This is a genomic window from Pseudomonas sp. F220, assembly GCF_057813935.1.
The window spans coordinates 1-57,671 of the sequence record NZ_JBVASJ010000028.1; the positions used below are offsets into that span (position 1 = coordinate 1).

At 57.0% G+C, this 57,671-nt stretch carries 50 protein-coding genes, 1 tRNA gene and 4 pseudogenes (1 of these 55 running past the window's edge); 37 read left to right on the forward strand and 18 right to left on the reverse strand.

From position 1 onward, the window contains the following. Window positions 1–126: pseudogene (locus tag ACZYSM_RS20855) on the forward strand (IS630 family transposase); the annotation flags it as partial. A 136-nt stretch (window positions 127–262) separates the two neighbouring features. On the opposite strand, the gene ACZYSM_RS20860 reads toward ACZYSM_RS20855, so the two are convergent. After that, entirely contained in the window at window positions 263–748 is a 486-nt protein-coding gene (locus tag ACZYSM_RS20860; RefSeq protein WP_489074250.1) for a MaoC family dehydratase, read from the reverse strand. 247 nt (window positions 749–995) lie between these two features. Here ACZYSM_RS20860 and ACZYSM_RS20865 point away from each other — a divergent pair, with 247 nt between their 5' ends. The 14 genes and pseudogenes from ACZYSM_RS20865 (at window position 996) to ACZYSM_RS20930 (ending at window position 15,029) form a co-directional block, all read left to right on the forward strand. Further along, window positions 996–1,613: a LysE family translocator gene (locus ACZYSM_RS20865; protein ID WP_489074113.1), complete on the forward strand. Its 618-nt coding sequence runs from the start codon at window positions 996–998 to the stop codon at window positions 1,611–1,613. 114 nt (window positions 1,614–1,727) lie between these two features. Continuing rightward, window positions 1,728–2,534: an AraC family transcriptional regulator gene (locus tag ACZYSM_RS20870; RefSeq protein ID WP_489074115.1), complete on the forward strand. Its 807-nt coding sequence runs from the start codon at window positions 1,728–1,730 to the stop codon at window positions 2,532–2,534. Window positions 2,535–2,580: 46 nt separating this feature from the next. Next, window positions 2,581–2,964 (forward strand): annotated as a pseudogene (locus tag ACZYSM_RS20875) (3-methyl-2-oxobutanoate hydroxymethyltransferase); the annotation flags it as partial. Window positions 2,965–3,149: 185 nt separating this feature from the next. After that, window positions 3,150–4,025 (forward strand): annotated as a pseudogene (locus tag ACZYSM_RS20880) (extracellular solute-binding protein); the annotation flags it as partial. 347 nt (window positions 4,026–4,372) lie between these two features. Next, window positions 4,373–6,088: an amidase gene (locus tag ACZYSM_RS20885; protein WP_489074117.1), complete on the forward strand. Its 1,716-nt coding sequence runs from the start codon at window positions 4,373–4,375 to the stop codon at window positions 6,086–6,088. Window positions 6,089–6,119: 31 nt separating this feature from the next. Beyond that, window positions 6,120–7,646, forward strand: coding sequence for an amidohydrolase (locus tag ACZYSM_RS20890; protein WP_489074252.1), 1,527 nt, complete (start codon window positions 6,120–6,122; stop codon window positions 7,644–7,646). Between the two features lie 203 nt (window positions 7,647–7,849). Further along, the gene (locus tag ACZYSM_RS20895; protein ID WP_489074119.1) at window positions 7,850–8,431 is read left to right on the forward strand and encodes a TetR/AcrR family transcriptional regulator; all 582 of its coding nucleotides are present in this window, start codon (window positions 7,850–7,852) and stop codon (window positions 8,429–8,431) included. A 220-nt stretch (window positions 8,432–8,651) separates the two neighbouring features. After that, on the forward strand, window positions 8,652–9,875 hold the full coding sequence (locus ACZYSM_RS20900; protein ID WP_489074121.1) for an MFS transporter: 1,224 nt from the start codon (window positions 8,652–8,654) through the stop codon (window positions 9,873–9,875). A 406-nt stretch (window positions 9,876–10,281) separates the two neighbouring features. Next, window positions 10,282–10,842, forward strand: a complete 561-nt coding sequence (locus ACZYSM_RS20905) for a lipid-binding SYLF domain-containing protein (protein WP_489074123.1) — start codon at window positions 10,282–10,284, stop codon at window positions 10,840–10,842. A 315-nt stretch (window positions 10,843–11,157) separates the two neighbouring features. After that, on the forward strand, window positions 11,158–11,925 hold the full coding sequence (locus tag ACZYSM_RS20910) for a COG4705 family protein (protein WP_489074125.1): 768 nt from the start codon (window positions 11,158–11,160) through the stop codon (window positions 11,923–11,925). Window positions 11,926–11,954: 29 nt separating this feature from the next. Continuing rightward, entirely contained in the window at window positions 11,955–12,404 is a 450-nt protein-coding gene (locus ACZYSM_RS20915; RefSeq protein ID WP_489074127.1) for a hypothetical protein, read from the forward strand. 144 nt (window positions 12,405–12,548) lie between these two features. After that, the gene (locus ACZYSM_RS20920) at window positions 12,549–13,214 is read left to right on the forward strand and encodes a response regulator transcription factor (RefSeq protein WP_489074129.1); all 666 of its coding nucleotides are present in this window, start codon (window positions 12,549–12,551) and stop codon (window positions 13,212–13,214) included. Continuing rightward, window positions 13,190–14,575 carry an ATP-binding protein gene (locus ACZYSM_RS20925; protein WP_489074131.1) on the forward strand — a complete coding sequence of 462 codons (1,386 nt, stop codon included), beginning with the start codon at window positions 13,190–13,192 and terminating at the stop codon, window positions 14,573–14,575. Before ACZYSM_RS20920 ends, ACZYSM_RS20925 begins: the two co-directional genes overlap by 25 nt. 82 nt (window positions 14,576–14,657) lie before the next feature. After that, complete coding sequence (locus tag ACZYSM_RS20930) at window positions 14,658–15,029, forward strand: hypothetical protein (RefSeq protein ID WP_489074133.1); 372 nt, start codon at window positions 14,658–14,660, stop codon at window positions 15,027–15,029. A 663-nt stretch (window positions 15,030–15,692) separates the two neighbouring features. Here the strand turns inward: ACZYSM_RS20930 and ACZYSM_RS20935 are convergent. Next, window positions 15,693–15,767: transfer RNA gene (locus tag ACZYSM_RS20935), tRNA-Gln, on the reverse strand. Further along, window positions 15,747–15,929: pseudogene (locus tag ACZYSM_RS20940) on the reverse strand (hypothetical protein); the annotation flags it as partial. The gene ACZYSM_RS20935 and the pseudogene ACZYSM_RS20940, both read right to left, overlap by 21 nt. Window positions 15,930–16,515: 586 nt before the next feature. On the opposite strand from ACZYSM_RS20940, the gene ACZYSM_RS20945 reads away from it, so the two are divergent. Together ACZYSM_RS20945 and ACZYSM_RS20950 are read left to right on the forward strand one after the other, a co-directional pair. Next, complete coding sequence (locus ACZYSM_RS20945; protein ID WP_489074135.1) at window positions 16,516–17,592, forward strand: P-loop NTPase family protein; 1,077 nt, start codon at window positions 16,516–16,518, stop codon at window positions 17,590–17,592. Window positions 17,593–17,843: 251 nt separating this feature from the next. Next, entirely contained in the window at window positions 17,844–18,161 is a 318-nt protein-coding gene (locus ACZYSM_RS20950; protein WP_489074137.1) for a panthothenate synthetase, read from the forward strand. A 135-nt stretch (window positions 18,162–18,296) separates the two neighbouring features. Here the strand turns inward: ACZYSM_RS20950 and ACZYSM_RS20955 are convergent, their stop codons facing one another. Then, on the reverse strand, window positions 18,297–19,064 hold the full coding sequence (locus tag ACZYSM_RS20955; RefSeq protein ID WP_489074139.1) for an anti-sigma factor family protein: 768 nt from the start codon (window positions 19,062–19,064) through the stop codon (window positions 18,297–18,299). Further along, window positions 19,057–19,569, reverse strand: a complete 513-nt coding sequence (locus ACZYSM_RS20960; protein WP_489074141.1) for a sigma-70 family RNA polymerase sigma factor — start codon at window positions 19,567–19,569, stop codon at window positions 19,057–19,059. Before ACZYSM_RS20960 ends, ACZYSM_RS20955 begins: the two co-directional genes overlap by 8 nt. Before the next feature lie 153 nt (window positions 19,570–19,722). Here ACZYSM_RS20960 and ACZYSM_RS20965 point away from each other — a divergent pair, with 153 nt between their 5' ends. After that, a complete protein-coding gene (locus tag ACZYSM_RS20965; protein WP_489074143.1) occupies window positions 19,723–20,694 on the forward strand; it encodes a metallophosphoesterase family protein in 972 nt (323 codons plus the stop codon). 13 nt (window positions 20,695–20,707) lie between these two features. Next, window positions 20,708–21,028 (forward strand): cupredoxin domain-containing protein, encoded by a 321-nt coding sequence (locus ACZYSM_RS20970; RefSeq protein WP_489074145.1) that lies wholly within the window; start codon window positions 20,708–20,710, stop codon window positions 21,026–21,028. Window positions 21,029–21,179: 151 nt separating this feature from the next. Here ACZYSM_RS20970 and ACZYSM_RS20975 read toward each other — a convergent pair whose 3' ends face one another. Further along, the gene (locus tag ACZYSM_RS20975; RefSeq protein ID WP_489074147.1) at window positions 21,180–21,497 is read right to left on the reverse strand and encodes a DUF2388 domain-containing protein; all 318 of its coding nucleotides are present in this window, start codon (window positions 21,495–21,497) and stop codon (window positions 21,180–21,182) included. 280 nt (window positions 21,498–21,777) lie between these two features. Here ACZYSM_RS20975 and ACZYSM_RS20980 point away from each other — a divergent pair, with 280 nt between their 5' ends. Both ACZYSM_RS20980 and ggt read left to right on the forward strand, forming a co-directional pair. After that, window positions 21,778–22,323 carry a DUF3087 domain-containing protein gene (locus ACZYSM_RS20980; protein WP_489074149.1) on the forward strand — a complete coding sequence of 182 codons (546 nt, stop codon included), beginning with the start codon at window positions 21,778–21,780 and terminating at the stop codon, window positions 22,321–22,323. A 226-nt stretch (window positions 22,324–22,549) separates the two neighbouring features. Continuing rightward, window positions 22,550–24,277, forward strand: a complete 1,728-nt coding sequence (gene ggt / locus ACZYSM_RS20985) for a gamma-glutamyltransferase (RefSeq protein ID WP_489074151.1) — start codon at window positions 22,550–22,552, stop codon at window positions 24,275–24,277. A gap of 93 nt (window positions 24,278–24,370) precedes the next feature. Here ggt and ACZYSM_RS20990 read toward each other — a convergent pair whose 3' ends face one another. The 5 genes from ACZYSM_RS20990 to ACZYSM_RS21010 form a co-directional block, all read right to left on the reverse strand. Continuing rightward, window positions 24,371–25,150, reverse strand: a complete 780-nt coding sequence (locus ACZYSM_RS20990; protein ID WP_489074153.1) for a hypothetical protein — start codon at window positions 25,148–25,150, stop codon at window positions 24,371–24,373. Window positions 25,151–25,257: 107 nt separating this feature from the next. Beyond that, window positions 25,258–25,611, reverse strand: coding sequence for a DUF2493 domain-containing protein (locus ACZYSM_RS20995; RefSeq protein ID WP_489074155.1), 354 nt, complete (start codon window positions 25,609–25,611; stop codon window positions 25,258–25,260). Further along, window positions 25,599–27,293 (reverse strand): Na/Pi cotransporter family protein, encoded by a 1,695-nt coding sequence (locus tag ACZYSM_RS21000; protein WP_489074157.1) that lies wholly within the window; start codon window positions 27,291–27,293, stop codon window positions 25,599–25,601. Before ACZYSM_RS21000 ends, ACZYSM_RS20995 begins: the two co-directional genes overlap by 13 nt. 208 nt (window positions 27,294–27,501) lie before the next feature. After that, window positions 27,502–30,216: a magnesium-translocating P-type ATPase gene (mgtA, locus tag ACZYSM_RS21005; RefSeq protein WP_489074159.1), complete on the reverse strand. Its 2,715-nt coding sequence runs from the start codon at window positions 30,214–30,216 to the stop codon at window positions 27,502–27,504. A 284-nt stretch (window positions 30,217–30,500) separates the two neighbouring features. Further along, window positions 30,501–30,791 carry a hypothetical protein gene (locus ACZYSM_RS21010; protein ID WP_489074162.1) on the reverse strand — a complete coding sequence of 97 codons (291 nt, stop codon included), beginning with the start codon at window positions 30,789–30,791 and terminating at the stop codon, window positions 30,501–30,503. A gap of 473 nt (window positions 30,792–31,264) precedes the next feature. Between ACZYSM_RS21010 and nudK the strand changes: the two genes are divergently transcribed. Beyond that, window positions 31,265–32,224 (forward strand): GDP-mannose pyrophosphatase NudK, encoded by a 960-nt coding sequence (nudK, locus tag ACZYSM_RS21015; RefSeq protein ID WP_489074164.1) that lies wholly within the window; start codon window positions 31,265–31,267, stop codon window positions 32,222–32,224. 24 nt (window positions 32,225–32,248) lie between these two features. Here nudK and ACZYSM_RS21020 read toward each other — a convergent pair whose 3' ends face one another. The 6 genes from ACZYSM_RS21020 to ACZYSM_RS21045 all read right to left on the reverse strand — a co-directional run bounded on the left by ACZYSM_RS21020 (window position 32,249) and on the right by ACZYSM_RS21045 (window position 37,821). Next, window positions 32,249–33,157 carry a MurR/RpiR family transcriptional regulator gene (locus ACZYSM_RS21020; RefSeq protein ID WP_489074166.1) on the reverse strand — a complete coding sequence of 303 codons (909 nt, stop codon included), beginning with the start codon at window positions 33,155–33,157 and terminating at the stop codon, window positions 32,249–32,251. A gap of 490 nt (window positions 33,158–33,647) precedes the next feature. Continuing rightward, entirely contained in the window at window positions 33,648–34,412 is a 765-nt protein-coding gene (locus ACZYSM_RS21025; RefSeq protein ID WP_489074168.1) for an ABC transporter ATP-binding protein, read from the reverse strand. A gap of 18 nt (window positions 34,413–34,430) precedes the next feature. Continuing rightward, window positions 34,431–35,543, reverse strand: coding sequence for a succinylglutamate desuccinylase/aspartoacylase family protein (locus tag ACZYSM_RS21030; RefSeq protein WP_489074171.1), 1,113 nt, complete (start codon window positions 35,541–35,543; stop codon window positions 34,431–34,433). 9 nt (window positions 35,544–35,552) lie between these two features. Beyond that, a complete protein-coding gene (locus tag ACZYSM_RS21035) occupies window positions 35,553–36,251 on the reverse strand; it encodes an ABC transporter permease (RefSeq protein ID WP_489074173.1) in 699 nt (232 codons plus the stop codon). Window positions 36,252–36,263: 12 nt separating this feature from the next. Beyond that, complete coding sequence (locus tag ACZYSM_RS21040) at window positions 36,264–36,953, reverse strand: ABC transporter permease (protein ID WP_489074176.1); 690 nt, start codon at window positions 36,951–36,953, stop codon at window positions 36,264–36,266. A gap of 91 nt (window positions 36,954–37,044) precedes the next feature. After that, window positions 37,045–37,821, reverse strand: coding sequence for an ABC transporter substrate-binding protein (locus ACZYSM_RS21045; protein WP_489074178.1), 777 nt, complete (start codon window positions 37,819–37,821; stop codon window positions 37,045–37,047). 466 nt (window positions 37,822–38,287) lie between these two features. On the opposite strand from ACZYSM_RS21045, the gene ACZYSM_RS21050 reads away from it, so the two are divergent. The 4 genes from ACZYSM_RS21050 to ACZYSM_RS21065 all read left to right on the forward strand — a co-directional run bounded on the left by ACZYSM_RS21050 (window position 38,288) and on the right by ACZYSM_RS21065 (window position 43,735). Beyond that, window positions 38,288–39,664 carry an L-serine ammonia-lyase gene (locus ACZYSM_RS21050; protein ID WP_489074180.1) on the forward strand — a complete coding sequence of 459 codons (1,377 nt, stop codon included), beginning with the start codon at window positions 38,288–38,290 and terminating at the stop codon, window positions 39,662–39,664. Window positions 39,665–39,691: 27 nt separating this feature from the next. Beyond that, window positions 39,692–40,639, forward strand: a complete 948-nt coding sequence (locus tag ACZYSM_RS21055) for a GlxA family transcriptional regulator (protein WP_489074182.1) — start codon at window positions 39,692–39,694, stop codon at window positions 40,637–40,639. A gap of 244 nt (window positions 40,640–40,883) precedes the next feature. Continuing rightward, window positions 40,884–42,095, forward strand: coding sequence for a M24 family metallopeptidase (locus tag ACZYSM_RS21060; RefSeq protein ID WP_489074183.1), 1,212 nt, complete (start codon window positions 40,884–40,886; stop codon window positions 42,093–42,095). A gap of 299 nt (window positions 42,096–42,394) precedes the next feature. Beyond that, a complete protein-coding gene (locus ACZYSM_RS21065) occupies window positions 42,395–43,735 on the forward strand; it encodes an MFS transporter (RefSeq protein WP_489074184.1) in 1,341 nt (446 codons plus the stop codon). Window positions 43,736–43,852: 117 nt separating this feature from the next. Here ACZYSM_RS21065 and ACZYSM_RS21070 read toward each other — a convergent pair whose 3' ends face one another. Beyond that, window positions 43,853–44,866, reverse strand: a complete 1,014-nt coding sequence (locus ACZYSM_RS21070; RefSeq protein ID WP_489074254.1) for a GlxA family transcriptional regulator — start codon at window positions 44,864–44,866, stop codon at window positions 43,853–43,855. A 476-nt stretch (window positions 44,867–45,342) separates the two neighbouring features. On the opposite strand from ACZYSM_RS21070, the gene ACZYSM_RS21075 reads away from it, so the two are divergent. The 11 genes from ACZYSM_RS21075 to ACZYSM_RS21125 form a co-directional block, all read left to right on the forward strand. Beyond that, window positions 45,343–46,197 carry a MurR/RpiR family transcriptional regulator gene (locus ACZYSM_RS21075; protein ID WP_489074185.1) on the forward strand — a complete coding sequence of 285 codons (855 nt, stop codon included), beginning with the start codon at window positions 45,343–45,345 and terminating at the stop codon, window positions 46,195–46,197. A gap of 2 nt (window positions 46,198–46,199) precedes the next feature. Continuing rightward, window positions 46,200–46,844: a cysteine hydrolase family protein gene (locus tag ACZYSM_RS21080; RefSeq protein WP_489074186.1), complete on the forward strand. Its 645-nt coding sequence runs from the start codon at window positions 46,200–46,202 to the stop codon at window positions 46,842–46,844. Next, window positions 46,841–48,196 (forward strand): type I glutamate--ammonia ligase, encoded by a 1,356-nt coding sequence (locus ACZYSM_RS21085; protein ID WP_489074188.1) that lies wholly within the window; start codon window positions 46,841–46,843, stop codon window positions 48,194–48,196. Before ACZYSM_RS21080 ends, ACZYSM_RS21085 begins: the two co-directional genes overlap by 4 nt. After that, window positions 48,180–48,932, forward strand: coding sequence for an N-formylglutamate amidohydrolase (locus ACZYSM_RS21090; protein WP_489074190.1), 753 nt, complete (start codon window positions 48,180–48,182; stop codon window positions 48,930–48,932). The genes ACZYSM_RS21085 and ACZYSM_RS21090 overlap by 17 nt, the downstream gene beginning before the upstream one ends. A gap of 152 nt (window positions 48,933–49,084) precedes the next feature. Continuing rightward, window positions 49,085–50,428, forward strand: coding sequence for an APC family permease (locus ACZYSM_RS21095; RefSeq protein ID WP_489074192.1), 1,344 nt, complete (start codon window positions 49,085–49,087; stop codon window positions 50,426–50,428). Between the two features lie 145 nt (window positions 50,429–50,573). Continuing rightward, entirely contained in the window at window positions 50,574–51,620 is a 1,047-nt protein-coding gene (gene ocd, locus ACZYSM_RS21100) for an ornithine cyclodeaminase (protein ID WP_489074194.1), read from the forward strand. Window positions 51,621–51,784: 164 nt separating this feature from the next. Then, a complete protein-coding gene (locus tag ACZYSM_RS21105) occupies window positions 51,785–52,348 on the forward strand; it encodes a hypothetical protein (protein ID WP_489074196.1) in 564 nt (187 codons plus the stop codon). 516 nt (window positions 52,349–52,864) lie between these two features. Beyond that, on the forward strand, window positions 52,865–54,103 hold the full coding sequence (locus ACZYSM_RS21110) for a TackOD1 domain-containing metal-binding protein (protein ID WP_489074256.1): 1,239 nt from the start codon (window positions 52,865–52,867) through the stop codon (window positions 54,101–54,103). Window positions 54,104–54,110: 7 nt separating this feature from the next. Beyond that, on the forward strand, window positions 54,111–55,439 hold the full coding sequence (locus ACZYSM_RS21115; RefSeq protein WP_489074198.1) for a glycosyltransferase family 2 protein: 1,329 nt from the start codon (window positions 54,111–54,113) through the stop codon (window positions 55,437–55,439). Between the two features lies 1 nt (window position 55,440). After that, a complete protein-coding gene (locus ACZYSM_RS21120; RefSeq protein WP_489074200.1) occupies window positions 55,441–57,567 on the forward strand; it encodes a TolC family protein in 2,127 nt (708 codons plus the stop codon). Between the two features lie 7 nt (window positions 57,568–57,574). Next, on the forward strand, window positions 57,575–57,671 hold the 5' portion of the coding sequence (locus tag ACZYSM_RS21125; RefSeq protein ID WP_489074202.1) for an HlyD family secretion protein. Its footprint extends 950 nt past the window's final position; only the first 97 of its 1,047 coding nucleotides appear in the window; the start codon lies at window positions 57,575–57,577; its stop codon lies off the right edge, out of view.

Sequence of the window (57,671 nt, forward strand, 5' to 3'; positions counted from 1 at the left end):
AATGCTCAGCCAAGCCTATACGTCTGGAATGCAAAAGGTGAAGACATCTTGCGCAAGATCCAGCGTGCGCGAGAGGCGATGGCATCACAGTCCAAAGAGAACGTTTTTTCTGAGACAGCACACTAGCGGGGTGGATGATGGCAAGGCGTCAAGGCGCGAGAGCGAACTGGCCTGGGTGGCGAGGAGGGCGGCATGGAGGTGCCTGGAGCCGCTGTGTGGAATGTCTGCTATCGAACCCATACAGGTAGTCCGTTCCGTGTGTTTATCGCACAGAGCCAGCCGCACCATTGGTGGGATCACCTTCCTCAAGCATCTGCGTCAGGATTTCTCGCTCTATCACGCCAGGCACGACGCCGCTGGTTTCTGCTTCCAGCACGATGATGTCGTCTTCGTTGGTCATCGTGATAGCCGCTGTGGCTCGGCCCTTTTCATTCATATCTTTGATCACCCAGTGGCAGGTGATGGTGTCGCCGGCATAGACAGGCTTTTTGAAATGGAACGTCATGCTGGCGGCCAGCCAGCCAATCTGCCCGCCGATCTCGGTGACCAGACTGGCCGTCAGCAGACCATGGGAAATGGGCGCCCTGAAGTGACGGGCCTCAGCGTAGCGCGCATCGAAATGCACCGGGTTGTAGTCTCGGGAAATCCTGGCGAAGAGCTGAACGTCCTCCTCGGAAAAGCGGCGGGAAACCGTGAAGCTATCGCCCACTTGCAGTCCTGTTGCCGCGCGCTGTCTGAAGCTGATCACTGAATATTCCTTCATCGTTGTGTGGATGGATTGGCCACTCATCAAACGGGCACCCGCATGAGCGTGTTCAATAAATAAGTGCGTTGTTGCCAAGAGTCAATCCGCTCATCGATCACCCACAAACGTACAAGCCAGGCGATGAGTTGCCTGCGTAGACTCCGACGACTCGTTCACTGGGTAGAGGTCGCGAGAACCAGGCGACCCTTCCAGGCAATACCGTTATTCCTTGGGTCTCTAAAGGCAAGTCATGGAAATTTTTCTCTACGCCTTCAGCGTGATGTACAGCCCAGGCCCGGTCAATTTCATGGCGCTGAATGCCGGGCTGACCGGAAGGTTTCGCCGTTCGTTGGGTTTCTTCGTCGGCGTGGGATGCGCGCTGTTGGTTCTGTTTATCCTCTTTGGCTATACCGGCGAGGCAATTATTTCCCAGGCGGCGCTGCCTTATATTTCCCTGGTAGGCGGTATCTATACGCTCTATCTCGCTTACCAGGTCTACACCGCGACGACCGTAGTGCCGGCGCAGGCCAACGATCCATCAGCAGCGCCGCAGAAGACCCTGACCTTCTGGAACGGTTTCCTGATCCAGGTACTCAATCCCAAGGGCATCATGGTGGTGCTACCGATCACCAGCGTCATGCTGCCGGCAGCGCATATCACCGGCGCCTCAATTGCCATGGTCTCCGCGCTGCTGGCGATTGCCGGTGGCGGGGCGCTGGGGGTCTACTCGCTGCTGGGCGCCATCCTCGGTCGACGTATCCCCCGCGAGTCCTGCTTCACGGTGTTCAATCGTCTGATGGGGCTCGCGCTGGTGGTGTGTGCTTACTTCATGTTTCACGAGTTCTACCTGCACGTTAAGGCTTTATAAGTGAGTGCCATGGCGAGAGTTTGCGAAGGCAACTTGAACAGGTTGGAGCCGGTTGCCAATCGACCGTGCTATCGTTCCGAGCGTTCAAATCTGCAATCGCACCGGTGCGCCAACATGCAAGATCGCCATACAGAAAGGGACTGGGTCAAACACGCACCGCTGTCCTCGAAGGTAGAGCGGTTCGAAGCGTTCTTCGGCGCCCATGCCTTCGACCCTCATCGGCATGACACGTACGCCATCGGGCGAACAATCTGCGGCGTGCATCGTTTCCATTACCGGGGCGAAGCGAAACTGTGTTTGCCCGGTGAAACCATGATTGTGCATCCGGACGAACAGCATGACGGTTGCGCCGGTTCCGAGGCGGGTTTCCGTTATCGCGGGGTGTACGTACCCCCGTCTCTTGTTCAGCAGATCATCAAGGGTAAACCGCTGCCGTTTTTCAAGGCGGGCGTTACCGGTGATCCGCGCTTGGCCGCTGCGGCCGATGCGCTACTGAATACGCTGGACGCCGAGCTGGATCCGCTGGCGGAAGATGACGCTCTGTACACGTTCGTCATCACCCTGGCAGAACTCGCGGGCCAGCCTTTAATCAAGACAACCCATCACTTCTGCGCAGCGGTGCGAGCCCGCGAGTACATCGACGACAACATGGACAAGCCGATTACCCTGGACGACCTCGCCGACTGCGCCGAACGGGATCGCTGGAGCCTGTCGAATGACTTCCGCCTGTTCTTCGGCACTAGCCCGCACCGTTATCTCACCCTGCGTCGCCTCGACCGGGTGAAGCAGCTCGCCCAAGCAGGGCAGGCGTTGTCGGATGCCGCGATCGCGGCGGGTTTTTTCGACCAGAGCCACATGTCCAGCCACTTCAAGAAGACCTTCGGCCTTTCGCCTTCACGTTGGTATAACCCCTCGAAATAGTTCGACCACTGACCGACCCGGCCACGCCCCGAAACGCGTATTCGCTACGGTTTCATCAATGAATGTCCTCGGCGGTTTCAAGGTTCAGGGGCGTGACCCGGTTCGTGCGCGTCAGCTGGTCGAGGCCGCCAGAACGTTGGAGGAGGCCGGTGCCGCGATGTTGTTGGTGGAGTGCCTGCCCAGTCCTTTGGCCGAACACATCAGCCAAGCGGTGCGCATCCCGGTCATTGGCATCGGCGCTGGATCGGGGACTGACGGCCAGGTGCTGGTGCTCCATGACATGCTCGGCCTGTCCCTGAGCGGTCGCACACCCAAATTCGTGCGCAATTTTATGGCCGGGCAAGACAGCATCCAGTCCGCGCTGGGGGCTTATATGGCGGCGGTGAAGGGCGGGACGTTCCCGGCTGTGGAACATGGGTATTCGACTTGACGTGAAGTTTCACGAACAAGATTGAAGCCGATCTCACCGTGGCGGTTTAGACAATCGCCAATGTCCGGTTTTGGCCGATTTTTTTAAAAAGTCGGCTTCGGTTTCCACGGCAGCAAGTATTGGGCATCATCCCTGGATTGGTATAAGGAACGTATCCCATGACTGCACCTACGCTGCATCTGATGTGCGGCAAGATCGCGTCAGGTAAATCGACGTTGGCAAAAACGCTTGTCGACGACCACGCTGCGATTCTTCTCAGCGAAGACCAATGGCTTTTGAAGCTCTACCCGGGAGAGATCCATTCGGTGACAGATTACGTGCGGTGCGCGCATCGCATCCGTGGGGTACTGGGGCCGTTGGTTGTCAGCATGCTTGCAGCAGGTATTTGCGTGGTACTGGATTTTCCCGCCAATGCACCGGTGGACAGTTGGGACCTGATCTTCAAGGAAGAGAACATCAGTAAGCTCAAGCAGTGCGGCGTTGCGCTGCTCGACTCGCCGTCGGAGATTCTGCCGCTGGCCCTGCAACACCTGGGGCTGGACCCCAACAGCAAAAAGCCTGCGGACTACGACAAGGCTGAAGCGTTGCTGATGAAGATTCGTCCGTACATCACCTACTTCCACTCGTCCAAGTACATGGCCGACATCGCCAATGGTGACATCTGCGTCGCCGTCGGTTATTCCGGCAGCTTCTCCCAGGCCGCCAACCGCGCCAAGGAAGCCAAGAACGGGGTGATCGTCGACATGCGTCTGCCGAAAGAAGGCGCGCCGATCTGGTTCGACATGCTCGCGATCCCGAAAGGGGCGAAAGACCCGGAAGACGCCTACACCTTCATCAACTACCTGCTGCAACCGAAAGTCATCGCGCCGGTCAGCGATTTTGTCGGCTACCCAAACCCGAACAAGGACGCCACCGAACTGGTCGACCCGGCGATCCGCAACAATCCGAACCTGTACCCGACCGAAGAGATGATGGCCAAGCTCTACACCCTTACACCGCTGCCCCATGAAGCGGAACGGGCACGGCCCCGGGCCTGGACCAAGATCAAGTCAGGGACCTGAGTTAAAAAAAGTGGATGGCTGGCACGGACTCTATCGCGGCTGCCGAAGGCGATGCTTGCTTGCAACGCAGGCGCAAATGAGGTCCGGCGGAACTCCGTGCGGCCTGGTTCAGACCGTCGCTATCCGGCCAGAAACCGACAATGGCGGCCGAACCGTTACACCGATTCCTCCTCCCTGCTGGGTGCCATATAGAACGCTCGGGTTGTAAGTCCAGTACCTGTCGCATAATGCAGAGCAACGAGAACCGCTATGAAAGCCCATTTTGAGTTAAGTGATGACCTTGAGTCCGAGATCCAGCGTGATGGAAACATTCACCGCTTCAACCGTCAGCAGTCGGTGGTAGCAGCATGATCGAGGTCACCGAGGTTTCCATTGCCCAACTGCGTGCTGCGCTCGAATCCGGCGAGACAACGGCAGTTGAACTGGTCCAGGCCTTTCTCGCCAGGATCGACGCCTACGACGGCGCCGACACGCCCACGGCCCTCAACGCGGTGGTGGTCCGCAACCCCGAGGCGCTCAAGGACGCGCAGGCCTCCGATGCCCGTCGGGCCAAGGGCCAGACGCTTGGGCCGCTCGATGGCATCCCTTACACGGCCAAGGACAGTTATCTGGTCAAGGGGCTCACCGCGGCTTCTGGTAGCCCTGCCTTCAAAGACCTGATCGCTTATCGCGACGCGTTCACCATCGAACGCCTGCGCGCCGCGGGGGCGATCTGCCTGGGCAAGACCAATATGCCGCCCATGGCGAACGGCGGCATGCAGCGCGGGGTCTACGGCCGTGCGGAGAGCCCGTACAACGCTGACTATCTCACCGCTCCCTTCGCCTCGGGTTCATCGAACGGCGCAGGGACTGCCACCGCCGCCAGTTTCGCGGCATTCGGCCTGGCGGAAGAAACCTGGTCGAGCGGTCGCGGTCCTGCCTCGAACAATGGTTTGTGCGCCTATACACCGTCGCGTGGGGTGATTTCAGTGCGTGGCAACTGGCCGCTGACGCCGACGATGGACGTTGTCGTGCCGTATGCCAGAACCATGGCAGACCTCCTTGAGGTGCTCGACGTGGTGGTGGCCGAGGATCCCGACACCCGAGGCGATCTGTGGCGGATGCAGCCCTGGGTGCGGATCCCGAGCGTCGCCTCGGTGCGTCCAGCCTCCTATGGGTCGCTGGCGGCGAATAGTGAGGCACTCGTCGCAAAGCGCTTCGGCGTTCCGCGTATGTACATCAACGCCGATCCCGAAGCCGGCACCTCTAAAGCGCCGGGTATTGGTGGGCCAACCGGGCAGCGCATCAACACTCGTCCTTCGGTGATCGGCCTTTGGGAGCAAGCTCGCAAGGCGCTAGAAGCCGCTGGTGCCGAAGTGCTTGAGGTCGACTTTCCGTTGGTCTCCAACTGCGAGGGCGATCGCCCTGGCGCGTCGACGGTGTCCAATCGCGGGCTGGTGTCTAAAGAGTTCCTGCACCATGAATTGTGGGATCTATCGGCTTGGGCATTCGATGACTTTCTGCAGGCCAACGGCGATCCGAAACTGAACCGTCTGGTCGACGTCGACGGACCGCAGATTTTCCCGCACGACCCCGGGACTCTGCCCGGTCAGGAGGGCGACTTTGCCGTTAGCATGGACGAGTACGTGCAGATGGCCGAGCGCGGCATTACGCCCTGGGACCAGATCGCCACTCTTGCTGACGGACTACGGGGACTTGAAGAGACGCGCCGTATCGATCTGGAGGATTGGATGGATCACCTTGGACTCGATGCAGTGATTTTCCCGACGGTCGCTGACGTTGGGCCGGCGAATGCCGATGTCAATCCGGAGTCGGCGAATATCGCGTGGAGTAATGGCATATGGGTCGCCAACGGCAACCTCGCCATCCGCCAACTGGGCGTGCCCACGGTCACCGTGCCGATGGGCGTCATGGCGGACATCGGCATGCCCGTGGGGCTGACATTTGCCGGTCGTGCCTATGACGATTCGACGCTGCTGCGCTTTGCTTCGGCGTTTGAATCGACTGGGACGAAGCGATTGATCCCTCCTCGAACCCCACCATTGCTGGGTGGCAAAAAATAGAAATAGCGGGATTGGGGCAGTACAGGCTCCAATCCCGTCCAATGACGGCAAGCCAGAGCAATCTGGCCGTACTAAAAACATCGCTCATGCGATCTTTGGCGGGGTGAAACTCAAGGCGGCCGACCTTGATGGGCAGATGCTGCCCTTCGACGAACTGGAGCAGCGGTTGCGCGCGTGGCGAGATGACGGCAAGGCGCGACACGGGGACATGCTCAGTGTCGGTGGCTTCCCCTCTACCTACTGGAGTGAAGTGGCCCAACTTGAGAAGCACTTCAATCACGGTGAATGGGCTGATACGCCGATTGCTTTCCTCGGCTGGGACTACCACACCGGCTGGGCCAACAAGGCGATGCTCAAGCGTGCAGGCATTGACGCCGCGCGGGTCAAGTCGCTCAAGGGCGAAGCCGTGGCTACCATCGGTCATCATGAGGACAGCACCCCAAATGGTTTCGTTGCAGATGCCGGTTTGTCCGCGGTGGTGTCTCAGCTTCCCTCTCCAACCTTTGACCAGTTGATGGATGCAGGCCGGGCTGCGCGTGACCTGAATCACAGCCTGGGGATTACCGCGCTGATGGACCCGGCGGCCAACGCCATACCGGGTGATGCGCTATTTGACTTCAAGCCTACAGCGCAGACGTTGGGGGTTTTGCCTGTCTACAAAGCGTTGTCGGAAAAGGGTGAGCTGGAGTTGCGGGTGGCCGCGCTGATGGTTGCCAACCCCAAGAGCAAGCCTGCCGATCTGGAAGTGCTGGATCAGGTCAGAAAGCAGTTTGCTGGCGTCGACAACCTCAGCCTGCCTGGCATCAAGATATTCGCCGATGGCGTCGCCGAGTTCCCAGCGCAAACCGCATCATTGCTGCAACCTTACAAAAACTCGAAGAAAGCCGGCGAGCTGTTGATCGATCCAGCGCATTTCGGTGAGCTGGTCAGCGCCGCCGATGCACGTGGCTGGCTGGTCCATGTGCATGCGATTGGCGACCGTGCGGTACGCGAGTCGCTCAATGGTTTTGAACAGGCTCGCCGCGACAGACAGAGTGGCGTGACCCATTCGATTACCCATCTGCAGATGGTCAATCCCAAGGAGTTCGCCCGTTTCAAACCGCTGAACGTCATTGCCTCCATGCAGCTGTATTGGGCCTCCGCAGACGAGTTGAGCATTGATTTGTTGAAGCCCTACATCAGTGCAATGCAGTTCCAGTACATGTATCCGGCGCGCTCATTGCTGAAAAATGGCGCGACCATTGCGGGTGCCAGCGACTGGCCGGTCAGTACCCCCAACCCCTGGAAAGCCATTGGGCAGGCAATCAGTCGCAAGGGCCCCAAGGGTGTGCTCAACAAAGCTGAGGATATCGATCGGGAAACGATGTTCTATGCCTATACCCGTAACGCCGCCCGGGCCATTGGTCTTGAGAAAGAGATTGGCTCGCTCACCCCTGGTAAACAGGCTGACCTGATCGTCCTTGATCGCGATGTGTTCAACGTGCCTGACGAGCAATTGGCCGACACCCAAGTACTCAAGACTTACTTTGGCGGTCGCGAAGTCTACAGCCTCCCGTAATTTCCCAACATTCGCCTGACCTGTGCCTTTTCGGACATGGGAGGGCGAAGCCTTGTCCGCTAATAATAAAAAGAATCCGAAACATGCATCGTCTGGCCGCTTCCTCCAGTGACGCTGAGCCAGGTGTGAGATCAAGCCATCCTTGACGAGCAAGAAGGAAGTCAGTATTTTTCTGGAATGATCATTCCAGAAAGGGCAGTGCGATGCGTCCAAAAGAATTTGAGCATGACGAGATTGTTGACGCAGCCATGCAGGTTTTTTGGCAACTCGGCTATTGCGCCACCTCGATACAGGATCTGGTTAACGGTACCGGATTGTCTCGAAGCAGCCTGTACAACGCCTTTGAGAACAAGCATGGATTGTACGAGCATGCACTGCGCCGTTATCACGATCTGACTGCCACGAACGTAGCGCTGCTTCAGGAGTCGGGCTCGGTCAAAGGGCTGATCCGGCAACTGCTGATGAGGATCGTGAACGATGAGCTCAGCGATACCGGGCAACGTGGCTGCCTTGCTGCCAATGCCACCCTGGAACTGGCCGGCCAGGACGAATCCATTGCCGAGTTGGTCTCCCGCAACTTCCTGCGTCTGGAAAAAGCTTTGGAGCGTGCGCTCATCCGAGGTCAGGCAGAGGGGGAAATCGCCATGCACAAGAAACCTCGCGCGCTTGCACGCTTTATCGTGAACACGATCCAGGGCCTGCGGGTATTGAGTAAAGGCAGCGCTCACCAGAACCGTCGGCAACGCTTGCTGGATGTGGTCGACGTTGCGATAGACGCGTTGTAACGCGCAAACGATTGTTGCGGCGCTGCAAGTGGATGTCTGGCCGAGGCCAGGATTTCTTTGCTTAGTATTGGAATGATCATTCCAGATAAATTCAAAAGCAGTTTTCTTCATCTTTCAAGAGGCTTTGAATGATCAGCAAAAGCACCCTTGTGGTTGCCCGAACTAACCTCAGGCAGCCAATCAGGAAACAGGAAATTAACTCTTTACCAGGGATGCAGTGATGAGCACGAACGCAGACAACGGATTGATAGCAACGGGCCTGAATGAAGCGCCTGTCACGGCAAGGCTTCCCGTGTGGCAGCTGTTGGCATTTACGATGGCGGGGTTCATCGCCATCATGACGGAAACCATGCCGGCGGGGCTGTTGCCACTGATCGGGCAGGGCCTGGACGTCTCGCAAGCTATGGCGGGACAACTGGTGACGCTCTATGCCCTGGGGTCGGTACTGGCGGCGATTCCGGTCGTTGCCGCCACGCGCAATTGGCGCAGGAGACCGTTGTTCCTGCTGGCGATCGGCGGGTTACTGGTCTTCAACACCGTGACGGCACTGTCCTCCCACTATGCGCTGACCCTGGTGGCGCGGTTCATCGCCGGAATGGCGGCGGGCGTGATATGGGGACTGTTGGCCGGTTATGCACGACGCATGGTGCCTCATTCCATGCAGGGACGCGCACTGGCGATTGTCGGCATTGGGCAGCCTGTCGCCTTGTCTGTCGGCGTGCCGCTGGGCACTTGGTTGGGTACCTTGTTTGATTGGCGTGGCGTGTTCTGGATCATGTCGGCACTCGCGTTGCTGCTGTTGGTGTGGGTGCGGTTTGGCGTGCCTGACTACGCGGGACAAACTGAACGTCAGCGTCAACCGATCCGCAAGATTTTTCTGACCCCCGGTTTGCGCTCGGTTCTGTTTGTGATCTTTGTCTGGATACTTGCGCACAACATCCTTTACACCTACATCGCGCCATTCCTGGTCTGCGTTGGACTTGGCCAGCGTATAGACCTCGTGCTTCTGCTCTTCGGTGTCGCCTCTATTGCAGGCATCGGGATCACGGGGCTGTGGGTGGATCGTGGGTTGCGGGTGCTGACGCTCCTTAGTCTGGCCGTCTTCGCGATGGCAGCGCTGGTGTTGGGAATGGCAAGCGCCTCTCCCAACATCGTGCTCCTCAGCGTTGCGATCTGGGGGCTGACGTTCGGTGGCGCTCCCACGTTGCTGCAGACGGCCATTGCCGATACCGCCGGTGATGGCGCCGATGTCGCACAGTCCATGCTGGTCACCATCTTCAACCTGGCAGTGGCGGGGGGTGGCATTGTGGGTGGCTTATTACTGGAGAGTTCGGGGCCGGGTTCGTTTCCCCCGACACTGCTGGTACTGGCGCTGCTGGGGCTGGCCGTGGTTTGGCTAGCCAGGGCTGACGGCTTCAAGCCTGGCCATCGCGCGGTCAAGTAATAGGCGTGGCCAATGGGCTGCTAGATAGAAGCTGATGCAGGGAGCAGAGCCGGTATTCCTCGAGCCGTTTTCGGCCATGAAGGCCGGCGCGGTATTCATCTCGATTGCTTGTGGCGGTATTCATGTCCTGGGCACGGCGAAAATAAATTCATCCCTTTTTAGACGCTTGCATTGTGTGCTACCGAACAGACATGGGCCGGTAGCTACTCCCAATCTGACGAAAGGTCGACCGCTGCCAAACAATGATCCGATGGTCGCAGATACGGCCGCGAGCAAGGCCATCGCAATGTGCCTGTTCATCTGGGTGGCAAGGCTGGTTCGGGCTTAAACCATGGTTGGGGTCACTCATACCCTACTGGTTATCGGCTCGCGGCATCATTTATAACGCTGGTATTGGAGTACAACCATGACAACCTCATTACGGTCACTTCTCTTTATCGCTCTTGCGACCCTGTCGCTGGCTTCGACAGGCTTGCTCAATAGTGCAAGCGCCGCAACGGCGGCGGACCTGGACCAAGACTCCCGGCATGCCTTGCAAATCCTCTACAAAGCTAATCCGTTGGCCGAGACCATGTCGCGCAGCGCCAAGGCTGTACTCGTATTCCCTAAAGTTATCAAAGCAGGCCTGGTGTTTGGTGGCAGTTATGGTGAGGGGGAATTGCTCAAAGGCTCAAAAGTGGACGGTTATTACAACTCAGTGACCGGTTCATGGGGGCTACAGGCAGGTGCCCAGTCCTATGCTTATGCAGTGTTCTTGATGACTGACAAGGCGGTTAACTATGTCCGTGAAACCAAGGGTTGGGAAGTTGGCGTAGGACCGACCGTTGTCCTGGTTGACCAAGGGCTCGCGAAAAATCTGTCTAGCTCGACATTGAAGGACGATGCTTATGCGTTTGTCTTTGATCAGCAAGGTCTGATGGCGGGGGTCAGCATCGAAGGCACCAAGATTTCGCTCATCAAACGATAAGCCCAACAACGTACCGATTTAGGGGCAGAGTCCGGGCCTACTGCCGCATTCGCGCATACAGTGCTCGTTTCCAGCCTTTACAGCGACTGCTTCACCCACGGTACAGGTAGCTCGGTCTCGCCGTAATGCCGTTCAGTTAAGGCAATGAGGTCTCTATTGTAGGACCACATTCGCTTAACTGAACGGCACTACGGTCTCGCCGGGCGTTTATGTGCGGTTCATGGACGATAGTCGAGGTTCCTCAGTCTCAGCTAAGTTTGCCTGCGTAGTCTCTCCGTTGCGCCAATTGCAGCGCTGTTATGGAGAAGCACCCACATGAAGCCGCTTACAAAAGCTGATTGGCTCAACAAAGTCCCCGAAGTGACGCTGTCATTCTGGGTCATCAAGATTATGTCCACCACCGTGGGTGAAACCGGTGCGGACTTTCTCGCTGTCGATGCCGGTCTAGGGCAGAGTGTGACCAGTATCGGCATGGCCGTACTGCTGGCGATCGCACTGTTCGGCCAACTTCGTACACGTGCCTACACACCCTGGATTTACTGGCTTACGGTGGTGCTGGTGAGCGTTGTCGGGACGCAGATTACCGATGTGCTCACCGACAAGCTGGGCATCAGCCTGTATGCCAGCACGGCAGTGTTTTCCGTACTGCTGGCGATCAATTTCATGATCTGGTTTAAGTTGGAGCGCAGCCTGTCCATCAATGAAATCGTCACGCCGCGCCGGGAGTTGTTCTATTGGACGACCGTGCTCTGCACCTTTGCGCTGGGCACGGCGGCCGGCGATCTGGCCACCGAGGCGCTGGGCCTTGGCTTCACACTGGGCTCTGTGATTTTCGGCGTGCTGATCGCCGTGGCCTTTGCCGCCTGGCGCCTGGGTGGCAATGCGGTCCTGACCTTCTGGATCGCCTACATCCTGACCCGTCCTTTCGGCGCCTCCCTGGGAGACTTGCTGACTCAAGCCAAGACCTATGGCGGCCTCGGCATGGGCGCCATGTGGACCAGCGCCATTTTCCTCAGCGTCATCCTGATGCTGGTGGTCGTCGCGCAGTTCAGCGTCGGCAATCGCAAACTCGTCACTCAATAACACGTTCAAAAGCACATCAAGGAATCATCATGGTCTTCGTTCAAACCGCCGTTCGTAAAGCCGCCATCCTTTCAGCCATCGTCGTATTGGGCTTGGCCGCCGGGTGTTCAAAACCTGCCGACGCCCCTAAAGCGAACACTACTTCGGGCGCGGCCAGCGTTCAGACCGACGCGGTCCAGACCTCGGCCTCGAAATTGGGCGACTTGTCGGCGTTCCAGAACATTGCGGTGAACGTCGCCGGCCTCGTCGACAAGGCCGACTTGCCGGGCGCGAAAATGCGAATCAAGGACCTGGAGTTGTCCTGGGACTCCGCGGAAGCCGGCCTCAAACCTCGTGCTGCCGCCGACTGGCATGTCCTGGACAAGGCCATCGACATTGCACTTGAGGCCTTGCGCGCCAGCAGCCCGAAACAGAGCGACTGCAAGGCGGCAATGGATGATTTGCTGAAAACCTTCAATTCGCTGCAAGGAAAAAAATGACGGCAAGAAGCGAAGTGGGCGACTTTCAATAGAAATAAATCGCTTCGCGCATGCTTGAACAGGTGATTCAATGCAGGCTCGACACTCATTGCGCAGGTGTATGCCCGCGTGAGTGTCGAGCCTCACTTATCACCGGAGAGGGACATGCGGATATTGCTGGTCGAAGACGACCCCATGATCGGGGATGCGATCCAGGGCGCACTGAAGGATGCCAGTTACGCCGCCGACTGGGTCAGAGATGGTCTGACCGCCCTTACTGCGCTGGACACTCAACATTATGACCTGGTACTGCTTGACCTCGGTCTGCCCGGCAAGGACGGACTGGAGGTGTTGAGCAGCATTCGTGCCCGTAATAACAGCGTTCCACTGCTGATCATCACTGCCCGCGACAGCCTCGACGATCGTTTGCGCGGTCTCGATGGCGGCGCTGACGACTACCTGCTCAAACCCTTTGAAATGGCGGAATTGCTGGCCCGCATGCGTGCCGTTCTGCGCCGTAAAGGTGGCAGCGCGCTGCCCGTGTTCAGCAACGGCGTGGTGTCGCTGGACCCAATCTCGAAACAAGCCTGCACCGAAGATAATCCTGGCGTCCAGCTCTCCAGTCGCGAGTTCTCGCTGCTGCAGGCGCTGTTGATCAGGCCGGGCGCGATTCTTTCGCGCAGCGAGCTCGAAGACCGTATCTACGGCTGGGGCAATGAAGTGGAAAGCAATGCGGTGGAGTTCCTGATCCATGCACTGCGTCGCAAACTGGGCAGCCACGTCATCAAAAATGTCAGGGGTATGGGATGGATGGTTTCAAAAGGCGACTGAGCGAGTCGGTCCAACTCAGGCTGTCCGTTTCCTTGTCGCTGGCCATTCTGATCGTCGCTATCGTGGCCGGTATTTTCGCCTTCGTCTCCGCATTCGGTGAAGCCCTTGAAATGCAGGACAATACCTTGCATCAGGTGGCCGTGCTGTTCGAGCGTCAGCAGATGACGCTGACCTATCCGGTGCGCGGCAGGAGGATCGAAGGCGATGATGAAGAATCCAGGGTCATCGTTCAGTACCTGACCGATGGCAACAAGACCACGGGCAACGTTGATGCCGGAGCACCGCTGCCGCTGCCGACCGCGCTGGCCGACGGCCTGTCGACGCTGGACGTCGGTGGCGAACCGTTTCGTGTGCTGGTCAAGACCCTGACAAGTGGCGAACGCATAGCCGTCGCACAGGAAACCGGCGCGCGCGACAAGGACGCCCGCGAGAGCGCCTGGCGCGGCCTGCTGCCGTTTCTCATCCTGTTTCCCGTGCTTTTGCTGGTGGTTGCCGATCTGGTGCGCAAGCTATTTCGACCCATCGCGGTACTGGCTTCTGAAATCGATCAGCGCGGCGAGCAGGAACTGCACCCTATTGACGAAAACCATCTGCCTGCCGAAATCCGTCCTTTCGTGCTGGCCATCAATCGATTACTCAACCGTGTGGCTCAGTCGATGGAAACCCAGCGCCGCTTCGTCGCTGACGCTGCCCACGAACTCCGGTCGCCCCTGACGGCCCTGTCCCTGCAAGCCGAACGCCTGGCCGTCGCAGACATGTCGACGTTGGCCCGTGAGCGTCTGTTTGCGTTGCGGCGGGGGATCGAACGCGGCAAAAATCTGATTGATCAATTGTTGGCGCTGGCCACCGCACAATCGACCTCGACGCTGCCTGCATCGCCGGTTTCGGTGCATGACGTCTATCGTCGCGTGTTGGAGGACCTGCTGCCGCTGGCCGAGATCAAGCAGATCGACATCGGCGTCGAGGATGAACAGGATGTGCACGTGCTGATCAACCAGATCGAACTGCTCGCTGTGGTCAAGAACCTGGTCGATAACGCCATTCGCTATACACCTGCGGGCGGGCGGGTGGATCTTTCGGTGGGCATGGAGGAGGGCGGGGCGTTGTTGCAGATCAAGGACTCCGGTCCCGGGATTGCAGCTGAGGAGCGCGAGCGTGTGTTCGATCCGTTTTATCGCAGCCTGGGGAGCCATGAGGTGGGGTCCGGGCTGGGGTTGTCCATCGTCAAGGCGATAGCGGACCGCAACGGGGCACGGATCCGCCTGGGGTTTTGCGATGAGGTGCAAAGAAGCGGGTTGTGTGTCTCGGTATGGTTGCCGTCATTGATATCCCGCAGCGTTCCCCCTGCCGCCCATCTGTAGGCGCAGATTCATTTGCGAAAAGAACATATCGCCAGCCGTGTATTCCTCGGCTGTCCCTGGATACTCATACAAGGATCAACCCATGCTTTTAAGCAAACGCGATCAGGCGCGAATCGAGCGTCGCCTGGTGGTTACCCTGACCGAGGCATGTGAGACGGCCAAAGCGGAAATTGCAGGGTTCTCCTGGCTGACCCATGAAGTGGATTACACGGCGTTCCCCGCAAGTCTGATGGTGACCTGGGTCTTCGACACGCTGGCCAACAAGAGTCAGGCCCTGGCCAGTGGGCAAGCTGAACGCATGGTCGAACTGACAGCCGTGGCGCTAAGTGAAGCGGATATTCTCGTCAGTCCGGTCTCGACCCATGTGCAATTTGATACTGAAGAGCAATGTCAGCGCGCCAATGCCGGAAACTGGCAGCAACGCTTGGCGCGCACGCGCTCGACTCGGGGTTAGTGTCAGGAACTCCCTTCTTATGGCCCGAGAATTTGTTCAAGTAATATCCTGACAATCGGTTCAAGTCAGTCGATTTGCTTATTGGTAGAGACATGTAGGGCGGGAAAGACTTCCGACGTTCGAAATGCGCTATTGCTGCTCTTTGTGGCAGGCAGCAATCGGCCCAGGCTGTGTAAAAACGCATCCATCATTTTGAGGTCCGCGTTGCTACGTGGAATCTGCCGGAGTTCGCTCAGTCAGCCAGACCTGAACTTTACGTAGGTGCGCGATTTTCGACCCGATTCCGTTCGCTGCTGCTGGTCGAAAACGTTTTTACACAGCCTCGGCCAGAAGCAGCCATACACTTCATAGCAACAACTGGCTGACGCTCCTACAAGGGGTTGACGAAGCCCTTGCGCAAAACAGAGACATAATTATTGGAGCGCTTGATCTGGGCGAAAAAACTGACAGAGGACAATCCCTACTTGAGCATCTGCACAGGACCGAGGCCTCGCCCCGCGGGAGCGCAAGTCGGCTGAATGTTAAAGACGTCACCCTGAGGGATATGCAACTGACACAAGAAACGCCGGGCCGGATCGGAGTTGGCGTTCCCTGTAAAGGCGATCATCCTGGACTCACGCAATACCTGCCGGCTGAGTTATACCTAGATGAGTATAAGGAAAATGGCAGGGGCGGCTGGATTCGAACCAACGCATGGCAGGATCAAAACCTGCTGCCTTACCGCTTGGCGACGCCCCTGTATCTGTTGCTACGAGTGGCCAGCACTCTCTTCCTGATTTTGCAGCTCGCGAGCAACATCGAGATGTTGCTTCCTTTCGCTACAAGCCCTGTAAGGGCCTCTGCAAGAATGCGCGGGAATTTATCAACTTTCGCTTCGCCTGGGAAGACAAAAAACACACAAATTTGTTTTAAAACAGCCAGTTGCTGTTTATCGAGGTTAGACACAATCCTCTAGGGGGCTTTTGAGTTTTCCAGTGGGAGCCGGCAACCGGTGCGCACAGATGCGGCTGCTGTCGGCCGAGGCTGTGTAAAAACGTTTTCGAGCAGTTGCAGCGTTCCAAAATGGAGAAAATATCTCGTTTCTACGTAAATTCCAGGTCTGCTGACTAGTCGAGCGCTGACAGATTTAACTCATAAGCGAGGACTTCAAAATGGTTCGTGCGTTTTTACACAGCCTGGGCCGGTTGCTGCCTGTCACGACCGGTTGAATCCACACCCAAAAACAGACGTTCTTGCCGGATTTTATGGATCCCTTTTTCGCCACCTATACTTAATACAGTGGGGTCGTAAGTGCCGGGCATTCCGTTCGGAAAAGACGCTGGCACATCTGCAAAAGCACCACAAACAGCTTTTCAGGAGCAAGAAAACAGCCCATAGAGGTTTACGGAGCCAGTAAACCCGTATGAGCGGTGTGAAGTATTGGGTTGACGCTCATCTGATGTCGGGTGGGCTATCACGGTCGAATCTATTGTAGGGGACTGCGATCTTGAACCTGCGTTCCCTGATCGTCGCCTTGATGATGGTGGTGTTGGTGGGATGCGCCATTCCCCATCGCGCGCCCGAAGTGACTGCGCCGGTTCTGATCTCGGAGAATACCTGGCAACAGGTCGATCGGGACATAGTCGCCGCATCCCAATCCGCGACAGAACAGGCCAACGTCTATGCGCGCGGCTCCATGGAGCAATGGAGGGTCCTCGTCTATGAACGCACCGATGCAAACTTCATTCCGTGGTTTAGCAGCTACTGGACTCAGGAATGGCTGTCTCTCAAGGTGAGCTGGTACACGGTGACCGCAGGGGGAGAGGCGGATGTGTCCGCAAAACGATTGGCGGCCTATATGCAGGAGCAATACCACGATCGTGTGCTGGACCCCGTCGCCGTTGAGATCGATCCTGACGCGATCATGGGGCAGGCGACAGAATTCTACGTCCGGCTCCTCGACAAACAACTTCAGGCAATTGCGCAGCGCTACCGTGTACCTGCGGATCAACTCGACCGGCGGCTCAAAGACATTCCAGCAATCGCGTTGGCGCCTCCTCCAGCCCACAGTGCTTCGCTCTACCAGATTGTTCACGCTGATCCGATCGCCAAGCTGCCGGCCTATGTGGCCCTGATCGATCGGATCCACGATGCCGCTGGTGGCACGGGAGCCAAGTCATCGGACGCAGCTTTATCGTCGGTGGCGAAACAGACCAGCGATAAACTGGAGGCCCAACTCGCAGGCAGAGGTATCGCAAGCGCTACCGCAGCGGCGGCCGGCCGGGTAGCCGGTGTGATGATTTCCATGGGCGTGGCGGGATTTCGTGCCATCGCGCACGAGAGCGAACGGCCGGACATGGAAGCACAGGTTCGGAAAAACCTGGACGCAGCCTTCGACGAGGCGTGGCTCAAGCTGGTCAAGAGCCCCACTGTCGGGGTGATGGCTGGGGTCTATTACCTGTCCGGGCAAATCGAAGGAAGTCTCACCAAATCCATTGAATTGCCGGTCATACCCGGACCGGTACCGCGAGAAGTTCCCCTGCCAGGCAAGCAACCTCTTCAGGACGGAATAAGTGGCGGCTAAGCCCTTGCCACGATGGGTACGCGGATGAACCTGCGAAAGTACGCCTGTGCGGTGTCTGCTATGGCGAAAAGGTGTCACTGCCCGAAATCGTCATGCGTCATGACCGCTCGTAACCCTGCATAAGCGTTAGCCCACGCTTCGCTATTCTTAATGACACGGACCGCCGGGACTGTTGAATACGTGTCAGGCGGCATGAGAGCCAGAGGTAAATATCTGGCTACAGGGCAGCAAACTGAAAGGAAAATTGAATTATGAAGATGCTACTGACGGTCGAGTTCCCTCATGAGCCCTTCAACTTCCTCGTCAGCGCCGGGAAGGCGGGCGAGGTCATTGGACGTATCCTGGAAAGCATCAATCCAGAGGCGGCGTACTTTACTGAGCAAGACGGAATGCGCTGCGGGATCTTCCTGATCAACGTACAAAATTCATCCGACATTCCCGCGTTTGCGGAACCTTTTTTTCTCAACTTCCAGGCTAACTGTAAGTTCCGCATTGTGATGAGCCCGCAGGATCTGCAAAAGGCCGGTCTGGAGGAGCTCGGGAAGAAGTGGGGGGATAGCGAACTTTGAGAGTTTAGTAAAACCTCAAGCCCCAGTCATTCCAACCCATTGTGGGCACTGGGGCTGACAGGCGCAGAAGCTGTCGCGTCATGTTGGCGTGCGGGGAAATAAATCTGCTCCCTTTTCCCGGATTTTCGTATGTCATCAAGCACCTTTTCCAACCAGCTGGCTAAAGGCTTCGAGCTCACTTTTTTCCAGGTCGGATACCACGATAAAGCGCATGTGATTCTGTTGCCAGGCGACGATGTTATAGCCGCGGATGGACAGATTCTGTCGGGGTTTATCCGTTTCGGTCGTTGGCAGGATGAACACGTTGATGACGTGTTTTGCGTGCCCGTAGGACAACGCGGCTGTCGTTTGGTGTTGCAGGTAGTCCAAACGCCCGCCGAGAAGCGGGTAGCCTTGTGCCGAATAATCAAAAACCGGAGGTGAGAAGTCGAGCTTGCCCGTAAACCATGGCTTTACGGTGTGCCTGTCGGAGGAGACAACATCATTCAAGTGCTCGGCCATCAGCGACCGAACATGGCTGGACACCGCCTCGTCCATCCAGGGTTGCTCGCTTGATGGGGTGGCCACGTAAAGCACCAGTGCCATGGCCAGCGCCATGACTGAAAAAGCAGGGGCGAGCCAGTGTCGCGATGGGTTTTGCAACGCTTCCCAAAAGCGCTTAGCGGAAGGCTTCGGTGATTGAGTCTTGGCAAATACACTGTGAATCAGGGAGTCAGGTGCAGCGTAATACGGCGCATATGCCTTCACGCTGGCGATCAGTAATTTCGCTTCGGCATGCAAGCGCTTGCAGTCGGCGCAACTCGATAGATGTTCGGCAACATTTGTTGCCGTCGCGGTATCCAGCTCATTGTCCAGGTAGCCATGAATAAATTCGTGGCAGACCGTGCAGTTCATGTCATTCATGATTTTGCAACTTCAGTAGTTCCAGCTTGAGCATCGCGCGCGCCCGGGCCAGTCTCGACATGACGGTTCCTAAAGGTATGTCGACCACCTTTGCTATGTCCTTGTAGGGCATGTCTTCCAGCTCCTTCAGGACGATCACCTCACGAAAGGCTGGGGCCAGAGCTCGCAGCGCTTGCTGAACCAGCGCAGCATCCTCCGCATGTATGGCCTGCAGCTCCGGAGTTTGGGAGTGGCCCAACGCGAGATCGTCTTCAGATATCTCATCGCCTATGGCGACCCATCGATTGCCGGCCGATGCCTTGAGCCAGTTATAACTCTCGTTGCGCACGATAGTGAGGAACCAGGCTTTGGCATTTCCGTCGGCGAAGCGGTGCATGAATTTTAATGCCTTGAATGCACTTTCTTGCACGACATCATGCGCGGCGGCCTCATTGCCGGTGAGCCAACGCGCGAGGTTATAAGCTGCATCCATATGCGGCGCAAACAGCTCCTCAAATCGCTTCATAGTGGCTCCAGCCCCTTTCCACCCCTATAACAGTGATGCGTCTTGTTTTATTCCCGGCATAAAATTTATTTTTTTGCCTGGAATAAAACTCCACCCCGTTCGGTTGTACATCGTGTCAGCTCATCAATGTAAACCGCTACCGAGGGAGTTCCCATGGACATTCGCTCAACAAAACACGAAAAGCGTACCGACGGCCCACTCGACCCTGATCGCAGAACGCTACTCTTATGCTCAGCATGGGCCGGAGCTGGCGTCATATGGGCGTTGAGCGGCGGTATTCCACGGGCCTTTGCGCTGGATGACACCGGCAAGTTATCGGACCCGACAGCACTGGCCAGCAATTTCCACTTCGTGCAAATCAGCGACTCGCACATTGGTTTCAACAAGGAGGCCAATCCCGACCCGGTCAAGACATTGCAGGTGGCCATCGATAAGGTCATCGCGCTGCCAAAAAGACCGTCACTCATTCTGCACACGGGTGATATCACCCACCTCTCCAAACCGGAGGAGTTCGATACAGCCGCGCAGCTCCTGAAAGGCCTGCCATCAACCGTGCACTATATTCCGGGCGAGCACGACACCCTCGACGAAGGGGGAGGCAAACTCTATCTCGAGCGTTACGGCAAAGGCACGAAAGGCAATGGCTGGTACAGCTTCGACGATCATGGCGTGCATTTCATCGCACTGGTGAACGTCTTCAACTTCCAGGCAGGCCATGAGGCCACCCTTGGTGCCGACCAACTCACGTGGCTGGCCGATGATTTACGCGCCGTGTCGACGAGTACCCCCGTCGTTGTGTTCACGCATATCCCCTTGTGGACCATCTATCAGCCGTGGGGCTGGGGAACGGAAGATGGCGATCAGGCCATCGCCATGCTTCGCAAATATGGCTCAGTGACGGTCCTGAATGGCCACATCCATCAGGTCATTCAAAAGGTCGAGGGCAATATCACCTTTCACACCGCTCGCGGCACAGCCTATCCGCAACCGGCGCCAGGCACCGCGCCTGCACCGGGCCCGATGACGGTGGCTGCCGATCAACTGCGCAACTATCTGGGGATTACCGACGTCAAGGCGACACAGGGCGATCACCCACTGGCGCTTATCGACTCAACACTCATTTAAGGGAGGCGCGCACATGAAAAAGCTCCTGCAGGTGCTGGCCTTGGGCTGTCTGGTGGTCTCGATACCCGTTTGGGCACAAGACGTGAAAATCGACATCAAAGAGTTCATGTTTGGACCCAAGGATTTGACGATAGCCGCTGGCACAAAAGTGACATGGGTTAATGACGATCAAGTACCGCATACGGTCGTGGAAACCCATAAGGTGTTTCGCTCGGGCGCGCTCGACACCAATGACAGTTTTTCCTATGTCTTCAATACGCCTGGAGCGTATGAATATTTTTGCGCTCTGCACCCGCAAATGACTGGAAAGATAACCGTCAGTGGCGCCCAGTAAAGGTGGGTTTTTAACGCTACGGCATAGGCGGATTGTTTGAGCTGTCACGTCGCTATCCGCCCTGACCTCGGGTGGTACTCCAGCACCTGGTGCTGACTACCACCCGTTTTTTGTGCGGTTCGAACTTGAATGCGGGGGAGGGGGGACAGCTCTAGCGACCAGCAGGGGCCTCATATTGAACGAGGATCGCTTTGGCCAGATCTTCGTCGCTTGCCTGGAGGCCTGGATGTTCGAGTCGAATCTGTTTCAACACGGACTCCAAATAGACGCCGCGAATGGTACCGCCACTCGCAACGAAGCTTGAGGCGTCATCGCGGGCGGGAACCGCAATTTTATGGTCCTTGAACGTAGAGTACAGCGATGCAGAAACCCCTGCCGAGGTAGCAACATCGCCCGCATCCACCTTGGCCATAGCCGAACCAAAGGGCAGACAAAGCATTAACGAAGAGATGAGAAGTATGCGGCGCATGACGGTGTTCTCCGAAAGCGTGAAGCCGGAAGGATGTACCACATATCTTTGGATGCGTGGCGGCCGCCAGGAGTTCCCTGCCGCCAGGCAGGTCCGTATTAGCAGCGCTTTTAGCGCGAGTACCTTTCCATGATTTCGCCGTTGACCGGACGCCTGCTTGCGACCCAACGTAGCGTCTACAAAACCTCGGCCGATTTATTAAGTGTGTCGGTGCCCATCTCTACGGTGATAATACCCCGCAACCGTATTATCAACTCAGCAAAGGAGTCCTGTAGCAGTGATGTTCGAGATCAAGCAGATGAATCCTGACATGTATCGACGGCAAACACGACGCAGCACGTGGATTATCGCCCTGATCTTCGTGCTGCTGGCCATGGCACTGTCTAGCGTTGCAGTGATGCTATTAGGCGAGCCCGGTGGCGATAATTTCCGTTTGAATCTGGGCGGCGTTATTACCGCGCTGGTGCTGAGCGTGGCGCTGGTGAGGTTCAAATTCTGGTCGCAGCCATGGATGGCGCCGGCCGTTTACGGCTGGCAACTCAAGCGTCGGCTGATGAGCATTACCAACGTCATGCATTACCTCACCGATGGCGTGCAGGCCCGTGATCCGTCGGCCATGAAACTGCTGCGCTTTTATCATCTAGGGGTAACGCAGATGCACCAGTTGGATGGCAACTCCAGTGGCCTCAGCCAGATGGTGCGAGAAATCAACCAACACAAGGAGTGCATGGAGGCTCTAGCCATCGATACCGACCAGTATCGATTGAATCCTGCCTGGCTTGAGGCGGTGAAGACGGCCGGTGCGGCGAAGAAAACGCCGCGATAAAGCACCGCCGCCACAGCCTGGTCATGTGCACACTGCTGGCGAGTAAAAGGACAGTGACGCAAAACGTACAGATTGCTGCGCGGGTGTATGTCGTTGAGTGAGAGCGTGGGGCGATAGTTGAAGGTTGCGATTTAGCGGGTCGGGCGAGCGAAAACTGTCCTACAGTCTATTGGCTGTCGGCTACCTGACACGACTCTCCCTGACCTTAAAACAAGAGAATCGACTCATGACATTCGAACCCCTTGCCAAATCGCTTATTGCGACGGCTCTCGCCCTTGGATTCACCTGCGCGCAGGCGGCTTCGCAAGCCCCGGTCGCTGCCGAAAACGGCATGGTGGTCACGGCCCAACATCTGGCCACTCACGTCGGTGTGGATGTGCTGAAGGACGGCGGCAACGCCGTCGATGCTGCGGTGGCGGTCGGCTATGCGCTGGCGGTGGTCTACCCCGCTGCAGGTAACATTGGCGGCGGCGGTTTCATGACTATCCAGTTGGCCGATGGCCGCAAGACCTTCCTCGACTTTCGCGAGAAGGCTCCCTTGGCCGCCACCGCGAACATGTACCTCGATAAGGATGGCAATGTAGTCCCGGACCTGAGCACCAAGGGATACTTGGCAGTCGGCGTCCCAGGGACCGTGTCAGGCATGGAACTGGCGCTGAAGAAGTACGGCACGATGAAGCGTGCCGACGTCATTGCGCCGGCCATCAAGTACGCCGAGGACGGCTTCGTCCTTGAGCAGGGCGACGTTGACCTGCTCGATACCGCAACCGACCAATTCAAGAAAGATATCCACGACTCGGGCTCGATCTTTCTGAGCAACGGCGAGCCGCTCCAGGTCGGCCAGAAGCTGGTGCAAAAGGACCTGGCCAAGACGCTACGGGAAATATCCAGTAAAGGTGCTGACGGCTTCTACAAGGGCTGGGTTGCCCAGGCCATCGTCGACTCAAGCAAGGCCGGCAAGGGCCTCATCACTCAGGCCGACCTTGATAAGTATCAGACCCGCGAACTCGCGCCGATCGAGTGCGACTACCGCGGCTACCACGTCGTCTCTGCACCACCACCGAGCTCGGGTGGGGTCATTATTTGCGAGATCATGAACATCCTCGAAGGCTATCCGATGCCAAGCCTGGGCTTTCACTCGGCTCAGGGGTTGCACTATCAGATTGAGGCCATGCGCCACGCCTATGTCGACCGCAACAGCTATTTAGGTGACCCCGACTTCGTCAAGAACCCGCTGGCGCATCTGCTGGACAAGGGTTATGCGACGAAGCTTCGCGCCGCTATCAATCCGCAAAAAGCCGGTATTTCCCGCGATATCAAACCTGGGGTGGCGCCACACGAGGGCAACAACACCACGCACTACTCGATCGTAGACAAGTGGGGTAACGCGGTCTCGGTGACCTACACGCTCAACGATTGGTTTGGTGCTGGGGTCATGGCCAGCAAGACCGGCATCATGCTCAACGACGAAATGGACGACTTCACCTCCAAGGTGGGCGTGCCCAACATGTACGGCCTTGTGCAAGGGGAAGCGAACGCTATCGCCCCAGGCAAAGCACCGTTGTCCTCAATGAGCCCGACGATCGTCACCAAGGACGGCAAAACCGTGATGGTCGTTGGCACACCAGGCGGTAGCCGGATCATCACTGCGACCTTGCTGACCATTCTCAACGTCATCGACTACAAGATGAACATTCAAGAAGCGGTCGATGCGCCACGGTTCCATCAGCAGTGGTTGCCTGAAGAGACCAATCTCGAAACCTTCGCCGTCAGCCCTGACACCCAGAAAATCCTCGAAAGCTGGGGACAAAAGTTCATCGGCCCGCAGGACGCCAACCATGTCGCGGCGATTTTGGTCGGAGCGCCTTCGCTTGATGGCAAACCGGTCGGCAAAAACCGCTTCTACGGCGCGAATGATCCGCGGCGTAACACGGGCCTGTCACTGGGCTATTAAGTGATGCGAAGCCCTGTTTCAGGGCTTCGCTGAGCAGCGCAGGTTCACCCGATCGCGTTGAACCTGCGCTGCGCAACAGTGAACACCGTGTACTCAGAACCGCAATGTAGCCCCAGTCGTCAGCCACTGATCCCGATCTTCCGTCAGGTTGTGTCCGACCACGATGTCCACGTCGATGCGCTCGCCAATGTGCAGGCGGGGTCCGGCCTGCCATGCCTGTTGACCCCCTTGCTGGCCGAAGCGTTCAGCGATCAGGGTCAGGGAATCGGCCAGGTCGTATTCAAATCCTGTACCCCAGGTCCAGCGGTGGTTCTGCTGGCCGTCGTCATAGGCGTGGGCCCAGCCGGCGTTAAAATTCAGGCGCAAGGTTTGAATGGGCGTGAAGGTCAGGGGCAGGGTGAGGTCGGCACCGTCGAATGAGTGCGCACTATTGAAGGCGAAGTGCGCGGATGCTGCCGCCGCGAGTTGCAGGCCGAGGTCTTCGCGGCTCCAGAGTTGTGCCTTGAGCTGCGGGCTCAGTTGGGTTTCAGACTCCCCGTCGTCGCGGTGGTGCTCCACCGCAGCGCCAAGTTGAATCATCGGCAGGTTTTTGAGGGTACAGGCCTGGGAAAGTACCAAGTCATTGGAGGAGTGGTTGTGCCGGACGCTCTTGTTCCAGAGGTCGACGTTGCATTCGCCGGGGGCATTGATCGCGCCGTCGTCGACCACATAGGAGCCTGCGGCGGCGTTGGCTTTGGAGATCAGACTCAGGCAGGCGATGACGGTCAGCGTGATGCCGACGAACATCAGGTTGCGGCGCAGTATCCGGCTCTTGGAGGGCGGCAGGTTGCGGGTAAATGATGTGAAACGGCGATCAGGAGAGTGCTTTGGCATGGTTGATCTCAGTTTTTCCTTGGCGAAAAGCCCCCTCGCGCAGGCACGAAGAAGTCTTTTCTTATCTCGGTTTTTACGCAGAACAACGGCGTATCAAGTAGGGCAAATTAGCCCCGTTCATTCACCGACAGCGTTTGAATACCGACGGTTTTGGCTCGCGCGACCAGCTCTTCGGTGTCCTCCCCACCGGGCAACGCAATGACGATGTCGGGTCGGCTGTCCTGCAGCATGAAGCGGTTGCGCAAACGCTCCGCCAGCTTGCCGTGCAGTTGCCAGTTGGGTGGGTAGCGCACGATGTCGGCGCCCAGTTCCCGGGCCCAGTCTTCGATTGCACCGCCCAGGAACTGATTGCCACCATGAATCAACACGCGCACTTCATGCAGGCGCTGGAAGGCTTCCAGTACCTGGCGACAGGTTCGGGTATCGGCGTAATGGCGTCCCGCACAGATCAGGACGCGCATCGCACTTGATCCTTTTTGCTGGTAGGTTCCGGGTGAATCTCCGTCAGGTAGCTGCTCTCGATATCACGCTCGCCAGCGCGTTCGAGTGCCGGGTAGGCCAGCGCCGCGATGTGGTGATGCACACGGCGGTAATCGCGCAGCAGCCGTTGAAAAATATCACCGGATTCGGCCCAGGCGCTTTTGTCTTCGCGCAGGGCGCGAAAGTGTGCCCGACTAGCCACCGCTTCCAGGCGTCTGACCGATTCCTTGCGGTTGACCAGATGGTGGGCGGTCGCAAGGTCTTCTCGAAGAAACACGGTAATTGCCAGACTCAGGCTTTCCAGCAACTCGTTGTGCAGCGGATAGATCGTGCCCGTTTCGAAGGCCGAGAAATTTTCGCCGCGCCGCAGTCGCCGCGCCGCCAACTGCGCAAGGCTGGTGGAAAGGATGTCTGCGGCATGCTCCAGGTTGATCACGAACATCAGGATTTCCTGAGAACGATCGGCATCGCTGTCACTGATGCCTTCCTGGCCGATATCCGCCAGATAGGCACGGATCGCCGCGCTCAGCAGGTCCAGGGATTGATCGATTTGCCGCACCTCATCGGCGGCCAGCTGATCCGACGTCTGGAACAACTGCAGCACCCGGCTGAGCATGCCGGAGAACATGTCGGCCATCCGCAGGGCTTCGCGCGCCGCGTTGGACAGTCCGATGTTCGCCACGGCAAGACCGGCCTCATCCAGATAGAGCGGCATGCCGGGGTCGACATCCCGCTCAGGCTGCGGCAGCAGGCGGGTCAGCATTTTTGCCAGAACCTCTGTCAGACCGATGAACACCAGGGCCAGCACCAGGTTGAAACTGGTGTGCAGGTAGACCACCAGCAGCGCGGGTGTCAGGTCTGCAATCTGGCTGGTCTGAGCGAGCATCGGCACGAACGGTAAGAGCGCCAGTGCGCCGACTACCCGCACCAGCAGATTGCCCACTGGCAAGCGTCGGGCAACGCTCGAACTGGCGTTGATCACCGAGGGCAGGGCGCCGCCGATGTTCACGCCCAGCACCAGAGCCATGGTGGTCACTGGCGACAGCAGGCCAGTCCCGGCCAGCGAGGCAGTCAGCAACACCACGGCGACGCTGGAGTGGCAAATCCACGTCAGCAACATGGCCACCAGCAGGGCGATGACGAGGTCGCCGTCCAGGCTTTGCATGATGGCGTGAAAGATCGGTGTGCCTTCCACATCGCCCAGCGTGGTCCCGAGCATGCGCAGCGCCAGCAGCATCAGGTCCAGGCCGATCAGCGCGCAGCCGACGCTTTCGTAGCGCGAATCATCGCGCAGCCTGAAGACAATGAATCCCGCCAGCAGGACCAGGGGCGTGACAATCGAGATGTCGACACTGAGCAGCTGCACCACCAGCGTGGAGCCGACATTGGCCCCGAGCATCACCGCGAGTGCAGGCGCAAGGCTCAGGGTCCCGGCGGCAGTAAAGGAGGTGGCCATCAGGCTGACCGCGGTGCTGCTTTGCAAAATGCCGGTGATGCCGACGCCGGACAACAGGGCCATCCAGCGATTGTTCAGGTTTTGTCCCAGCCAGTGACGCAATTGCGTGCCGAAGCCGCGCAACAGCGCCGAAGAAATCATATGGGTGCCCCACAGCAGTAGCGCGATGGAGCCTGCAAGGTTGATCAATAGAGTAGTTCCCGGCATGAGGACTCTCCTTTTTTCGTGTTGCATTGATTGACGGCCCAAGAGCCAGATCGAGGCGTAAAGATGCGGCGAACACAAAAACCTGTGGGAGCGAGCCTGCTCCGGGCGGCGATCCGACGATGGCGGTTGCACATTCAACACTTGTGTTGCCTGCCAGTCCGCTAGCGCGAGCAGGCTCGCTCCCACATGGATTGCGGTGTTCAGACGATCAGAACCATTGTTTGAAGCGGCGGATGTAGAAGGTTTTCATCAACTGAGCGAAGACGCAGTAGCTGAGCAAGGTGCCCACCAGCCATGGGAAGTACTGCCATGGCAGCGGTTGCAGGCCGACCAGGGTGCCCAGTGGCGAGAACGGGATGTAGATACCCAGGACCATCACCAGCCCGGTCATCAGAATCACCGGTAGCGCCGCGGTGCTCTGGAAGAACGGGATCTTTTGAGTACGTAGCATGTGCACGACCAGCGTCTGCGACAGCAACCCCTCAATGAACCAGCCAGACTGGAACAGGGTCTGCATTTCGACGCTGTTGGCCGAGAACACGTACCACATCAGGGCGAAGGTGGTGATGTCGAAAATCGACGAGGTCGGCCCGATCCACAGCATGAAGCGCCCGATGTTCTTGGCGTCCCACTTGCGAGGCTTGCGCAGGTATTCCTTGTCCATCTTGTCCCACGGCAGCGCCAGCTGAGAGATGTCGTACATCAGGTTTTGCAGCAGCAGGTGAATCGACAGCATCGGCAGGAACGGAATGAAAGCACTGGCCACCAAGACCGAAAAGACGTTGCCGAAGTTCGAGCTGGCGGTCATGTTCAGGTACTTCATGATATTGCCGAAGGTCTCGCGCCCTTTGAGCACGCCTTCTTCGAGCACCATCAGGCTCTTTTCCAGCAGAATGATGTCGGCCGATTCCTTGGCGATATCGGTACCGCTGTCGACTGAAATACCGACATCGGCGTCACGCAGGGCAGGGGCATCGTTGATGCCGTCGCCGAGGAAGCCCACGGTGTGGCCGTTCGACTGCAACGCTTTGAGCACCCGGGATTTTTGCAGCGGGGTGAGCTTGGCAAACACCGTGCGTTCTTCGACCCGCAGCTTGAGGGTCGACTCGTCCATCTTCTCGATGTCTTGCCCGAGCAGTGGCGTGCCGGGTTCCAGCCCGACTTCGCGGCAGATCTTGCAGGTCACTACCGCGTTGTCGCCGGTGAGCACTTTGACGCTCACGCCCATGTCACGCAGTGCAGCAATCGCAGGGCCGGCGGTTTCCTTCGGTGGATCAAGGAAGGTCAGGAAGCCGCGAATCACCAACTCTTTTTCATCGCGGGTGGTGTACTGGTTTTTGCTCTGGGCCTTCGGGATCTCGCGAGTGGCCACCACCAGAACGCGGAAGCCGTCTTCGTTGTACTCGTTGGCCATCGCCAACAGCTCTTTACGACGCTGCTCATCCAGCGCAACGACCACGCCGTTTTCATGGATGTGGCTGGAAATGCTCAGCATTTCCTCGACCGCACCCTTGCAGACCAGCAGATGATCATCGCGGCTGTCCTTGACGATGATCGACAGGCGCCGACGAATGAAGTCGAACGGCAGCTCATCGATTTTGCTGTAGGCAAACGGCACCTTGAACTTCGGATTGCGCTCGGCGAACTGCACCACGGCCTGGTCCATCAGGTTTCTCAGGCCGCTCTGGTGATGACTGTTGAGCCAGGCCAGTTCAAGGATCGAATCGTCGCGCTGGCCGTTGATGTCGACGTGATGCTCCAGGATGATTTTGTCCTGGGTCAGGGTGCCGGTCTTGTCGGTGCACAGCACATCCATCGAGCCGAAGTTCTGAATCGCATTGAGGCGTTTGACCACGACTTTGCGTTTAGCCATCGCCATCGCGCCCTTGGCGAGGTTGGCGCTGACGATCATCGGCAGCATTTCCGGGGTCAGACCGACCGCCACTGCCAAGGCAAACATGAGTGCATCACCCCAATCGCCTTTGGAGAAACCGTTGAGCAGGAAGACGATCGGCACCATGACCAGCATGAAACGGATCAACAACCAGCTGACGCTGTTCACCCCACGGTCGAAGGCGGTTTGCACGCGGGAGCCGACGATGGCTTTGGCCAGCGAGCCGAAGTAGGTGCGCGGGCCAGTAGCGACTACCACCGCTCTGGCGGTGCCGCTGACCACGTTAGTGCCCATGAAGCAGATGTTCGGCAGGTCCAGCAGGTTGGCCTGGTCGGCGGGTGCCGCAGAGGCCGACTTCTGCGCAACGTTGCCCAGGGTGTCGTACTTTTCGACCGGCAAGGCTTCGCCGGTCAACACGGCCTGGCTGATGAACAGGTCACGGGATTCGATCAGGCGGATATCGGCCGGGATCATGTCGCCAGCGGACAGCTGAACGATGTCGCCCGCTACCAGTTCACGCATCGGTACTTCGCGCAGCCGGGGTTTCATGCCCATTTGTTCGCGACGCAGCACGGTGGCGGTGGTGCGCACCATGGCCTTGAGCGCTTCCGCCGATTTGGCCGAGCGGTGTTCCTGCCAGAACCGCAGCAGGCTGCTGAGCGTCACCATGGTCATGATAATGATGACTTTGGTGAGGTCGGCTTCTTCACCTTCCTGGAGCGGGAGCCAGTAATCAGTCACGAAGCTGATGCCGGCCAGTGTCAGCAAGACATAGATGAAGGGATTATTGAGGGCCTGGAGGAACTGGATGATGGCGTGAGGCGGCTTGTCATGGGCCACTTCGTTGAAGCCTTCGCGTTGCAGGCGGCCTTCGGCGTCGAGCTCGGTCAGGCCGTCGGTGGAGGTCTTCACGTTGGCCAGGGTCATCGCCAGGCCATTTTGCGCCTCGCGGGCGGCTCGCATCGACAGCTTGAGGTCGTCGCTCGTGGCGCCTTGGGCGTGTTTTTTCGGGTTTTTTACAGTGGTCATTGCGTGTGCTCCTGCCGCAGTCTTGCGGCACGACACACAGACAACTCAGCTAATTAAAGGCGAGCGAAAGTATGTCGAGCCGCAAGTAAACGATCGATTCAGGTAGTGTCGTTTCTTATGTTTTAACGTTCGCTGCATGCTCAATAACAGACGGCATGCAGCGAACCTACTACTGGCTTCGTCCATAACAGACCCCATAAGTTTGTGTAGTAAGCAGGCAATAGAAAGTTGCCGAATTCCTTATTAAGGAAAACGCTGGTTAAACGCCTGGAAGTACTTTCAGGTCAACTGAAAGTGCGCGCGCCCACGTACAGGCCCAGCATCAGGCTGGCCTGTTGCAAGAGGTGCGCAAAGCACCGACTCTGTGGGTCCTGGCTTTCGTCGAAGCTCCAGCGTTGCTGGAGTTGGCCGGTCGACGGGCAGACGCGCCAATTGGCACGCAGGTGAGCCTGAGTGCGCGAAGAAGAGGAGGAGAACGGAGAGCGAGTCGCCACAGGGCGCTCACGGCACAGTTTTACGCGCATCGTCGAAGCGAAGGCGCGTACACCTGGCATTACAGTAGATTTGAAGTTCATAACATGCCTCGCGACCGGACTGACGCCGGAGAGGCAAGTTACGATGGAGCGTCAAGCCCTAGCGCAGCTTACCCGACCGAGGAGTCGAGTCCCGTCATTTTCTGGGTTAAGTGCCCGACTCTGCACATTCGCATGAGTCAGACAGCGTCTAGATACTGTGTCCATTGGCTTCTTTAGTGAGTTGAAAAAAGGCCTGAGTTACCGGCCCGGGCAATTTACTTACGAGGGGGCGTAAAGTCAACATTAAAACTGCCTTGGAGAGCGTATTAATTAAATGAGGACTGGATCCGGTTATCGGTGAAGAAAATGTGACAGCTATATACTGTCGAGACGCTATTGATATTGAAGAGGGAAGTGCTCATGGTCTGACGAATGAAAGTCATGAGCACAGGAAATTGTAGAGCGAGACGCGCCTTGACTGTGCACAATTTTGCACCAGATGCTAAATGACACAAGCCTGAAAAGGATATGCAATGGAACCCGGTCCCGTGCGCATCACTGCGCAAGAAACCCTGTCTGATAATTGGTATGTGCTAAAGAAATTCAGCTTTGACCTACGACGTCGCGATGGGACGTGGCAGGCGCAGACGCGTGAGGTCTACGACCGCGGCAATGGGGCCACCATCCTTCTTTACAATCGCGCGCGTCGCACAGTGTTGCTCACACGCCAATTTCGCATGCCTGCGTTCGTCAACGGCCATAGCGGTTTTCTCATCGAGTCCGCAGCCGGGCTGCTGGACAATGCCAGCCCGGAGCAACGCATTCGTAAAGAAGCCGAGGAGGAAACCGGCTACCGCGTCGGGTCGGTCGAGAAGATTTATGAGGCGTTCATGAGTCCAGGCTCCGTCACCGAACTCATCCATTTCTTTATCGGAGAGTATGAGCCAAGCGACCGCATGGGTGAGGGCGGTGGCCTGATCGAAGAGGGTGAAGACATCGAAGTGATGGAGCTCGGATTCGAACAGGCCATTGCGATGGTCAGCAGCGGCGAGATTGTCGACGGCAAGACCATTATGCTGTTGCAGTATCTGGAGCTGCGGTTGATGACACCGCGCCGCCTCATGATTTTGGTGGCTGGCCCCTACCGTTCGGGTACCGGCGACGATCCGGCGCTGCTCGCCCAGAACGTGGCCGCCATGGAAAGCTGCGCCTCTGCGTTGCTTGAGGCGGGGCATTTTCCCGTACTCGGTGAATGGTTCGCGCTGCCTATGGTGCGCCTGTCAGGTTCGACAAGCGTCGGTGACGCGGCCTACAACGCGCTGTTTCACGCACACGCGCAACGTCTTCTTGAGCGTTGCGACGCCGTGCTGCGAATCGGCGGTCCATCTGAAGGGGCCGATGCAATGGTCTCCATTGGAGCGCAGCGTGGTCTGCAGATCTACCGTTCGTTAGCTGAGGTTCCGGCTTTCACACCTGACATTCGTCAAGATTGATTTTACGTCGCCTTAAACGCGTTATCACCTTTTTGACGATTTACTGCTGGCGGGTATGTGCAGGTAAGACATCACGCTCTCGGTCAGTTCGGTCGCCAGCTTCACAGCTTCTTTATTACGCGCCATCACTCCCGCCACCAGTCCTTCGATCAACGCGAGTACGGCGATGTTGGAACTGGTCAAAACCGGATGGTCGGCGGGGGCAAATAGCACGTGCTGGGCAATGTTGGTCAATGGCGAGGCGGGTGAATCGGTGATCGCCAGCACCGTAGCGCCACGCTCATGAGCAAAGCGTGAGAGCTGCAGGGTGTCGAGCGAATAGCGCGGCAGCGAGATCGCCAACAGGACGTCCTGATCGGTGATCGCAGCCAGGCGGTAAGCGGCATTTTCGTTGCCTCCCTCCATGCTGATGGCGGTGGCGTCGGCACAGAAGGGCATCAGGGTAGAGGCTGCCAGACCCGCCATGTAGACGCTGTTACCGAAACCCAGGATGTAAATTTTGCGAGCCTTGGTCAGGCCGGTGACGAACGCTTCGAAGGTGTCAGCGTGGTTGTTGGTGCCTGCGGTGCCGAGGTTGCTGGTGGCACTCTGGATTTGCTCATGCAGGCCAAACGCGCCGCCGGTGCGGTGTGCCAGTTCGTTGCGTAGCTTGTCGACCGGGGACACCATTTGCTGCAAGGTCGCCACCAGCTCGGCCTTCATGCCGGTGTAGCCACCCAGATTCAAGGCCTTGGCCAAGCGGTTGACTGCTGCTGGCGAGGTGGACGTTTCGTGCGCCAGCTCCTCGATGGTCAGGGTGGCGGCTTTCAGTGGGTGACGCAGGATAAAGTCCGCCACCTTGCGCAGTGACGGCTGCAAATCGGAAACGATTTCCGCCAGTTTGCGCATCACCGGTGCGGCATAGACAGTCGTGTTTTTCGATGGGGTCGGCATATCCGGCTCAACATTTCCTGAGGGTTGGAGAAGGGGCTGGCCTTAATGCCAGGCAGTTAAGGGAAAGTAAAGTCACAGATCCGGGCGCAGTGTTCTGATCCGAAATCCACCTCTCACCCTAGCCCTCCCGAAACGTCGGACCGCCCCAAAGGGGCGAGGGTACTGGTCTTGAGTATCTACCAAGCTGCTGCGACCTGTGAAACCGAGTCGAGTATGGATTCAACACATTACTTTCAGGTCGCAGCACATTCTCAGAAACCAGCATCCTGCTCCCTCGCCCCTTTGGGGTGGTCCGACGTTTCGGGAGGGCTGGGGAGAGGGGTGGTTTTTGAGGCTGACAAACAATTTGAAGCTTCCTCATACAAATGCCGCTTAACTGACCGGCATTAGGGCTGGCCTGGTGCCCTGGCATAAGGTTGGCTGAAGTGTATCCCAAGCCAACCGTTGGCGTGCAGCGCCGAGCCAACGGTCGGGGAGCGGGCGTGCCGGGTTATTTCAAACTGCCGGCCAGGAACTGCTGGAGGCGCTCGGACTGTGGCTTGACCAGTACTTCGCGCGGGTTGCCGCGTTCTTCGACCAGGCCCTTGTGGAGGAACACCAGTTGGTTCGACACCTCGCGAGCAAAACCCATTTCATGGGTGACTACCACCATGGTGCGACCTTCCAGCGCGAGGTCCTGCATGACTTTAAGCACTTCGCCGACCAGTTCAGGGTCGAGTGCTGAAGTCGGCTCATCGAAGAGCATTACCTCTGGTTCCATGGCCAACGCGCGGGCTATCGCCACGCGCTGCTGCTCGCCACCCGACATGTGCGCCGGGTAGGCATCCATACGGTGCGCCACGCCGACCTTGTTCAGATAGTGCTCGGCCTTTTCCCTGGCGTGTTTCTTGTCCATGCCAAGGACATGCACCGGGGCTTCCATGACGTTTTCCAGGGCGCTCATGTGTGACCAGAGGTTGAAGTGCTGAAACACCATCGACAGCCGCGAACGCATGCGTTGTAACTGCATGGGCTCGGCGGCTTTGAGCCCGCCTGATGCGTTGCTCACCAGTTTCAGTTGTTCGCCGTTCAGCAAAATCTTGCCTGCGTTGGGCTGCTCCAGCAGGTTGATGCAACGCAGGAAAGTGCTTTTGCCAGAGCCGCTGGAGCCGATGATGCTGATCACGTCACCCGCTTTTGCCTCCAGGGACACGCCCTTGAGGACTTCGTGTGTGCCGTAACTTTTGTGTAGATCCTGAATTTCAAGTCTGTACATGGTTTCCACTCTCTTGAATCAGTCGCTGAGCAAGCGACCCTGGCGAATAGGGGTACTGCCGGCGACCTTGGCCAGCCACAATCCGGGCTGGGCAAAGCGCAGACGTTCGCGGGCATAGAGGATGCCGTCGGTGCTGGCGAGTACCACGCTGTGGCGATCGGTCAGTGGATCAATCACTTCGAACAGCGGGTCGCCGACCTTGACCCGGGCGCCCAGCGGTTGCAGAAAACTCACCACGCCGGGGTGAGGTGCATAGGCGTACTGCGCACCGGCGAACGGTGTCGCTTCACAGCAGGTCGGCGGAGCGGCCGGCCAGTCACCGCTGATCAGCCCTTGTTCGGCGAGAAACCCGAGAATGGCGTCCGCGCTATCAACGCATTGCTCGCGCTCGGTATCGGCCATACCGCGTAACTCGATGGTGGTGGCTACACACGCCAGCGGAATATTGGCTTTCGGGAAACGCTCGGCCAGGTGTAGCCACGGGATCGCGCAGGCTTCATCAAAAGCGTTGCCACCCGCGCCTTCGGCCAGCAGGGTGGCGCCAGCGCCCAGGCGTGCGGCCAATGAACGCAAGCGTGGCCAGTTTTGAGGCATGGCGTAAAGCAGCATGATCGACTCGAAGTCGCAGTGCAGGTCCAGCACAACATCGGCGTCGCAAGCATGCTGCAACAGCAGACGGCGCAAACCATCGAGCTCCGATGTGGGGGCAGGCATGTCCGCGAGGGCATCGCCCATGGCGCGGCGGATGAGTGCGATGTTGGTATTGGCATCCTCACCCAGTTGACCTTCAAGCTTTGGCGCAACGGCTTCGGCCAGCTCAGGGAAGTCGCGGTTGAAGTTCTTCCCGCTGGAGAACTCGAAGCGGCCCTGGTGGGTGGCCTGGAACATCTGCGCGATACCGATCGGATTGGCCATCGGCACCAGTTCGATCACTCCGCTCAGGCGGCCTTGCTCTTCCAGCTCGCGCAGACGGCGCTTGAGTTCGGCGGCGACGCGCATGCCTGGCAACTCGTCGGCATGCAACGATGCCTGGATATAAGCCTTGCGCGGCCCGCTGCCAAAACGAAACAGCGACAGGTGTCGTTCAGTGCCCGAGGCACTCCACGGCAACAAGTATTGAATGTGCTCCATAACAGCTCCTTAGTGCTTGCGCGGTGCCAGATACGCCAGCCAGCGGCGCTCGGCCAGCTTGAACAGACGAACCAGGATGAAGGTCAGGACCAGGTAGATGAGCCCCGCGGTGATGAAGGCCTCGAACGGCAGATAGAACCGCGCACTGACCGTACGTGCGGCCCCGGTGATGTCGACCAGAGTGACGATGGACGCCAGGCTGGTGGTTTGCAGCATCATCAGCACTTCGTTGCTGTACTGCGGCAGCGCCCGGCGCAAGGCCGATGGCAGGAGAATGCGGCGATACAGGGTAAAGCGCGACATGCCCATGGCCTTGGCCGCTTCGATTTCGCCGCAGGAAGTGGACTTCAAACTGCCGGCCAGAAGTTCCGCGCTGTAGGCACTGGTATTGATCGCAAAGGCCAGGCAGGCACAAAAGGTCGCGCTGGACAGGTAAGGCCAGAGCACGCTTTGGCGCACCGCTTCAAACTGCGCGAGCCCGTAATAGATCAGGAACAATTGCACCAGCATCGGCGTGCCGCGAATCACATAGGTGTAAAGCCAGGCAGGGAAGTTGATCAGCGGTGATTTGGACACCCGCATCAGGGCCAAGGGAACTGCCAGCGTCAGGCCAAAGGCCAGGGAAATCAGCAGCACTTTCAGGGTCAGCAAGGCGCCATTGAAGTACAGCGGCAGGTTTTCCCAGATCACGTTGTAGTCGAGAATCATGTGTGCTCCCAATTACAGCTCGGCGGCTTTGATGCCGACCGAGTAGTGTTTTTCCAGGTAACGCAGCACCAGCAACGACAGGCTGGTCAGCATCAAATAAAGAGCCGCAACCGCGAGGAAAAACGTAAAAGGCTCATGGGTTGCATCCGCTGCGTTCTTGGCCTTGAACATCATGTCCTGCAAGCCGATAACCGAGATCAGCGCGGTGGACTTGGTCAGCACCAACCAGTTATTGGTGAACCCGGGAATGGCGAAACGAATCATCTGCGGTACCAGAATCCGCCAGAACACCTGCGCGCTACTCATGCCGTAGGCCGCTCCGGCCTCGCCCTGACCTTTAGGGATCGCCATAAAGGCGCCGCGAAAGGTTTCCGAGAGATAGGCGCCGAAAATGAAGCCCATGGTGCAGACGCCGGCGATAAAGGGATTGATGTCGATGTAATGGGTGTAGCCAAACGCAAGGGCAATGCGGTTCACCAGATCCTGGCCACCGTAGAAGATCAGCAGAATCAACACCAGGTCAGGGATGCCGCGAATAACGGTTGTGTAACCTTCGCCCAGCGCCGCCAGCCATTTGAGCGGTGACAAACGAAATGCTGCACCGATCAGACCCAGGGCGATGGCCAGGGCCATGGAAGTCAGGGCCAGATTAATAGTCAGCCAGGCGCCATCGAGAATGCTCGATCCGTAGCCGTGAAGCATGATGAAGTTCCTCAAGCGAGCGCCGGGAGGCGCGCGGGACAAGCCAAAGGCGGCGCCTGCATGGGCCGGCGCCGGGGTTGCTGGTAGACGTTTATTCGCCGTAGATATCGAACGCGAAGTACTTGGCCATCACTTGCTGGTACTTGCCGTTGGCGCGGATGGCGTCAATCGCGGCACTCAGACGTGCAGCGTTCGCACTGTCGCCTTTGCGCACGGCGATCCCGGCGCCTCTGCCGAAGTATTTCGGGTCGTTGATGTCCGGCCCTACCAGGGCGAAACCTTTCCCTGCAGGCGTTTTGATAAAGCTTTCATCGGTGTTGATGATGTCGGCGAGCGTGGCGTCCAGACGACCCGAAACCAGATCAAGGAATGCTTCATTTTGTGCGGAGTAGCGCACGACCTCGACCCCGGCTTTCTCAAGTTGCTCGGTGGCGAAGCGGTCGTAAGTCGAGGAGCGTTGCACACCGACTTTCTTGCCTTTGAGATCAACCAAAGGGTCGTTGATCACGCTGCCGGCCTTCATCGCGAACTTGCCTGGGGTGTGGTAGTACTTTTTGCTGAAGTCGACTGACTTCAGGCGGTCGTCGGTGATCGACATCGACGACAGCACCGCATCGATCTTGCGTACTTTCAGCGAGGGGATCATGCCGTCGAATTCCTGGATGACCCATTGGCATTTGACCTTCATCTCATCACACAGGGCGTTGCCGATGTCGTAGTCGAAACCGCTGACGTTGCCTTCCGGGGTCTTGAAGGAGAAGGGTGGATAGGCGGCTTCGATACCGATACGCAGACTGTCTTCGTCGGCGTGGGCCAGGATGCTAAAGGCGCAAAGTGCCAGAGCACCTAGAAGTCCTGTCTTGTTCATATTGTTGACTCCTTTTGTAGGGTGTTTGGGTGGTCGATACCCGGAAGTACCCGGAATGGGCGCCTCTCGGGGGAACTGCTGTGGCTGAGGTACTGCCTCAGTCGGGGGCGCGATCTGCCCTGAAAGGTAAAGCTGCTTGCCGTCCGATCTGGCGCGCTGGGTTCGTCTTTACGATCTTGCTGAGCCTATAAATGACACGTTTTATTTCATAAATCAATTTTATGAAAATAATAATATCATTGCTGGCAAATTCCCAGTGGGGTAATCATTCCTGGGCGTGGGTGCAAACGTGGGGGCGTGAGCGTACCGAGTCAGTCGCAATACCGAGTTGACGGTGGAGCGGGACATTCCGCTCGCAATTGGTAATGGCGAACACTTTGGGGTCGATATCTGACACGTCTGGATGATCCCTGACGCCGACAATCCGGTTCCTAACTACCTTGAAAGCGGCGCTCGGAGATCAACGATGGCTATCAGTGTTTTTGACCTGTTCAAGATTGGAGTCGGCCCTTCCAGTTCCCATACCGTCGGCCCGATGCGTGCAGGGGCTCTGTTTGTCGGAGCCTTGCGGGAACGGGAAATGCTGGCGAAGGTGCAGCGCATCGAGGTGCGACTGTATGGTTCGCTGTCGGCCACGGGTATCGGCCATGGCACTGATAAAGCGACGATTATGGGTTTGATGGGGGAGTGGCCAGATAAGGTCGACCCGTTGCGGATCGAGCCGCGCTTGCTGGATCTGCGCGAGACGCAATGCCTGCTATTGGCCGGTGAATACCGCGTGCCGTTTGTCTGGCAGCGAGACATGCGCTTGCTGAATGAAAACCTGCCCTACCATCCCAACGCCATGACCTTGAGCGCGTTTGCCGAGGATCAACTGCTGCTGTGCGAAACCTACTATTCCGTTGGCGGTGGTTTCGTCATTGATCAGCAGCAGGTGGCTCGCGGCCAGCTCGATCAGGATCAGACCGAACTGCCCTACGACTTCAGCACTGCCGCACAGTTGCTGAGCCAGTGCAACGCACATGGGTTGCGCATTTCCCAGCTGATGCTGGCGAACGAGCGGGCATGGCGCAGCGAAGAGGAGATCCGTCAGGGGCTGGCGCATATCTGGCAAACGATGCGTACCTGCATGGACAGCGGGCTTCAGCATGAAGGTGTATTACCCGGCGGGTTGAATGTGCAGCGCCGCGCAGCGCGTCTGCATCGCAGCCTGCTGGAAATCGGCAAGCCCAATGTGATCGGCTCGACCTTGAGCGCCATGGAATGGGTGAACCTGTTCGCCTTGGCGGTCAATGAAGAAAACGCCGCCGGCGGGCGCATGGTCACCGCGCCCACCAACGGCGCGGCGGGGATCATTCCGGCGGTGTTGCAGTACTACATGAAGTTCTGCCCCGAGGCCAAGGACAGCGACGTGGTGGACTATTTTCTCGCCGCCGCGGCCGTAGGCATTCTGTGCAAACGCAATGCGTCGATCTCCGGTGCGGACGTCGGCTGTCAGGGCGAAGTCGGTTCGGCTTGCGCCATGGCCGCTGCCGGCTTGGCGGAAATCCTCGGTGCCAGTCCCGAGCAGGTGGAAAACGCCGCGGAAATCGGCCTGGAGCACAACCTTGGGCTGACCTGCGACCCGGTCGGCGGGCTGGTGCAGGTACCGTGCATCGAGCGCAACGCCATCGCGGCGGTGAAGGCGATCAATGCCGCACAGATGGCTTTGCGCGGCGACGGCACGCATTTCATCTCCCTCGACAGGGTGATCCGCACCATGCGCGATACCGGTGCCGACATGCATGACAAATACAAGGAAACCTCCCGTGGCGGGCTGGCTGTCAGCGCCATCGAGTGCTGAGCCACCTTCATTACGGGAGAGCGGGACATGCTGCAATTGACTGAACCTTGCCGGCAAAAATCGCCGGTATTGCGCATCGGCTTCTGGTTGATGGAAACCTTCGATTTGTATGCGCTGGCCAATGCGCTGGAACCTTTGCGCCTGGCCAATCAAGTGGCAGGACGAGGTGTCTGCGAGTGGCAGATTCTCAGCCTGGAAGGCCAGAATCTGAACGCCAGCAACGGTATTGCCACCGCCACCACGCGACTGGATCAGGCACAACCATTGGACGTGTTGATCCTCTGTGGCGGCGAAAACCTGCACGCTCAGACCGATCATCATGGCCTTCACCAGCAGCTGTGCCACTGGGCCGCGCAGCCGATTGGTCTGGGCGCATTGGGCAAGGCTGGTTGGCTGCTGGCGCAGGTCGGCGCTCTGGACGGTTTCCGGTGCAGCTTGCCGGAACCCGACCCTGCGGCATCGCTTGGTTCCTTCAATGATTTAACGCCGGTGGCCGCGCCGTTCTGCGTCGACCGCCAACGTCTGACCTGCGTCGGCCCGCAGGCCGTTCAAGGGCTGATGCACGAACTGCTGGCCCAGCCCCACGGACGCGGTCTGGTCTTGCAGATGGAAAAACACGCCGCCCGCCAGGCGAGGCCGCTGCAGCCGGTGCACAACGCCCATCCAAAACTGCAAATGGCGCTGGCACTGATGAACGACCATCTGACCAGCACGCTGGGCATCGACGAACTGGCCGAGTCCATGGGCATTTCCCGTCGGCATATGGAGCGGCTGTTCAAGCGCAACCTGGGCTGCTCGCCGTCGCGGCACTATCTGGACTTGCGCCTGCAACAGGCACGTCAATTGTTGCAGACTGGCAAACGCCCCATGACGGATGTCGTTCGCGAGTGCGGATTTGTTTCGATGCAGCATTTTTTCCGCTGCTATCGCCAATACTTCGGCTCGCACCCGCGTGAACAACTGAGTACCGCTTAAGACCCTTCTCACACTGATTGCCTGACCCTAGACAATGCCCCCGCCAAGCGGCTTTCACCGCGCTTGCCGGGGGCATTGTCGTTTTTGCCAGAGGGCCCCGAGACCCGCATTCGAAAAGAGCGGATCTGATCAACTACAGGTCGGATTCGCGCAAAAAAGCCCATCGTGCATCTGTTCGAATGATCTTCAGCGGCCCGCCAGAGTGGCGCCTTCTGTCGCTCAATCACTGACAAGGATAAATGACATGCAAATGCCGAAAACCATCCAGATCAAGAACGGCGAAAAAGTGACACCGACGTTCTCGGCTCAGGAATATGCCAATCGCCAGGCCAAATTGCGGGCTTACCTGGCGCAGAACAATATCGACGCGGCAGTCTTCACCTCCTATCACAACATCAACTACTACAGCGACTTCCTGTATTGCTCTTTCGGTCGTCAGTACGCGCTGGTCGTGACTCAGGACAGCGCAGTGACCATCAGCGCCAACATCGATGGCGGTCAGCCATGGCGGCGTACCGTCGGTACTGAAAACATCGTCTACACCGATTGGCAGCGCGACAATTACTTCGTCGCGATCCAGCAAGCCTTGCCCAAGGCCGGACGCATTGGCATCGAGTTCGACCATCTGAACCTGCTCAACCGTGACAAACTCGCCAGCCGCTACCCGCAGGCCGAACTGGTGGATGTCGGCGCACCCTGCATGCGCATGCGCATGATCAAGTCCGCCGAAGAACACGCGATCATCCGCCACGGCGCCCGGGTGGCGGACATCGGTGGCGCGGCCATCGTAGAAGCCCTGCGTGATCAGGTTCCGGAATATGAAGTGGCCCTGCACGCGACTCAGGCGATGGTGCGCGAAATTGCCCGCACGTTCCCTGACTCCGAGCTGATGGACACCTGGACCTGGTTCCAGTCCGGCATCAATACCGACGGCGCACATAACCCGGTGACCTCGCGCAAGGTCAACAAAGGCGACATCCTCAGCCTCAACTGCTTCCCGATGATCGCCGGTTATTACACCGCGCTGGAGCGCACGCTGTTCCTCGACCACTGCTCCGACGAGCATTTGCGCTTGTGGGAAGTCAACGTCAAGGTGCACGAGGCCGGTCTGAAACTGATCAAGCCGGGCATGCGTTGCTGCGATATCGCCCTGCAACTGAACGAGATCTTCCTCGAACACGATCTGCTGCAATATCGCACCTTCGGTTACGGCCACTCCTTCGGCACGCTGAGCCATTACTACGGCCGCGAAGCCGGGCTGGAACTGCGCGAAGACATCGACACCGTACTGGAACCGGGGATGGTGGTTTCCATTGAACCGATGATCATGCTGCCCGAAGGCCTTCCGGGTGCCGGCGGCTACCGTGAACACGACATATTGATCGTCAATGAACAGGGCGGGGAAAACATCACCAAATTCCCCTATGGCCCAGAACACAACATCATCAAGCCGTAAGGTCTCGCGCCGCACAGGAACCTGTGCGGCGTTTCTCTTTGGTGAGCAGCCAAGGTGTAGAAAAAAGCCGTCCCGGCGACTGAGTTCAACGTTAAAAAACCAACGCAAGCGCGCCGAGAACGCGCAGCATCTACTGACCCTTCACCCTGCCAAGTAAAACAATAGAGGGTATTTGTCATGTTTTACGTCTCGACTCCGGCCTCAGGCCCGAAGCATCGCCACCTCAATCTTGCTTCGGGCAGCGATAAAGCGCTGCCTCTTCATCCCGAGAACAGCACCTCTACCACCGGAGGTGTCCAATGAACACCCAAAGCGCAGGCCTGACGCTCACCCAAGAGCAGCAATATGAACAGACGTCCGAGCGCAAGGCATTGCGTCGTGCCGCCAGTGCCAGTTTCATGGGCAACTTCGTCGAGTGGTTTGACTACGCAGCCTACGGCTATCTAGCGACGGTCATCGCGCTCACATTTTTTCCGCAGACCGACAAGGCCACCGGCTTACTGGCGACTTTCGCGGTGTTCGCGCTGTCGTTTATCGTTCGCCCGATAGGAGGATTGGTCTGGGGTCACTTCGGTGATAAATATGGGCGCCGCAACGCGTTGTCCTGGTCAATTCTGATCATGTCGGTCTCAACCTTCTTTATCGGCGTTCTCCCCACTTACAATCATATCGGCCTGTGGGCGCCGGCCTTGCTGTTGCTGATTCGCCTGGTTCAAGGGTTTTCCGCTTCCGGCGAATATGCCGGGGCGTCGGCCTTTCTCGCCGAATATGCGCCCGAGGGTAAACGCGGTTTGTACACCAGCATCGTCCCGGCGAGTACCGCTGCCGGGTTACTGTTCGGTGCAGTGTTCGTTGCCTGCCTGCATTCGTTTATTAGCGTCGATGATCTACACAGTTGGGGGTGGCGATTACCCTTCCTGCTGGCCGCGCCGTTCGGTCTTGTCGGGCGGTATATCCGCATGAGCTTGCAAGACACACCGAAGTTCCTGGAGATGGAAAAGCGCCTGGAAGCCAAGGAGTGCGCGACCCACGCTCCGGTTCGCGAGTTGCTGACCGTGCACCGGCGCAGCGTGATGATCGGGATCGGCGTGACGTGCCTGAATGCGGTGGCGTTCTATCTGTTGCTCAGTTACATGCCGACCTACCTGTCCACTGAAATGGGCATGAGCGAGAGTGATTCGTTCATGGCTTCGACAGTTTCGCTGGCGACCTATATCGGGCTGATTTTCCTGATGGGCAAGCTGTCGGACCGGTTCGGACGCAAGACCATGCTGGTGACCGCTTCGATGCTGTTTTTGGCGCTGACATTTCCGCTGTTTGGCATGCTCAACAACCAGCCATTGATCGTGGTGCTGATGATCCAGATTGCCTTCGGCGCGATCCTGGCGATGAACGACGGCACTTTGCCGTGCTTCCTCGCCGAGATATTCCCCACCCGGGTGCGCTTCAGTGGCTTTGCCTTCAGCTTCAATATCGCCAATGCCGTGTTCGGCGGCACTGCGCCGTTTATCGCGACCTGGCTGATTCAACTGACCGGCAATAAAATGGCCCCGGCCTGGTATCTGCTGGCGGCGGCCGCGGTGGCGTTGATCGCCATGCTGGCGAGCCGGGAAACCGCACATAAAGCTTTGCAGGACTGACCTGCAACACTGCAATCCCGCGGGAGCACGGCAGCCCTGCGATGACGTCCTTGAGGTCGCCATCGTCGGATCGCTGCCCGGAGCAAGCGGATCGCCGCCCGGCTCAGCTCCTGCTTACTAATGCAAAGCGTCTTGCTTGCGTTCGCCGATGGGCGATACGCCGAAGAAGCGGCTGTAGCATTTGGAAAAATGCGCAGGTGAAGCGAAGCCGCAGGCCAGGGCGATATCGCGTACCTGCGACTCGCTGCGTAGCAGTAATTGCCGCGCCCGCGACAGGCGCAATTCCAGGTAGTACTGACTCGGCGTGCGTTGCAGATGCTTGTGAAACAAGCGCTCCAGTTGCCGCACCGACACCTCGTTTAACCGTGCCAGTTCCTCAAGACCCACCGGCTCCTCGAGATTGGCCTCCATGATAGCCACCACTTGGCTGAGCTTGGGCTGTGAGGTGCCCAGTTTCTGCCGCAATGGCACACGCTGTTGCTCCCGCGCCCCGCGCACCCGATCACACAACAGCAACTCGGCCGCATGAGCCGCAATGTCCCGGCCGCCCGGTTCACGGGCAATCAACTGCAAGGTCATGTCCATGGAAGCCACGCCACCGGAACAGGTGTAGCGATCCCGATCCAGTTCGAACAACTGATTGGAAATGATGATCCCCGGAAAGCGCTCCTTCAACGCTTCGATGTCTTCCCAGTGAATCGTGCAACGATAACCCTTGAGTAAATCGGCACGAGCCAGCAAGTGGCTGCCGGTGCAAATTCCGCCCAGTGTCACCTGATCATGGGCCAGCTTGCGCAGCCAATTGAGCAATGGCCGGCTGCTGTGATTGGAGACGATCGGGTTTGAACCGACAACGAACAGAATGTCCAGTTTGGGTGCGTCGGTGATGGCGTAGTCGGGCAGGATGCGCATGCCGTTGCTGGCCGTGACCGGCTCCAGGTTGGCTGCGATGATGACCGTGCGGAACATCGGTTGGCGCGCCGCCATATTGGCCATGCGCAGGGTTTCCACGGCGGAGGCGAAGCCGATAGTGGTGAAGTTTGGTATGACCAGAAAACCTACGGTTTTCACTGGCCGGTGTTCATTAGCCGAACGTCCCGCAGCGGGTTTCGCCGCCTGGAGTTTCGCCATCATTACCGCTCCTCCACTGCATAGGTGACGCGCTCTGCGGCAAGGCGCCGACAGTTCGCAGCATCATCTCGTTTTTATGATTGTTATACCCTGCTTTTGGGCTCGTGGATCTTACACCGAGTGTCCGATCAGCAGGCATAAACGAGACGTGCTCTTGTACGCAAGGTGGATTTGGATAACAGGTTTAGCAAGTTGTGCCAGACGGCCAGCGCTGCGGCGAGCACCTGAAACGTAAAAGCGATGACCAGGCATCATTGGGCGAGGGGAGGGGTGTTACCCCGGGTTTGTGTGCCTATGGATTCAGAACGATTTCATCAGAAATTATTTAGTAACTAATTGATTTTAAACACTATTATTCTGATTCATAAATGAAACAGATAGACGGCATAAAAAACTCTGGATTTGTAGTATTTACTACAGATATAATTTTTGTGAGCATTATGTAATAAATAAAACAGAGCTCTGAAAGGCAATTCATGACGAATTTACGTGAAAAAATTACCGATGCCGCTTTGAAGCCAACGCCTTCCGAGCGAAAGGTAATCCGTGCGTTGCTCGACCACTACCCACGTAGTGGGCTCGGTCCAATGGCTCGTCTAGCCGCGCATGCAGGGGTCAGCGACCCGACCATTATGCGTTTGGTGAAGAAGCTTGGATTTGGTGGCTATGCCGAGTTTCAGGATGCCTTACTCAGTGAGATGGACCACCGGTTGCGCTCGCCAGTAACGTTACTGCAACCCCGTTCTCACGTGTTCCAGGACGATGTCTGGACAAGCTATCTGAATGAAAGCAGTCGCACCCTGCAAGAAACTCAAGCCCTGACTCAGCCTGAGGATGTCCGTGTCCTGGTCGACTGGATACTAGATGCCCGTCATCAAATATTTTGCTTCGGCGGTCGTCTCAGCAGTTTTCTAGCGGGCTATCTGGTCAGTCACTTACGCCTATTGCGTTCGGGATGCCATGCCCTTGAAGACAACGCCCAGCTTCCAGATCGGCTGTACGACATTCAGCGCCAGGATGTCGTGCTGCTTTTTGACTATCGCCGATATCAGACTCAAGCCCTGCGCGTCGCTGCTGCGGCCAAGGCGCGGAGTGCGCGAGTCGTCCTGTTCACTGACATTTACGCGTCTCCGTTACGCGAACTGGCAGACCTCATCATCAGCGCCCCCGTGGAATCAGTGTCTGCATTTGACACGATGGTTCCAGCGCTCGCGCAAGTAGAAGCACTGATTGCCACCCTGACTCAACGCAGCCCCGATCTGGACGATCGCCTGGAAGGTATTGACACACTTCGTGCTGGATTCGCCGCCCACCTCCTGGAGGAAAAATAATAATGTTCACTCTTCCCCATCACTCGCCGCGTGACCTGCCTTTTGGTTACGGCAATACAGCTCTTTTGCTTGTGGATATGCAGCGTGCCTGGCTAGATCCAAAATTCGATCCGCATTTGCAGGGTCCAGAGTCGGAGTACTTTTTGACTCGTACCCAAGGAATGGTGATTCCAAACCAGATAAAACTGCTCAAGGCGATGCGTGAAGCTAATCAAAATGTGCTGCATACCATCATAGAAAGCCTGACGGCGGATGGGCGTGATCGCTCACTGGACCATAAGTTGTCGGATATGCACCTGCCCAAGGGTAGTTATCAAGCCGGCATCATCGATGACTTGGCCGCGATCGAAAACGAGATCGTCCTGCCTAAGACTTCATCGGGCGTATTCAACTCAACAAACATCGATTATGTCCTGCGCAATCTTGAAACCCGGCATCTGATCATCGCCGGGATCGTCACCGATCAATGTGTGGATATGGCTGTTCGTGACGCGGCAGATCGCGGTTTTCTGGTCACGTTGGTCGAAGACGCTTGCGCGACTTACACAGCACCACGGCACCAGGCTTGCCTCGAAGCGATCAAAGGTTATTGCTGGATCACCGACACTCAGACCGTCGTCAATCGTTTGCAGGAGATCCGTGCATGAGCCAGTCCGTCGCTGATAAAAAGCTCATCACGCCAACCGCCATGACAACGATCGTCACGACTGACTTGATTGGTATAACCCGTGGCCGTTCATTTCCCACCGATGAACTTGAAAGTTATCAGCTCGCCGGCTGTGGTTGGGTGCCCGCAAACAGCGCGCTGACACCACAGGATGTGGTGGCCTCGGACAACCCTTGGGGCGCATATGGCGATTTGCGTCTAATTCCGGACATGAATAGCCGTGTGCAAGTACCCAACGGCCCTGACGCCAATGCACCGGGTCTGGACTTCATTCACGCTGACATCTGTGAAACCGATGGCCAGCCATGGGCCGCCTGCCCGCGGACGCTGTTGCGTAATGAAATACAGCGCTACCGCGACGACCTGGGTCTGGAAGTCACTGCGGCTTTCGAGCACGAATTCAATCTGGGACATCTGGACTCAGCGCCCTCGTGCCGGGCGTTTTCACTCGGCGCACAGCATCATGCCGCAACCTTCGGTGGTTGGCTGTTGAGTGCCTTGAGGGCAGCAGGCGTCGAGCCTGAAATGTTTTTGCCGGAATATGGCAAGGCTCAATACGAAATCACCTGCCGACCGATACAAGGTGTCGCCGCAGCCGACCGAGCGGTGAATGTACGCGAGATCACGCGCGAAATAGCCCGGCAAATGGGGCTGGATATCAGCTTTTCTCCCAAGCTCGAAGAGAACGGCGTCAGTAACGGGGTACATCTGCATATCAGCTTGCAGGATCAGGCAGGTCATCCAGTCATGTACGACCCCGAACACGACAATGGTCTGTCGACAATGGGCCAGCATTGGGCTGCCGGTGTATTGAAGTATCTACCCGCACTGTGCGCTTTCAGCGCGCCGACCCCGATTTCCTACTTGCGTTTGAAACCCCATCACTGGAGTGCTTCATACGCTTGCCTGGGTCAACGCAACCGGGAGGCTTCACTGCGCATATGTCCTACCATCACTATCGGTGGGAAGTCGCCGGCGAAACAGTACAACCTGGAGTTTCGACCGCTCGATGCGACGTCCTCACCACACTTGACCATGGCTACCGTATTGATGGCCGGCAGAATAGGCATAGAACAAAAACTGGTGCTGGACAGCTCAACCGATGAGACGCCAGATTCCCTGAGCGAGGAACAACGCCACGCTCGAAACATCGTTGCCTTGCCCGGTTCCCTCAGTGAAGCGCTTTCAAGTTTGCGCGAAAGCAAAGAACTGTTTGAGGCGCTGCCAAAATTACTGCTGGATGCGTATTTTGCGGTGAAGTCAGAAGAGCTGAAGTCGACTGAAAAACTCACCCCTACTGAGCTGTGTGAGCATTATGCGCGCCTTTACTGAAACGCCTGAGTATGGCCTGTACACCGAGCCGGCTTACAGGATGAGCCGAGAGGATTCTGAACATTCAGTGATTCTAGTTTGCGAACATGCCAGCGCTTACATTCCGCCTCAACTGGCTGATTTGGGTCTGAGTGCCGACGCTGCAAGGGAGCATATTGCTTGGGATATCGGTGCGCTGGCCTTGGCTGAGAGGTTGTCGAAGGCGCTCGGTGCGACGTTGATATCGGCGACGTATTCGCGGTTGTTGATTGACCTTAATCGCCCACTCGAAGCGCCCGATAGCATTCCTTTGCGCAGTGAAATTTACGACGTAGCGGGCAATCAAGGTCTGGACGAAGCCACTCGACAGTATCGACGAGATTGCTTGTTCAAACCTTTTCACCTTCGGCTGAGCGAGCTAATAGATTCCCGGTTGGCCCAGGGGCGAGAAGTGCGAGTGATAGGGATACACAGTTTCACCCCTATTTATCACGGCCAACCGCGCGCGGTGGAAATCGGCGTCCTGTTTGCCCGCGCCCAGGCCTACGCGCAAAGTTTGATTAACGGTCTGGCCGCTCATGACCTGAAGGTGGCGGCTAATGAACCTTATGAAATAAACCTTCTTGAGGATATGACGGTTCCTTTTCATGGCGATCAGCGCGCAATTGATGCTGTACTGATTGAAGTAAGAAACGACTTATTACGAACACCGGAAGCTGCTCAGTCATGGTCAGACTACCTGGCTCCACTGCTGTAAATGCTGTCGTTTGTTAAAACGGTAATACAACTATAAAAAAACCGCTTAGGCGTCTTTTAACCTGCCGGGTTTAAAAAATATGCTTCAGTCGTCATGCTGTCCTCAGCAAGCGGCTGAGCATCCGCCTTACTTTCATACGGAAGTACCACATCATGGCAATTGAAGAGTTTGGTTATAAGCAAGAATTAAAACGCAGTTTGTCGCTTGCCGATCTCGTGATCTATGGAATGATCTTCATGATCCCTATTGCTCCATTTGGAGTGTATGGATATGTGAACCACGAAGCGCCAGGGATGGTCCCGCTGGCGTACATCATTGGCATGGTTGCCATGCTGTTCACTGCATTGAGCTACGGGAGCATGGCGCGCGCTTTCCCCATTGCAGGGTCGGTTTATTCCTACGCTCAACGTGGGTTGCATCCGAACGTTGGTTTTATTGCAGGGTGGCTGCTGTTACTCGACTATCTGCTTATTCCGCCTTTGCTTTATATCTATGCGGCGATGGCCTTAAATCATTTGTATCCTGAAATACCAAAAACTGCATTCATTCTTGCTTTTTTGATCAGCGCTACTCTAGTGAATTTGCGAGGAATGACGTTCACCGCTCGAATGAACATTGTGTTTTTGCTCGCACAATTGGCAGTTCTTGGTATTTTCCTGGTCTGTGCGTGGAAGGCTTTACAGGGCGGTGCAGGAAATGGGCACTTGACGTTAGCCCCCTTGTATAACCCCGCTGGATTCAATTTTTCGTTGATGATGCAGGCGGTTTCGATCGCGGTGCTTTCGTTTCTCGGCTTCGATGCCATTTCTACCCTTGCGGAGGAAACCAAGGGAGACGCAGGGCGCAGTATTGGCAGAGCCGCACTGATTAGCTTACTGGTAATGGGTGGCATATTTGTGTTGCAAACATGGCTTGCGGCAGATCTGGCAGCAGGTATGGGCTTCACTTCTGCAGACTCTGCATTTTATGAGATCGCGGCCATTGCCGGCGGCAACTGGCTGGCATCCCTCACCGCAATAGCGACAGCATTGGCGTGGGGCGTGGCAGTTTCCATCACCTCTCAAGCGGCAGTTTCGCGGTTACTATTCGGGATGGCTCGTGATGGAAAGCTTCCAAAAATCCTGGCAAAAGTTCACCCGAAATACAGCACGCCCTACCTTAGTATTTACGTGGTTGGTGTACTTTCGCTGATCATTTGCTACCTGTTTATAGACACTGTGGATACCTTGACGTCACTGGTTAACTTTGGTGCGCTAAGTGGCTTCATGATTCTGCATATTACAGTCATCAACTTTTACTGGCGTCGTCTGAAGTCGCGCAACATCTTGCGTCATCTGATAACACCAGTTCTAGGTTTCATCATCACCAGTGCGATCATGTACAACATGGGCCTGGAAGCGCAAAAGCTAGGCTGCGCCTGGATCGTGATGGGTCTGGTCTATCTGTGGTTTCTCAACCGAAAAGGTTCAGACCTGGTGTTGTCGGAAGACATCTAACCCGCTCTAAGTCTTGATGGGCTTCTTGAATGTTCAGGTGCATTGAGTTGTTTGGCGTTTTATCGGCGCAGCCTTTGCTGCTGCCTGATTAATAGAGCCTGCCTCTCAATGCACCGCTAACCATCCCTGTCCGGAGAATAACAACATGACCCGATATGTTGATGTAAATGACTTGAGCCAATTGGTTTCACATAAAGGCATCACTCTGTTTTTGTCCGAAATGGCCGAATGCATTCGTGAAGACTATCTTCGTTGGCAGGATTTTGAGAAGTGCGCACGTCTGGCTAACCATTCAGCTGAAGGCGTCATCGAGTTGATGCCGGTCTCGGACGCCTCGCTGTATGCCTTCAAATACGTCAACGGCCACCCGAAGAACACTCAAAGTGGAATGCTCACTGTCATGGCCTTTGGCGCGCTTGGCGATGTCGAAACGGGCAAGCCGGTATTGCTTAGCGAAATGACCCTTACGACTGCGATCCGTACGGCCGCAACGTCGGCTTTGGCAGCACGCTATATGGCTCGACCGGGCTCGCGCGCCATGGCACTCATCGGCAATGGTTCACAGAGCGAATTCCAGGCGATCGCTTTCCATACGATGTTAGGTATCAACGAGATCCGCTTATTCGACATTGATCCAGACGCTACCCGCAAGCTTGCAAGCAACCTGGAAGGCTTCCCGGGAATTACAGTAGTCGTCTCATCATCCGTCGCAGACGCTGTGCGAGGTGCCGATATTGTGACTACGGTGACCGCGGATAAGGCTTACGCAACCATCCTGACCCCGGAAATGATTGAGCCCGGCATGCACCTCAATGCCGTTGGCGGTGACTGCCCTGGCAAGACCGAGTTGCATCGTTCCATCGTCGAAAGGTCACGAGTATTCATTGAATATGAACCGCAAAGTCGTATCGAAGGTGAAATTCAACAGATGCCCGCGGACTCGCCTGTCACCGAATTCTGGCGTGTCGTAAACGGCGAAGTGGCTGGTCGCGAAAACGAAGAGGACGTAACACTGTTCGATTCGGTTGGTTTTGCTTTGGAAGACTATTCGGCACTGCGCTATGTCCTGGGGGCTGCCCAGGCATTCGATATCGGTCGTGTGATTGAGTTGGTACCTGAATTGGAAAACCCCAAGGACTTGTTCGCAAGACTGCAATCAAAAGTGGCGGTTTCACAGAAGAAGCGTGCGTGATCCATTGACCTGCCTCGCCACCGCGAGGCGGCGCGAGGAAAGTTTTTGTAGTGTTCATTGCCAAATACTGGATGACTTTTCGGATCTTGCCGTTCATCGCGAGCCAAGAACCTAATTTCAAGAAGCCTGTCTCACTGGAGTGAATCGACGCGCCGGGAGGCATCATGTTTATAAAGAAGAAAAATTTGATGGTTGTTGCAGTTTGCACCTTGATGCTCGCAGGAGCATCCATGCTTCCTGGTGACCTATCCCCCATCTCCTCTGCTTATGCAAAAAGTGGCGGTGGTGGCGGTGGTGGCGGTGGTAATGGCGGCGGCGGCGGCGGTAGTGGTAATGGCGGTGGCCACGGCGAGGGTAATGGCGGTACTGGTCATTCTGGTGGATTGGGCGGGAATGGCGTGGGCAAGGGGCTAAGCAGCGGTCATGCTGAAAAAGCTGAAGCGAAAGCTGATAAATCTGAAGACAGGGCTGAAAAAGCTGAAGCGAAAGCTGATAAAACTGAAGACAGGGCTGAAAAGGCCGTTAGGGATAGAGGCATTAGCGGCAAGCATTTCGGAAGCATACGCAATGCTGACAAAGGTCATGGTGCGGTCACTTCTGGAGTGGCGCACTCTAAAGATACCAGAGGGTTGGTCAAGGCGACTTCGATCGCTAACACCACGCCAGGCGTGCACAACACAAAAGGTCTGAGCAACGCTGGCATATCCACAACCAAGATCGACCATTAACAGCTAGTTTGACCGGTCTTTGCTGAACGTTATTCAGCGATTACCGGTCATTTCTCCTCTGAGTAGACCCTCCATTCGACCGGCCCCGACACATCTTGCAGCCAGCATGCAGCGTGTCATATGCGATCAACTCCTGTGTACGTAAACGTCACATCGCTTGCATGATCATGGGCATTGATTTGTCACGCCTCGGTGTAACCTGAATGGTTAAGAAAGCGTGCTTGGTGCGCCAATTATTTGGCAGGCGATTAGTGTCAATTAATTAATAACTTTAAAAAACTCAGCCATTATGCTGGCACTCTGCTAACTTGTACCGTCCTGCTGGCTCGAGCTAGTGTCTGACTTCCAGGGCAATACGTTATGCCGACTTCACATCCACGGATCGCTGTTCTGGGCAACATTGTTGCGAGCTTCGGCCTTCCAGAGCTTGATCGCTTTGCCGATCTGAGCAGTCTTTTGGCTGCTCCTGCGTTTGATGTGCTGTTGCTTGACATGCCAGGTATTTCTGCCGGGCAAATGCTTCGCAAACTGCGTACGGAACCTTCTTACCGGTTTAGCCTGATTTACTGTTGTCGCGATCTGGACGGTTGGTGCGAAGCGCTGGGCGATGGAGCACCTCCTGTTGAGCTAAAAGAAGTAACACCGCTCTGGAGATTGTGGAAAGCACGGTTCAGCCTTTTTAATCGTGGAGCCTCGCCTGACAGATTTGAGAGCAGGGTGCTTTCATGGTTGTGGTTGCGCTCCAGTGCAGAGGTGCGTGCCCTGCGCGATCCAGAAGTTCCCCAGCATTACCGCTATCCATTGCTGGAAGTCTTGGCCGAGGATGAGCAGGTTAATACCTTCGTCTGGCTGAGATTGATGGCCCAGCAAGACTGGCTGGAAGAGGGTGTACTGGTCGACCGGATCCGACTGTGCTCAGGCTGCGGTTCGGGCCGTTTGAACTACATTGATGTGTGCCCTGAATGCCAGGCCCTGGACATTTCACGCCAGCCTTCGCTGCACTGCTTTACCTGTGGACATGTTGGCGCCCAACAGAACTTTCTGAAAGATGGAATGCTGCTTTGCCCCAACTGCCTGAATCGACTGCGACACATCGGCAGCGACTATGATCGACCACTGGAGAACTACCGTTGCGGGTCGTGCCAGGCATTTTTCGTCGACGCCGATGTTCAGGCTCGATGCCTGGACTGTGGCTTGGCGCATGCCACTGACAAGCTGCGGGTGCGCGAAATCAGACACTTCCGACTGGCTGAGTCAGGACGTTTGCGCTGCCGCCAGGGCTTTAATAATGAGCCTGGCGGGGTCAATCACTTCGGTCGACTCAACTTGCTGGGGGGCAAGGATTTCTTCGACCTGCTCACCTGGCAAATTCAGATCGTACGCCGTTATCAACTGCCGCCTTTTTCACTGATTGGTCTGCGCTTCATCAACTTGACTGAGACCCTGTTTCGCCTTGGCGAGCACCGCGGGCATGCCTTCGTCGACAGTCTGGTCGATCGCTTGCAGGAAACGGTCAGAGAAACGGACCGTTGCTCACGAAGCACAGAGGAATTCCTCTGGCTCATGCTCCCGCATACCGGTCCCGAGGGATTGCTCAGTGTTAAGCAGCGTCTGGGGCAGGTCGCCGATTTGTTCTCGGCACCTGAGGTCAGCGACATCTCTCTTCGTGTCGTCAGCTTCACTGCGCCACAGGATCTGCTCGACAATGAAGACGGTGAATTGTTGCTGGCCCGTCTAGCCAGCGAACTGGCTTGAGGTTGCCATGAGCCCATTCCTCGAACAGCTCTATAACGTACTTACCTCGTTTGCGGGGCCGGATGGTTTGAGCCGGTTGTTTTACATGCTCTTGCCGTTATTCCTGTTTTTGGAGATGCCGCTCAATGTCATGGTGTTGCTGGGAGTATTGCGCTGGTTCGTGCGCAAGCGAACCAGCATTCCACAAACCAGTCTTTATCGACCCAAAGTGTCGTGCATCATCACGTGCTACAGCGAAGGAATGGATGTGCAGCAGACGCTGTTGAGCCTGTGCGAACAAACCTACCCCGGACACATCGAGATGATTCCGGTGGTGGACGGCGCTACTGTGAACCAGACTACGCTTAATGCCGTTCGGGGCTTCGTGGTCGATCCGGGCTTGTATCCACGGCGACATTTGCGTCCGATTGCCAAATGGCAACGTGGTGGCCGAGTGTCGTCATTGAATGCCGGTCTGGCGCATGCCAGCGGTGAAATCGTGATGGCCCTGGATGGTGACACGTCTTTTGACAACAACATGGTCAGCGCCATCGTGCGTCATTTTGCGGACCCGACGGTACCGGCGGTGGCCGGTAGCTTGCGAGTCCGGAATGCCTGGAGCTCCGTGACCACCGCGGTACAAGCACTGGAATACTTGTTGTCGATCCATATGTCGAAGATCGGTCTGGGCGAGTGGAACCTGGTCAATAACGTCTCAGGTGCCTTTGGCGCGTTCCGCCGTAGTTTTCTTGTGAAAATTGGTGGCTGGGATACCCATACAGCAGAAGACCTTGATTTGACTCTGCGCATAAAAAGTTACTTTGGGCGTCACAATTTACGGATTCCATTCGAACCAGAAGCCGTCGGCCATACCGATGCACCGGCGACCTTCAAGCAGTTTCTCATGCAAAGGTTGCGCTGGGACGGTGACCTGTTTTTCCTATATGTGCGCAAGCACAACCACAGCATCAACCCAAGCCTGCTGGGCTGGCCGGCATTTTTGATGATCCTCGTCAGTGGCTTCTTTTTTCAGTTGGTGCTGCCCTTCATCATTTTTGGCTCCACCTTGCTGGCGTTGTTCGTCCTGCCAGGGTCGACCCTGTTGATACTGTTTTCGCTGGTCTACCTGCTTTACCTGATGATCACCGTGATGATGTTCGGGGCGATGTTGCTGATGGTTTCCGATCGGCCACGACAGGATTTGCGATTGGCATTACTGGTGCCGATTTTTCCGCTGTTCATGTTGATCACGCGTTGCTGGAGTGCTGTCGCCATGCTCAACGAGGTGTTCCGTCGTGGCCATGAGGAAAGCAGCATGGCACCATGGTGGGTCCTGAAAAAAGCCACGAGGTTTTGACATGCGCTCCGTGCTTCTGGCTTTAACTCTATCGCTGTCATCCACTTCGTTGCTGGCTCAACCGCTGACACTTCAAGAGTTGCTCGACAAGCAACAATCCGATCCTCTGCTTCGTGCAGGTCAGGCCGACCTTCGAGCCCTCGACGCAGAAGCCAAGCTTCATGAAGACCGGGCTGGATGGCAAGTGTTCGCCGGCGCTGGCGCCGGGCGCTACCGAGAGTTGGTCACCGAAGACATTCGCGATGATTATTACGGTCGCAATTTCAACCTTGGTATACGCCATCCCCTGTTGGGCAGCCTCAAGCGCCAGCTGGATCTTTTGCAAACCAATCAGTATGAGCGCCAACGACAGCAGTTGCGCTTGGCTTTACAGAGGGCAAGCCAGCGCCTGGCGCTACGCAGCGCGTACGCTGATTGGTGGCGCGCGCAACAGGAAGGCTCTCTTTGCGGCACACTCGTACCGGTGGCCCAGAAGGCCGATCAGGCGATTCGCCTGCGTTTACAGAAAGGCTGGTTGCGCACTTCCGAAGCTCAGTTACAACTGGATGAGTGGAAGGGGCTTTCGACTCGTTGCGAGGCGCTCGCCCAAATAGAAGCAGACGTACGCGAAGATCTGGCCAGTATCAACATGAGTGAATTACCCGTTGGTGCCCAAGCGGTTGCCGAGCCTCTGGCGCAACAACCGCAACCACTGGTTCAATGGCAGGCCCTGCTGAATCAGCATCCACGGGTGACAGAAAAGCAAAACCTGCGCGATCAGGCCGACAAAGAACGTGACAATCCCTGGTATTCAGCCGTTGACTCCGACGTCATTCTGGCCGGCACCCGAGAATACCGCAGCGGTTCAGATAAAGCGGGTAGCGGCTTGGTGGCCAGCCTCGTTTTTTCTATGCCTTTCGACCTGGTCGGCAATACTCGTGCTCGACAGCAAGTCGCCGAAGCACACTACGAAGCGGCAACCGACCGTGTAGTCGCCGAACAACGTTCCTTGGGGCTGGAGCTGAGCAGGGCATTACGCGCCCAAAACACTGCGCAAGCGACGATCAAGCAGCGTAGCCAACAATGGCGTAATGCCGCCTTGGCTCTCGGTGAGGAAAAGGCTCGAGGCAACCTTGACGGGGACAGCAACCTTGTAGCTCAACTGACCACCGAGCGGGTCTATTTTCAATCGGGTTTTGATTTGATCGCGGCATGGCATGCCGCTTGGTTGCGCCAGGCTGACTTGAATCTGTTCACTGAAGACACCCCTCAGTTTGCTGCCCTGCTGGGGGGGGGACGTCTGGAATGGTCGCCTTTGATCAAGCCGCAAACCTCTTCGATGATTTCAGCTTCAACCCCAACCGCACCGCGCAACAATGCACCGCTCGGCCCGGCAAAATGGCTTCAGGCCAGCTATGTCTGGAACAGCGAAGCCTTGCTGGATCCCAAGCGTCGACCGGCGGAACTGCAAGCGTTGCAAAAAGCCGGTATGGAAAAAATCTATCTCGGACTCAACGCTGTCCAGGTGACCAATCTGGCGGCGACCCGCCAAGTACTTGAGCAGCTGCTCCAGGATGCTGCACGCAGTGGTCTGCAAGTGAGTCTGCTACTCGGCGACCCAAGCTGGATTGAACCGCAGCACCGTGGGCAACTGACAGATTTGTTGGGAAAGCTTAAGGGATTACCATTTTCCGGCCTTCATTTGGATCTTGAAGTCGAACAGCTCGGTATGCCGGTACCCGATCAACGTCTGAAAGACTGGCTCGACACGTTACGTGCGGCATCAGCGGCAAGCCAATGGCCAGTAGCAATATCGAGCCACCATCGTTGGTTCGTTGCGGCCAAGGCCGGACATACCTGCGTGCCTTGTGCGCTTCCGGCAATCGGAGTTCGCCAGGTCAGCCTGATGATTTACACCCGTAACCCGCAACATAGTGCCGAATTGGCCGGACAGATTGCCAAGCGTTGGCCTGATCTGCAATTTCGCCTGGCTCAGAGCACAGAGCCTCAGTTGCCAGTAACCGAAAGCTGGGCCGGTGTGTCCGCTGAACAATTGCAACGCCAGGTAGCGATGTGGCGTGACCAGCTGCAGCCTCAGGGTCTTGTCGGTATTGACTGGCAAGCCTGGCGAGACTTCCCACAACGGTGAGCCGCTCATGAAGATTCGTTTCGATAGTCATAAAGAACACAACCCTACTCAGGAACATGGTCTGAATGTGCTCTACGCCCCGGGCAAGCGCATGGCATTTCGCC

Bases quoted from the DNA above. Each gene is read 5' to 3' on its own strand.
- ACZYSM_RS20865 (WP_489074113.1), top strand. From the start codon at position 996: ATGGAAATTTTTCTCTACGCCTTCAGCGTGATGTACAGCCCAGGCCCG.
- ACZYSM_RS20870 (WP_489074115.1), top strand. From the start codon at position 1,728: ATGCAAGATCGCCATACAGAAAGGGACTGGGTCAAACACGCACCGCTG.
- ACZYSM_RS20885 (WP_489074117.1), top strand. From the start codon at position 4,373: ATGATCGAGGTCACCGAGGTTTCCATTGCCCAACTGCGTGCTGCGCTC.
- ACZYSM_RS20895 (WP_489074119.1), top strand. From the start codon at position 7,850: ATGCGTCCAAAAGAATTTGAGCATGACGAGATTGTTGACGCAGCCATG.
- ACZYSM_RS20900 (WP_489074121.1), top strand. From the start codon at position 8,652: ATGAGCACGAACGCAGACAACGGATTGATAGCAACGGGCCTGAATGAA.
- ACZYSM_RS20905 (WP_489074123.1), top strand. From the start codon at position 10,282: ATGACAACCTCATTACGGTCACTTCTCTTTATCGCTCTTGCGACCCTG.
- ACZYSM_RS20910 (WP_489074125.1), top strand. From the start codon at position 11,158: ATGAAGCCGCTTACAAAAGCTGATTGGCTCAACAAAGTCCCCGAAGTG.
- ACZYSM_RS20915 (WP_489074127.1), top strand. From the start codon at position 11,955: ATGGTCTTCGTTCAAACCGCCGTTCGTAAAGCCGCCATCCTTTCAGCC.
- ACZYSM_RS20920 (WP_489074129.1), top strand. From the start codon at position 12,549: ATGCGGATATTGCTGGTCGAAGACGACCCCATGATCGGGGATGCGATC.
- ACZYSM_RS20925 (WP_489074131.1), top strand. From the start codon at position 13,190: ATGGATGGTTTCAAAAGGCGACTGAGCGAGTCGGTCCAACTCAGGCTG.
- ACZYSM_RS20930 (WP_489074133.1), top strand. From the start codon at position 14,658: ATGCTTTTAAGCAAACGCGATCAGGCGCGAATCGAGCGTCGCCTGGTG.
- ACZYSM_RS20950 (WP_489074137.1), top strand. From the start codon at position 17,844: ATGAAGATGCTACTGACGGTCGAGTTCCCTCATGAGCCCTTCAACTTC.
- ACZYSM_RS20955 (WP_489074139.1), bottom strand. From the start codon at position 19,064: ATGAATGACATGAACTGCACGGTCTGCCACGAATTTATTCATGGCTAC.
- ACZYSM_RS20960 (WP_489074141.1), bottom strand. From the start codon at position 19,569: ATGAAGCGATTTGAGGAGCTGTTTGCGCCGCATATGGATGCAGCTTAT.
- ACZYSM_RS20965 (WP_489074143.1), top strand. From the start codon at position 19,723: ATGGACATTCGCTCAACAAAACACGAAAAGCGTACCGACGGCCCACTC.
- ACZYSM_RS20970 (WP_489074145.1), top strand. From the start codon at position 20,708: ATGAAAAAGCTCCTGCAGGTGCTGGCCTTGGGCTGTCTGGTGGTCTCG.
- ACZYSM_RS20975 (WP_489074147.1), bottom strand. From the start codon at position 21,497: ATGCGCCGCATACTTCTCATCTCTTCGTTAATGCTTTGTCTGCCCTTT.
- ACZYSM_RS20980 (WP_489074149.1), top strand. From the start codon at position 21,778: ATGTTCGAGATCAAGCAGATGAATCCTGACATGTATCGACGGCAAACA.
- ggt (WP_489074151.1), top strand. From the start codon at position 22,550: ATGACATTCGAACCCCTTGCCAAATCGCTTATTGCGACGGCTCTCGCC.
- ACZYSM_RS20990 (WP_489074153.1), bottom strand. From the start codon at position 25,150: ATGCCAAAGCACTCTCCTGATCGCCGTTTCACATCATTTACCCGCAAC.
- ACZYSM_RS20995 (WP_489074155.1), bottom strand. From the start codon at position 25,611: ATGCGCGTCCTGATCTGTGCGGGACGCCATTACGCCGATACCCGAACC.
- ACZYSM_RS21000 (WP_489074157.1), bottom strand. From the start codon at position 27,293: ATGCCGGGAACTACTCTATTGATCAACCTTGCAGGCTCCATCGCGCTA.
- mgtA (WP_489074159.1), bottom strand. From the start codon at position 30,216: ATGACCACTGTAAAAAACCCGAAAAAACACGCCCAAGGCGCCACGAGC.
- ACZYSM_RS21010 (WP_489074162.1), bottom strand. From the start codon at position 30,791: ATGAACTTCAAATCTACTGTAATGCCAGGTGTACGCGCCTTCGCTTCG.
- nudK (WP_489074164.1), top strand. From the start codon at position 31,265: ATGGAACCCGGTCCCGTGCGCATCACTGCGCAAGAAACCCTGTCTGAT.
- ACZYSM_RS21020 (WP_489074166.1), bottom strand. From the start codon at position 33,157: ATGCCGACCCCATCGAAAAACACGACTGTCTATGCCGCACCGGTGATG.
- ACZYSM_RS21025 (WP_489074168.1), bottom strand. From the start codon at position 34,412: ATGTACAGACTTGAAATTCAGGATCTACACAAAAGTTACGGCACACAC.
- ACZYSM_RS21030 (WP_489074171.1), bottom strand. From the start codon at position 35,543: ATGGAGCACATTCAATACTTGTTGCCGTGGAGTGCCTCGGGCACTGAA.
- ACZYSM_RS21035 (WP_489074173.1), bottom strand. From the start codon at position 36,251: ATGATTCTCGACTACAACGTGATCTGGGAAAACCTGCCGCTGTACTTC.
- ACZYSM_RS21040 (WP_489074176.1), bottom strand. From the start codon at position 36,953: ATGCTTCACGGCTACGGATCGAGCATTCTCGATGGCGCCTGGCTGACT.
- ACZYSM_RS21045 (WP_489074178.1), bottom strand. From the start codon at position 37,821: ATGAACAAGACAGGACTTCTAGGTGCTCTGGCACTTTGCGCCTTTAGC.
- ACZYSM_RS21050 (WP_489074180.1), top strand. From the start codon at position 38,288: ATGGCTATCAGTGTTTTTGACCTGTTCAAGATTGGAGTCGGCCCTTCC.
- ACZYSM_RS21055 (WP_489074182.1), top strand. From the start codon at position 39,692: ATGCTGCAATTGACTGAACCTTGCCGGCAAAAATCGCCGGTATTGCGC.
- ACZYSM_RS21060 (WP_489074183.1), top strand. From the start codon at position 40,884: ATGCAAATGCCGAAAACCATCCAGATCAAGAACGGCGAAAAAGTGACA.
- ACZYSM_RS21065 (WP_489074184.1), top strand. From the start codon at position 42,395: ATGAACACCCAAAGCGCAGGCCTGACGCTCACCCAAGAGCAGCAATAT.
- ACZYSM_RS21070 (WP_489074254.1), bottom strand. From the start codon at position 44,866: ATGGCGAAACTCCAGGCGGCGAAACCCGCTGCGGGACGTTCGGCTAAT.
- ACZYSM_RS21075 (WP_489074185.1), top strand. From the start codon at position 45,343: ATGACGAATTTACGTGAAAAAATTACCGATGCCGCTTTGAAGCCAACG.
- ACZYSM_RS21080 (WP_489074186.1), top strand. From the start codon at position 46,200: ATGTTCACTCTTCCCCATCACTCGCCGCGTGACCTGCCTTTTGGTTAC.
- ACZYSM_RS21085 (WP_489074188.1), top strand. From the start codon at position 46,841: ATGAGCCAGTCCGTCGCTGATAAAAAGCTCATCACGCCAACCGCCATG.
- ACZYSM_RS21090 (WP_489074190.1), top strand. From the start codon at position 48,180: ATGCGCGCCTTTACTGAAACGCCTGAGTATGGCCTGTACACCGAGCCG.
- ACZYSM_RS21095 (WP_489074192.1), top strand. From the start codon at position 49,085: ATGGCAATTGAAGAGTTTGGTTATAAGCAAGAATTAAAACGCAGTTTG.
- ocd (WP_489074194.1), top strand. From the start codon at position 50,574: ATGACCCGATATGTTGATGTAAATGACTTGAGCCAATTGGTTTCACAT.
- ACZYSM_RS21105 (WP_489074196.1), top strand. From the start codon at position 51,785: ATGTTTATAAAGAAGAAAAATTTGATGGTTGTTGCAGTTTGCACCTTG.
- ACZYSM_RS21110 (WP_489074256.1), top strand. From the start codon at position 52,865: ATGCTTCGCAAACTGCGTACGGAACCTTCTTACCGGTTTAGCCTGATT.
- ACZYSM_RS21115 (WP_489074198.1), top strand. From the start codon at position 54,111: ATGAGCCCATTCCTCGAACAGCTCTATAACGTACTTACCTCGTTTGCG.
- ACZYSM_RS21120 (WP_489074200.1), top strand. From the start codon at position 55,441: ATGCGCTCCGTGCTTCTGGCTTTAACTCTATCGCTGTCATCCACTTCG.